The sequence below is a fragment of the Methylobacterium sp. 1030 genome, from assembly GCF_040544715.1.
Classification (GTDB): domain Bacteria; phylum Pseudomonadota; class Alphaproteobacteria; order Rhizobiales; family Beijerinckiaceae; genus Methylobacterium.
This window is the reverse complement of record NZ_JBEPKM010000011.1, coordinates 108,041-163,820: the sequence shown is the minus strand read 5'-3', so window position 1 is coordinate 163,820 and position 55,780 is coordinate 108,041. Positions and strand designations below refer to the sequence as shown.

The 55,780-nt window shown below is 73.4% G+C and carries 53 protein-coding genes (2 of these 53 cut by a window edge); 35 read left to right on the top strand and 18 right to left on the bottom strand.

The features are described 5' to 3' along the window. Window positions 1-817, bottom strand: partial view of a hypothetical protein gene (locus tag ABIC30_RS17750; RefSeq protein WP_354455849.1) — the 5' portion only. Its footprint begins 773 nt before the window's first position; the window shows 817 of its 1,590 coding nt (coding positions 1-817); it begins with the start codon at window positions 815-817; the stop codon falls past the left edge of the window. A gap of 192 nt (window positions 818-1,009) precedes the next feature. Here ABIC30_RS17750 and ABIC30_RS17745 point away from each other — a divergent pair, with 192 nt between their 5' ends. The 7 genes from ABIC30_RS17745 (at window position 1,010) to ABIC30_RS17715 (ending at window position 8,382) form a co-directional block, all read left to right on the top strand. Beyond that, complete coding sequence (locus tag ABIC30_RS17745; protein ID WP_056525497.1) at window positions 1,010-1,408, top strand: DUF3775 domain-containing protein; 399 nt, start codon at window positions 1,010-1,012, stop codon at window positions 1,406-1,408. 24 nt (window positions 1,409-1,432) lie between these two features. Then, complete coding sequence (locus tag ABIC30_RS17740) at window positions 1,433-2,722, top strand: App1 family protein phosphatidate phosphatase (protein ID WP_354455848.1); 1,290 nt, start codon at window positions 1,433-1,435, stop codon at window positions 2,720-2,722. Between the two features lie 124 nt (window positions 2,723-2,846). Then, window positions 2,847-3,959, top strand: coding sequence for an alpha/beta hydrolase (locus tag ABIC30_RS17735; protein ID WP_354455847.1), 1,113 nt, complete (start codon window positions 2,847-2,849; stop codon window positions 3,957-3,959). Between the two features lie 148 nt (window positions 3,960-4,107). Further along, window positions 4,108-4,365 (top strand): hypothetical protein, encoded by a 258-nt coding sequence (locus ABIC30_RS17730; protein ID WP_020093648.1) that lies wholly within the window; start codon window positions 4,108-4,110, stop codon window positions 4,363-4,365. Window positions 4,366-4,420: 55 nt separating this feature from the next. Further along, window positions 4,421-5,587: an MFS transporter gene (locus ABIC30_RS17725; RefSeq protein WP_354455846.1), complete on the top strand. Its 1,167-nt coding sequence runs from the start codon at window positions 4,421-4,423 to the stop codon at window positions 5,585-5,587. 65 nt (window positions 5,588-5,652) lie between these two features. Further along, window positions 5,653-7,842, top strand: coding sequence for a primosomal protein N' (locus ABIC30_RS17720; protein ID WP_354455845.1), 2,190 nt, complete (start codon window positions 5,653-5,655; stop codon window positions 7,840-7,842). A 177-nt stretch (window positions 7,843-8,019) separates the two neighbouring features. Continuing rightward, window positions 8,020-8,382 (top strand): SpoIIAA family protein, encoded by a 363-nt coding sequence (locus ABIC30_RS17715; RefSeq protein ID WP_020093645.1) that lies wholly within the window; start codon window positions 8,020-8,022, stop codon window positions 8,380-8,382. A gap of 6 nt (window positions 8,383-8,388) precedes the next feature. Here the strand turns inward: ABIC30_RS17715 and ABIC30_RS17710 are convergent, their stop codons facing one another. The 6 genes from ABIC30_RS17710 to ABIC30_RS17685 form a co-directional block, all read right to left on the bottom strand. Continuing rightward, on the bottom strand, window positions 8,389-8,778 hold the full coding sequence (locus ABIC30_RS17710) for a hypothetical protein (protein WP_354455844.1): 390 nt from the start codon (window positions 8,776-8,778) through the stop codon (window positions 8,389-8,391). A gap of 500 nt (window positions 8,779-9,278) precedes the next feature. Further along, a complete protein-coding gene (locus tag ABIC30_RS17705; RefSeq protein WP_020093643.1) occupies window positions 9,279-9,485 on the bottom strand; it encodes a Trm112 family protein in 207 nt (68 codons plus the stop codon). Between the two features lie 11 nt (window positions 9,486-9,496). Then, window positions 9,497-10,162, bottom strand: coding sequence for an LON peptidase substrate-binding domain-containing protein (locus tag ABIC30_RS17700; protein ID WP_354455843.1), 666 nt, complete (start codon window positions 10,160-10,162; stop codon window positions 9,497-9,499). Between the two features lie 49 nt (window positions 10,163-10,211). Then, window positions 10,212-11,126, bottom strand: coding sequence for a thioredoxin (gene trxA, locus ABIC30_RS17695; RefSeq protein WP_354455842.1), 915 nt, complete (start codon window positions 11,124-11,126; stop codon window positions 10,212-10,214). Between the two features lie 82 nt (window positions 11,127-11,208). Further along, complete coding sequence (locus tag ABIC30_RS17690; protein WP_020093640.1) at window positions 11,209-11,676, bottom strand: hypothetical protein; 468 nt, start codon at window positions 11,674-11,676, stop codon at window positions 11,209-11,211. A 165-nt stretch (window positions 11,677-11,841) separates the two neighbouring features. Beyond that, on the bottom strand, window positions 11,842-12,819 hold the full coding sequence (locus ABIC30_RS17685) for a glutathione S-transferase family protein (RefSeq protein WP_354455841.1): 978 nt from the start codon (window positions 12,817-12,819) through the stop codon (window positions 11,842-11,844). Window positions 12,820-13,032: 213 nt separating this feature from the next. Between ABIC30_RS17685 and ABIC30_RS17680 the strand changes: the two genes are divergently transcribed. Further along, a complete protein-coding gene (locus tag ABIC30_RS17680) occupies window positions 13,033-13,257 on the top strand; it encodes a hypothetical protein (RefSeq protein WP_042671783.1) in 225 nt (74 codons plus the stop codon). Here ABIC30_RS17680 and ABIC30_RS17675 read toward each other — a convergent pair. Then, window positions 13,251-14,219, bottom strand: coding sequence for an alginate O-acetyltransferase AlgX-related protein (locus tag ABIC30_RS17675; protein ID WP_026605004.1), 969 nt, complete (start codon window positions 14,217-14,219; stop codon window positions 13,251-13,253). The two genes, ABIC30_RS17680 and ABIC30_RS17675, sit on opposite strands and share 7 nt — an antisense overlap. Before the next feature lie 198 nt (window positions 14,220-14,417). Between ABIC30_RS17675 and ABIC30_RS17670 the strand changes: the two genes are divergently transcribed. The 5 genes from ABIC30_RS17670 to ABIC30_RS17650 all read left to right on the top strand — a co-directional run bounded on the left by ABIC30_RS17670 (window position 14,418) and on the right by ABIC30_RS17650 (window position 18,641). Further along, entirely contained in the window at window positions 14,418-15,440 is a 1,023-nt protein-coding gene (locus ABIC30_RS17670) for an SPL family radical SAM protein (RefSeq protein WP_502915846.1), read from the top strand. A gap of 26 nt (window positions 15,441-15,466) precedes the next feature. Continuing rightward, the gene (locus ABIC30_RS17665; protein ID WP_354455839.1) at window positions 15,467-15,985 is read left to right on the top strand and encodes a 2'-5' RNA ligase family protein; all 519 of its coding nucleotides are present in this window, start codon (window positions 15,467-15,469) and stop codon (window positions 15,983-15,985) included. A gap of 31 nt (window positions 15,986-16,016) precedes the next feature. After that, window positions 16,017-16,775, top strand: coding sequence for a phosphatase PAP2 family protein (locus tag ABIC30_RS17660; RefSeq protein ID WP_020093634.1), 759 nt, complete (start codon window positions 16,017-16,019; stop codon window positions 16,773-16,775). A gap of 102 nt (window positions 16,776-16,877) precedes the next feature. Further along, a complete protein-coding gene (locus ABIC30_RS17655) occupies window positions 16,878-17,246 on the top strand; it encodes a PilZ domain-containing protein (RefSeq protein ID WP_354455838.1) in 369 nt (122 codons plus the stop codon). A gap of 84 nt (window positions 17,247-17,330) precedes the next feature. After that, window positions 17,331-18,641, top strand: a complete 1,311-nt coding sequence (locus tag ABIC30_RS17650) for a Gfo/Idh/MocA family protein (protein WP_354455837.1) — start codon at window positions 17,331-17,333, stop codon at window positions 18,639-18,641. A gap of 6 nt (window positions 18,642-18,647) precedes the next feature. Here ABIC30_RS17650 and flgH read toward each other — a convergent pair whose 3' ends face one another. The 4 genes from flgH to flgF are packed head-to-tail and all read right to left on the bottom strand — an operon-like array spanning window position 18,648 to window position 22,157. Beyond that, window positions 18,648-19,397: a flagellar basal body L-ring protein FlgH gene (flgH, locus tag ABIC30_RS17645; RefSeq protein WP_020093631.1), complete on the bottom strand. Its 750-nt coding sequence runs from the start codon at window positions 19,395-19,397 to the stop codon at window positions 18,648-18,650. A gap of 36 nt (window positions 19,398-19,433) precedes the next feature. After that, the gene (flgA, locus tag ABIC30_RS17640) at window positions 19,434-20,576 is read right to left on the bottom strand and encodes a flagellar basal body P-ring formation chaperone FlgA (RefSeq protein ID WP_354455836.1); all 1,143 of its coding nucleotides are present in this window, start codon (window positions 20,574-20,576) and stop codon (window positions 19,434-19,436) included. A gap of 35 nt (window positions 20,577-20,611) precedes the next feature. Then, on the bottom strand, window positions 20,612-21,403 hold the full coding sequence (gene flgG, locus ABIC30_RS17635; RefSeq protein ID WP_020093629.1) for a flagellar basal-body rod protein FlgG: 792 nt from the start codon (window positions 21,401-21,403) through the stop codon (window positions 20,612-20,614). Between the two features lie 13 nt (window positions 21,404-21,416). Next, complete coding sequence (flgF, locus tag ABIC30_RS17630) at window positions 21,417-22,157, bottom strand: flagellar basal-body rod protein FlgF (RefSeq protein WP_020093628.1); 741 nt, start codon at window positions 22,155-22,157, stop codon at window positions 21,417-21,419. 255 nt (window positions 22,158-22,412) lie between these two features. Here flgF and fliL point away from each other — a divergent pair, with 255 nt between their 5' ends. From fliL to ABIC30_RS17590, 8 genes are all read left to right on the top strand, one after another. Further along, entirely contained in the window at window positions 22,413-22,967 is a 555-nt protein-coding gene (gene fliL / locus ABIC30_RS17625) for a flagellar basal body-associated protein FliL (RefSeq protein ID WP_354455835.1), read from the top strand. A 64-nt stretch (window positions 22,968-23,031) separates the two neighbouring features. Further along, on the top strand, window positions 23,032-24,249 hold the full coding sequence (fliM, locus tag ABIC30_RS17620) for a flagellar motor switch protein FliM (RefSeq protein ID WP_091681367.1): 1,218 nt from the start codon (window positions 23,032-23,034) through the stop codon (window positions 24,247-24,249). Window positions 24,250-24,268: 19 nt separating this feature from the next. After that, window positions 24,269-24,799 (top strand): DUF6468 domain-containing protein, encoded by a 531-nt coding sequence (locus tag ABIC30_RS17615; protein ID WP_020093625.1) that lies wholly within the window; start codon window positions 24,269-24,271, stop codon window positions 24,797-24,799. Beyond that, window positions 24,796-25,662, top strand: a complete 867-nt coding sequence (locus tag ABIC30_RS17610) for a MotE family protein (protein ID WP_354455834.1) — start codon at window positions 24,796-24,798, stop codon at window positions 25,660-25,662. The genes ABIC30_RS17615 and ABIC30_RS17610 overlap by 4 nt, the downstream gene beginning before the upstream one ends. 133 nt (window positions 25,663-25,795) lie before the next feature. Next, window positions 25,796-27,433, top strand: a complete 1,638-nt coding sequence (locus ABIC30_RS17605; RefSeq protein ID WP_020093623.1) for an ABC transporter ATP-binding protein — start codon at window positions 25,796-25,798, stop codon at window positions 27,431-27,433. 2 nt (window positions 27,434-27,435) lie between these two features. Further along, the gene (locus tag ABIC30_RS17600; RefSeq protein ID WP_020093622.1) at window positions 27,436-28,656 is read left to right on the top strand and encodes a phosphopentomutase; all 1,221 of its coding nucleotides are present in this window, start codon (window positions 27,436-27,438) and stop codon (window positions 28,654-28,656) included. A gap of 12 nt (window positions 28,657-28,668) precedes the next feature. Next, window positions 28,669-28,860, top strand: a complete 192-nt coding sequence (locus ABIC30_RS17595) for a DUF1192 domain-containing protein (protein WP_012317818.1) — start codon at window positions 28,669-28,671, stop codon at window positions 28,858-28,860. 3 nt (window positions 28,861-28,863) lie between these two features. Continuing rightward, window positions 28,864-30,162, top strand: coding sequence for a leucine-rich repeat-containing protein kinase family protein (locus ABIC30_RS17590; protein ID WP_020093621.1), 1,299 nt, complete (start codon window positions 28,864-28,866; stop codon window positions 30,160-30,162). A 39-nt stretch (window positions 30,163-30,201) separates the two neighbouring features. Here the strand turns inward: ABIC30_RS17590 and ABIC30_RS17585 are convergent, their stop codons facing one another. Beyond that, on the bottom strand, window positions 30,202-30,801 hold the full coding sequence (locus tag ABIC30_RS17585; protein ID WP_020093620.1) for a cysteine hydrolase family protein: 600 nt from the start codon (window positions 30,799-30,801) through the stop codon (window positions 30,202-30,204). 171 nt (window positions 30,802-30,972) lie between these two features. Between ABIC30_RS17585 and ABIC30_RS17580 the strand changes: the two genes are divergently transcribed. The 3 genes from ABIC30_RS17580 (at window position 30,973) to ABIC30_RS17570 (ending at window position 34,400) form a co-directional block, all read left to right on the top strand. Beyond that, window positions 30,973-31,962 (top strand): lytic transglycosylase domain-containing protein, encoded by a 990-nt coding sequence (locus ABIC30_RS17580; protein ID WP_020093619.1) that lies wholly within the window; start codon window positions 30,973-30,975, stop codon window positions 31,960-31,962. Between the two features lie 83 nt (window positions 31,963-32,045). After that, window positions 32,046-32,948, top strand: a complete 903-nt coding sequence (locus tag ABIC30_RS17575; RefSeq protein ID WP_042674716.1) for an alpha/beta hydrolase — start codon at window positions 32,046-32,048, stop codon at window positions 32,946-32,948. 126 nt (window positions 32,949-33,074) lie between these two features. Continuing rightward, complete coding sequence (locus tag ABIC30_RS17570; protein WP_354455833.1) at window positions 33,075-34,400, top strand: O-antigen ligase family protein; 1,326 nt, start codon at window positions 33,075-33,077, stop codon at window positions 34,398-34,400. A gap of 361 nt (window positions 34,401-34,761) precedes the next feature. Here the strand turns inward: ABIC30_RS17570 and ABIC30_RS17565 are convergent, their stop codons facing one another. Together ABIC30_RS17565 and ABIC30_RS17560 are read right to left on the bottom strand one after the other, a co-directional pair. Then, a complete protein-coding gene (locus ABIC30_RS17565) occupies window positions 34,762-36,519 on the bottom strand; it encodes a pyrroloquinoline quinone-dependent dehydrogenase (protein ID WP_502915843.1) in 1,758 nt (585 codons plus the stop codon). 59 nt (window positions 36,520-36,578) lie between these two features. Next, window positions 36,579-37,112, bottom strand: a complete 534-nt coding sequence (locus ABIC30_RS17560) for an ankyrin repeat domain-containing protein (protein WP_354455832.1) — start codon at window positions 37,110-37,112, stop codon at window positions 36,579-36,581. 134 nt (window positions 37,113-37,246) lie between these two features. Between ABIC30_RS17560 and ABIC30_RS17555 the strand changes: the two genes are divergently transcribed. Next, window positions 37,247-37,465 carry a hypothetical protein gene (locus tag ABIC30_RS17555; protein WP_042674712.1) on the top strand — a complete coding sequence of 73 codons (219 nt, stop codon included), beginning with the start codon at window positions 37,247-37,249 and terminating at the stop codon, window positions 37,463-37,465. Window positions 37,466-37,481: 16 nt separating this feature from the next. On the opposite strand, the gene uvrB is transcribed toward ABIC30_RS17555, so the two are convergent. Further along, on the bottom strand, window positions 37,482-40,235 hold the full coding sequence (gene uvrB / locus ABIC30_RS17550; protein ID WP_020093613.1) for an excinuclease ABC subunit UvrB: 2,754 nt from the start codon (window positions 40,233-40,235) through the stop codon (window positions 37,482-37,484). Window positions 40,236-40,536: 301 nt separating this feature from the next. Here uvrB and ABIC30_RS17545 point away from each other — a divergent pair, with 301 nt between their 5' ends. The 8 genes from ABIC30_RS17545 to ABIC30_RS17510 all read left to right on the top strand — a co-directional run bounded on the left by ABIC30_RS17545 (window position 40,537) and on the right by ABIC30_RS17510 (window position 48,585). Next, on the top strand, window positions 40,537-41,154 hold the full coding sequence (locus tag ABIC30_RS17545; protein ID WP_020093612.1) for a hypothetical protein: 618 nt from the start codon (window positions 40,537-40,539) through the stop codon (window positions 41,152-41,154). Continuing rightward, on the top strand, window positions 41,141-41,530 hold the full coding sequence (locus ABIC30_RS17540) for a transcriptional regulator (RefSeq protein WP_020093611.1): 390 nt from the start codon (window positions 41,141-41,143) through the stop codon (window positions 41,528-41,530). The genes ABIC30_RS17545 and ABIC30_RS17540 overlap by 14 nt, the downstream gene beginning before the upstream one ends. A 76-nt stretch (window positions 41,531-41,606) precedes the next feature. After that, complete coding sequence (locus ABIC30_RS17535) at window positions 41,607-42,329, top strand: di-trans,poly-cis-decaprenylcistransferase (protein WP_020093610.1); 723 nt, start codon at window positions 41,607-41,609, stop codon at window positions 42,327-42,329. 43 nt (window positions 42,330-42,372) lie between these two features. Further along, window positions 42,373-43,596, top strand: a complete 1,224-nt coding sequence (gene coaBC, locus ABIC30_RS17530) for a bifunctional phosphopantothenoylcysteine decarboxylase/phosphopantothenate--cysteine ligase CoaBC (protein ID WP_354455831.1) — start codon at window positions 42,373-42,375, stop codon at window positions 43,594-43,596. A gap of 304 nt (window positions 43,597-43,900) precedes the next feature. Next, a complete protein-coding gene (locus ABIC30_RS17525; RefSeq protein WP_354455830.1) occupies window positions 43,901-45,997 on the top strand; it encodes a methyl-accepting chemotaxis protein in 2,097 nt (698 codons plus the stop codon). A 145-nt stretch (window positions 45,998-46,142) separates the two neighbouring features. Continuing rightward, window positions 46,143-46,559 (top strand): FKBP-type peptidyl-prolyl cis-trans isomerase, encoded by a 417-nt coding sequence (locus tag ABIC30_RS17520; RefSeq protein ID WP_026605341.1) that lies wholly within the window; start codon window positions 46,143-46,145, stop codon window positions 46,557-46,559. Window positions 46,560-46,595: 36 nt separating this feature from the next. After that, window positions 46,596-47,966, top strand: coding sequence for a Wadjet anti-phage system protein JetA family protein (locus tag ABIC30_RS17515; protein ID WP_091976913.1), 1,371 nt, complete (start codon window positions 46,596-46,598; stop codon window positions 47,964-47,966). Next, on the top strand, window positions 47,959-48,585 hold the full coding sequence (locus ABIC30_RS17510; RefSeq protein ID WP_020095807.1) for a DUF4194 domain-containing protein: 627 nt from the start codon (window positions 47,959-47,961) through the stop codon (window positions 48,583-48,585). The genes ABIC30_RS17515 and ABIC30_RS17510 overlap by 8 nt, the downstream gene beginning before the upstream one ends. 169 nt (window positions 48,586-48,754) lie before the next feature. Here the strand turns inward: ABIC30_RS17510 and ABIC30_RS17505 are convergent, their stop codons facing one another. Continuing rightward, complete coding sequence (locus ABIC30_RS17505) at window positions 48,755-50,431, bottom strand: methyl-accepting chemotaxis protein (protein ID WP_020095808.1); 1,677 nt, start codon at window positions 50,429-50,431, stop codon at window positions 48,755-48,757. A 176-nt stretch (window positions 50,432-50,607) separates the two neighbouring features. On the opposite strand from ABIC30_RS17505, the gene ABIC30_RS17500 reads away from it, so the two are divergent. Further along, on the top strand, window positions 50,608-54,045 hold the full coding sequence (locus ABIC30_RS17500; protein WP_354455829.1) for an SbcC/MukB-like Walker B domain-containing protein: 3,438 nt from the start codon (window positions 50,608-50,610) through the stop codon (window positions 54,043-54,045). A gap of 70 nt (window positions 54,046-54,115) precedes the next feature. On the opposite strand, the gene ABIC30_RS17495 is transcribed toward ABIC30_RS17500, so the two are convergent. Beyond that, on the bottom strand, window positions 54,116-54,331 hold the full coding sequence (locus ABIC30_RS17495; RefSeq protein WP_020095810.1) for a hypothetical protein: 216 nt from the start codon (window positions 54,329-54,331) through the stop codon (window positions 54,116-54,118). A gap of 412 nt (window positions 54,332-54,743) precedes the next feature. Between ABIC30_RS17495 and ABIC30_RS17490 the strand changes: the two genes are divergently transcribed. Continuing rightward, on the top strand, window positions 54,744-55,780 hold the 5' portion of the coding sequence (locus ABIC30_RS17490; protein WP_354455828.1) for a S1C family serine protease. 94 nt of this gene lie beyond the right edge of the window; the window shows 1,037 of its 1,131 coding nt (coding positions 1-1,037); its start codon is at window positions 54,744-54,746; its stop codon lies beyond the right edge, outside the window.

Here is a 55,780-nt window from a genome sequence, read left to right as displayed (position 1 = left end):
TCCGGATCTCGAAGGTCTGGAAGTCGAGGGTGCGCGCCTCGATCTGGACGCGGCGCCGGACGTCGGCCGGGCCCGTCGCCGGCGCGTCCGGTTCCGCCCGCCGGCGCCGACGCCGGCCGCGGCGCTCGGGCTCGGCCGCGTCGCCGCCGGTGACGCCCACGCGCTCCTGCCCGAGCAGGAAGACGTAGCTGTAGGCCTCGCCGGCCCAGGTCCGGCCCGTCACGGCGATGGGGTCGCGCGGGCCGATGCCCTCCGCGGACGGCGTCGGCTCGGACCAGCCGCGCGTCCGCGCGCGCTCCTCCGGCAGGTCGACCCAGAACCGGTCGGCCGAGGGCGGCAGCGTCGTGACCAGGGCCTCGAAGGTGCGGCCGGTGCGCAGGGCGCCGCCGTCGCGGCTGTCGGTGGCGCGCCGCTCCGGGCACGGCTCGTCCCGGCGGGACGCCACCGGTGTCTGGCCCTGGAACACGGCCTGGAGCGGGCCGGGCGCCTCGGAGCGGGCGAGCCGCAGGATCTGCACGCCGCGCACGAAGGCGCAGGGCGCCGGCGCGATCAGGACGCCCTCGGCCTCCGAGCCCTCGCGGCAGATCTCCAGCGCGCCGCCCCCGGTCAGGAAGCAGCTCGGGGCGCTGCCCTCGTAGCCCGCGGACCGTGCCTCGGCGGACCGCGTCCCGACCAGCGCGGATCCGGCCAGGGCCGACAGGCCCGCCAGGGCGACGAGGCGCCAGCGGCGCCCGCCCGGGCCGCGGGAGGCGCCGTCGCGTGCACAGGGAATGACGGTATCGGCAGGCGATGTCCGGGCAGTCTTTGTAGAAACCACGTCTATCGCCAATGTCGATCCAGATGTCGGAACAGTCTCGCAGCCTCTATCTCACGGTCGCGGAGCCGGAAAGTGGCGCGGACAACGCAACCCGCCTTCGATGGGGATGGGGCGAACCCGGCGCCCGCTCGCCCGTTGTCGCGGCTTGAGGGCCCCGCTTGCCCGACCCTTTCAGCGCCCGGAGATCAGCGCATGGACATCGCCGTCGAAACCGTCACCGACATCGTCATGCGGCTGCGCGCCATCGAGGTGAAGGAGGGCAATACCGACCCGGATTCGGGTTCGAACCCGATCGATGACGGCGCCACCGACGTCCTGGTCTCCGGCACCGACGACGCCACCGAGTCCGAGGTCCGCGGCCTGATCGCCGGGCTCGACGACGATTCCCGTGCCGAGTTGCTCGCCCTCCTCTACGTCGGGCGCGGCGACATGGAGCCGGAGGAGTGGAGCGAGGCTGTCCGCTTCGCCCGCGAGCGCGAGGCCGCCGGCGAGGGCGCCGCGCGGGAACTCCTTGGCTCGCCCGACGCCGGCGATCTCCTGGAGGAGGGCCTCGACGCGATGGGGCTCAGCCCCGAACTGCCGCAGGCCTGAGCGCCCGGACGGCGGCCGTTCGCCATGGCCTCGCGCGCGCGCAGGGGTGCCACGAAGGCGCTGCGGGTCCTCACCCGGCCGGTCCGCCGCGCGCAGGGGCGTGGCGGCAAGGGCCGGGGCGGGCTCGTGGTCGAGCCCTACCGCGGCTACGGGTCACGGGACGAGGTGTTCCTCATCGGCCGCGTCTTCCGGCAGTCGCCGGGGATTCCCGGCGAGGATCCCGAATCCCTGCGGGCGCAGTGGCGCGACCTGCGCCGCCGCATCGCCCGGCGGACGATCGCCGGCGCGGGCATCACCGCCCGGTTCGGCGACGATGCCGTGCGGGTCGAGACCGACCGGGACGGCTATTTCCGCGTGCACCTGCACCCGCGCACGCCCCCGGCCGAGACGGGTGACTGGCACGCGGTCGAACTCCGCCTCGAGGCCGATCCGCCGATTCCCGCCGAGGGCGCGGTGTTCATCCCGCCCGACCGCTGCCGCTGCGTCGTGGTCAGCGACATCGACGACACGGTCATGCGCACCGGCGTCGCCAACAAGCTGAAGATGCTCTGGCGCCTGTTCGTGGAGGATGCCGAGAGCCGGGTCGCCTTCCCGGGCGTCGCCGCCCTCTACCGCGCCCTCCACGCGGGCGCCGGCGGCGACGAGGGCAACCCGATGCTCTACGTGTCCCGCGCGCCCTGGGGTCTCTACGAGATGCTGTCGGAGTTCTTCCAGCGCCACGGCATCCCGGCGGGGCCCGTGCTGTTCCTGCGGGAATGGGGCCTCTCCTGGACCCACCCGCTGCCGCGCCGGGCCACCGACCACAAGCACGCGCTGATCCGGCACATGCTCGCTCTCTACCGCGACCTGCCCTTCGTGCTGATCGGCGACAGCGGCCAGCACGACCCGGAGGTCTACGCGCAGATCGTCGAGGAGAATCCCGGGCGGGTGCTGGCGGTCTACATCCGCAACGTGTCCCGCGGCTCCGCGCGGGTGGAGGAGATCGTCCGGCTCGCCGGCGCCGTCGCCCGGGCCGGATCGAGCCTCGTGCTCGCCGCCGACAGCGTCGCCATGGCCGAGCACGCGGCCGCCATCGGACTGATCGCCCCCGGGGCGGTGGCCGGTGTCGCCGACGAGCACGCGGCGGCGGCCGAGACCGGGCCGCGTCGGGAGACCGCCCGGATCACGCCGGAGCCGTCGGGCGTCGCCGGCGCGGCCGAGGACCCGATCGGGCCGGAGGCGATCGCCGAGGCCCTCGCCGGCGACGGCGCCGTGCCGGCGACCCTGGTGGTCGAGCCGGAGACGCCGGCCGCGCTCCCGCGGCTCGGTGCGTGACCGCGCGGCCGCGATCGTCACCCGGGCGGCTGTCGCGGGCCGCCCGCTCCGATAGGTATCGGCCGAGCGCGGCCGGCACCCGCCGAGACGGGTCGCGGAACGGGCTGCCGCGGGAGGAATCGAGATGCGCCTGAGCCTGTCCGCGCTGCTGATGATCGCCTGCGGCACCCAGGCCGCCTTCGGGCAGGCCGCGCCCGCGGAGCGGGCCGTGCCGCGCTTCGCCCAACTGGAGGCCGAGATGGGCGCGGCCAACGCCGCCCCGGGACCGCGGACGGTGCCGGCCAAGGTCGTGCCGGTCCCCGACACGACGAGCCCGCAATTCCGCACCGCGGTGGCGGCGCCCTACCGGGTGCCGGCCTGGAACGCGAACCCGCCGGACGCCGCGGCCTGGAAGGCGCTGGTCGACAAGCTCGCTGCCGCCGGAGCCGCCACCCTGCCGGCGCTCCGCGAGAAGCTGGGCGTCACCAGCGAGGCCGCGGTGATCGGCGGCGTGAAGGCCTTCGTGATCCAGCCCCGGCAGATCCCCGAGGCCAACCGCGACCGGCTCCTCCTGCACATCCACGGGGGCGGCTACGTCTACAATCCCGGCGAGGCCGGAACGCTGGAGGCGATCCTGATGGCCGGCCTCGGCGGCTACAAGGTCATCTCGGTGGATTACCGCATGCCGCCGGACGCGCCCTACCCGGCCGCCATGGACGACGCGACCGCCGTGTGGCGGACCATGCTGTCCATGCAGAAGCCGCGGAACATGGCGGTGTTCGGCACCTCAACGGGCGGCGGCATGACTCTGGCCCTGATGCTCCGCGCCAAGGCCGAGGGGCTCGCGCTGCCCGCGGCGATCGGTCTCGGAACGCCCTGGTCGGACATGACCGAGACCGGCGACAGCTACCGGACCAACGAGTGGCTCGACAACGTGCTCGTCAGCTATTCCGGCTACCTGACGCCGGCCGCCAAGCTCTACGCCGCCGGCCGCGACCTGAAGGACCCGCAGCTCTCGCCGATCTACGGCGACTTCGCCGGCCTCCCGCCCGCGATCCTGGTCACCGGCACCCGCGACCTGTTCCTGTCGAACACGGTGCGCACCCACCGGAAGCTGCGCGCCGCCGGGATCGAGGCGTCGCTGCAGGTGTTCGAGGGCATGTCCCACGCGCAGTACCTGTTCACGCCGGACGCGCCTGAAACCAGGGAAGTCTTCGGAGAAATGGCGCGCTTCTTCGACGATCATCTGGGTCGCTGAGCGCGGCGGCGCGGGCTCGCGCGGAGCTCGTGCTCACGAAATGGTGCAATGCAGCATCTCGGTGGAGAGGGTTCACATCCGGGCCGCGATGCCTAGGTTCGGCCCCTCGCAGCCGGTCCACGCTCCTCGAGCCTCCTGGAGGCCATCCGTGCAAACCTACACCCTCGCCATCGCCGACGGCGTCCTGTTCGCCTGCCTGCCCGACGAGGCCGACATCTCGGCCGCGATCACCGACGCGACCGCGACCAATTACGGGTTCGGCCTCAGCCTCGACATCGTCCGCGGGGCGACCCTGACCGACGCGGCCCGTCCCGAGGACGAGGTCGTGTGGCAGGAAGGGCCGGACAGCGAGTTGCTGGACGCACAGGGGCGGCGCTACCGCTACGCCGTCCGCCGACCCTGCTGACGAAAGCCCGGCGCGGACCTGACACCGGGACGCGCGCCGGTGCTACGCTCCGCCGATGGAGCGGCGGGCGACAGGGGCGGGACGGTGGGGCGGGCTCGCCCGATTCCTCGTCCTCTACGCGGCGCTCTACGGCGCCTACGGGGTGCTGTCGCCGGTCCTGCCGGGCTTCCTCGCCGCGCGCGGCCTGACGCCCGGCGAGATCGGCCTCCTCCTCGCCGCCGCGGGCGCCCTGCGTCTCGCGGTCGGGCCCCTGGCCGGCGCCTTCGCCGACCGCCACCGGGCCGGCCGATCCGTCCTGGCGGCGAGCCTCGCGCTGGCCGGGCTCAGCGCCCTGGCGCACCTGCCGGGCGCCGGGCTGGCGCAGCTGATCGGGCCGGCGCTCCTCTACGCGGCGGGCACCGCGGCCCCGGCGCCCCTCGCCGACGCGCTGGCCCTGGCCGCCGCGCGCGGCGGCGCGGCGTTCCAGTACGGCTGGGTCCGCGGCGCGGGCTCGGCCGCGTTCATCGTCGGCACCGCCGCGGCCGGCTGGCTGATCGGCCTCCACGGCCTCGCCGCCGCCCTCGTGGCGAGCGGCGGCCTGTTCCTGGCAGCCGGCGCGGCCGCCCTGGCGCTGCCCGCCGGCCCTGGCGGCGCGGCGCGGGCCGGGGCGCCGTGGCACGGCTTCGCCGCCCTGGTGGCCCTGCCGCGCTTCCGCCGCACGGTGCTGGTCGCCGCCCTGGTGATCGGCGCGCACGCGATGCACGACGGCTTCGCCATGATCCTGTGGCGGTCCGCCGGGATCGCGGCGACCACCGCCGGCCTGCTCTGGTCGGTCTCGGTGGCCGCGGAGGTCCTGGTCTTCCTGCTGGTCGGACCGCCCCTGCTGGCGCGGATCGGCCCGGCAACCGGCATCGCGGTGGCGGCCTGCGCGGGGGGGCTGCGCTGGGCGGTGCTGGCATCCACGACCGCGCTTCCCTGGCTCGCCGCCGCCGAGTCCCTGCACGGGCTGAGCTTCGCCCTCCTGCACCTCGCCTGCCTGGGGCTCATCGAGGCGTCGACGCCGGCCGATCTCCGGACGACCGCGCTGGCGCTCTACGGCACGCTGGGCCTCGGCCTGTCGGGGGTGGCCGCGACGCTGGCCTCCGGGGCGCTCTACGGGGCGTTCGGCGCTTCGGCCTTCTGGGCCATGGCGGCGCTGAGCCTCGCGGCGCTGCCGCTCGTGCCGGCGCTGCGGGATCGCTGAAGCGGCGGGTTCTTTTCCCGCGCCTATGGTACGGACCCGGAACGGACCCGCCCGAAAAGCCCCGCATGCCCGCCGTCGCCGAGATCCTGATCCCGCTCGCCCTCGATACGCCCTACAGCTACGTGGCGCCGGCCGGGCTCGACCTCGCCCCGGGCGACGTGGTGCAGGTGCCCCTCGGCCCGCGCGAGATCGTCGGGGTGGTCTGGGGCGTCGCCGAGACGCCCGGCGGCTCGAACCTGCGGCCCGTGACCGGCCGCCTCCCCTACCCGCCCCTGTCGGAGCCGCTGCGCAGCCTCGTCGACTGGATCGCCCGCTACACGCTGGCGCCGAAGGGCTCGGCGCTCGCCATGGTCCTGCGGCTGCCCGACGAGGCGGCCGCCGGCGAGACCGCCCGCGTCGCCGTGCGACTCACCGACAAGCCCCCGTCCCGGCCGACCCCGGCCCGCACCAAGGTGCTCGCCGCCGCGGCCGACGGCGCCCTGCGCGGCAAGAGCGCGCTCGCCAAGGAGGCCGGCGTCTCGCTCTCGGTGGTCGACGGGCTGATCGACGACGGCGTCCTCGAGACCGTCGCGGTCGAGCCCGAGCCGGTCGCGCCGCGGCCCGACCCGGACTTCCCGCGGGCGCCGCTCTCGCCCGCCCAGGCCGAGGCGGTGGCGGCCCTCGTCGCCCCCTTCCCGTGGGACCGGCCGCAGCCGCGGGAATCCGACGATCTCCGCCCGGTCCTGCTGGAGGGCGTCACGGGCTCCGGCAAGACCGAGGTCTATTTCGAGGCGGTGGCCGCCTGCGTCCGGGCCGGGCGGCAGGCGCTGATCCTGATGCCCGAGATCGCCCTGACGGCGCAGTTCCTCGACCGGTTCGCCGCCCGGTTCGGGGTCCGGCCGGCGGCGTGGCATTCCGGGATCGGCGGCAAGCGGCGCGAGCGCCTGCGCGCCGCCGTGGCCGAGGGCGAGGCGCTCGTGGTGGTCGGCGCGCGCTCCGCCCTGTTCCTGCCCTTCGCGCGGCTCGGCCTGATCGTGGTCGATGAGGAGCACGAGACGGCCTACAAGCAGGAGGACGGCGTCCATTACCACGCCCGCGACATGGCGGTGGTGCGCGGGCGCCTCGAGGGCTGCCCGGTCGTCCTGACCTCGGCGACGCCCGCGATCGAGACCCGCGTCAACGCCGCGCGGGGGCGCTACCGGCACGTCCTGCTCCCCGAGCGCTTCGGCGGCCGGCGCCTGCCCGACATCGCCGCGATCGACATGCGCCTCGACCAGCCCGAGCGCGGCCGCTTCCTCAGCCCGCCGCTGGTCAACGCGGTGAAGAGCACCCTGGAGCGCGGCGAGCAGGCGCTGCTGTTCCTCAACCGCCGAGGCTACGCGCCGCTGACCCTCTGCCGCGCCTGCGGCCACCGCTACCAGTGCAAGAACTGCTCGACCTGGCTCGTGGAGCACCGGTTCCGCCGGGCGCTGGTCTGCCACCAGTGCGGCTACGCCGAGCGCCGGCCGGAGGCCTGCACCGAGTGCGGGACCTTCGACAATCTCACCGCCTGCGGGCCCGGCGTCGAGCGGATCGCCGAGGAGGCCGCCGAGATGTTCCCGGACCGGCGCATCGTCGTCCTGTCGAGCGACTTTCCCGGCGGCGCCGAGCGTCTGCGCCAGGAACTCGAGGCGGTGGCGGCCGGCGCGTGCGACGTCGTGATCGGCACGCAACTCGTGGCCAAGGGCCACAACTTCCCGTTCCTGACGCTGGTCGGCGTCCTCGACGCCGATATCGGCCTGACCTCGGGCGACCCGCGGGCGGCGGAGCGCACCTTCCAGTTGCTCCAGCAGGTCACCGGGCGCGCCGGACGCGGCGAGAAGGCCGGGCGCGCCCTGGTCCAGACCTACCAGCCGGACCACCCGGTGATCGCCGCCCTGCTGTCGGGCGACGCCGAGCGCTTCTACGCGGAGGAGATCCAGGCCCGCGAGGCGGCGGGCCTGCCGCCGTTCGGGCGGCTCGCCGCGCTGATCGTCTCGGCGAGCGAGCGCGAGGTCGCGGAGGCGCACGGGCAGGCGCTCGCCCGCGCCGCGGAGCCGCCGGAGGGCGTGATGGTCCTGGGGCCCGCCGAGGCGCCGCTCGCCCTGGTGCGCGGCCGCTACCGCTTCCGCCTGCTCGTGAAGACCGAGCGCAACGTCGATCTCCAGGCCTATCTGCGCGCCTGGATCGCCCGGGGCCCGAAGGTGCGCGGCAACGTCCGAGTCGCCATCGATGTCGACCCGCAGAGCTTTTTGTAGGAGACTTCGCGGGCCTCCCGGTCTCGTGAACGCCGGTTCGCCGTCGGGAGGCACGTCAGAGCGAGGGTCCGGAGCCATACCGGTTCGTCCCGCGATCGGGTATGGCTCAGGTCACGGGCGGCGGACCCTGGTCGGAGACCGGCTACGGGACGCATGCGGTTCCCGGAGGAGCGATCAGTGCTGACCTACACCAAGACGCCGGATTCGAATGTCGCCGAGATCGTGGTCGACGGGAAGATCACCGACGAGGAGATGAACGCGGCGATGACCGCGATGAAGGCCGACCTCGACAAGGGCGGCAAGATCAAGCTGCTCGAGGATATCCGCGCCTTCGAGGGCATGGAGCCCGCGGCCTTCTTCAAGGACCCGCGCTTCGGCATCTCGATGATGAAGAGCATCAGCCACGTCGCCCTGGTGACGGACGCACCCTGGCTGAAGGCGCTGGCCGAGACCTTCAACTTCGTGTCGCCGACCCAGATCAAGGTGTTCGAGCGCGCCCGCATCGACGAGGCGCGGAGCTGGCTCGCCGCGGCCGCCTGAGCGACCTCAGTCGGCCTGCGCGGTGCGGGTGTCGCTGCGCCGCGCGGTCCAGTGGCCCGAGCACAGGGACGAGACCTTCCAGGTGCCGGCGCCGCTGCCGGCCTGGAGTCGGCCGGTGCCGGTGCCGCTCGCCGTCCCGTTGCTGACCGTGATGCCGACGCTGCCGTCGGGCCGCACGTGGCCGTTGACCTGCGCCCCGGCGCTGCCGGAAACGAGCTGCACCTGCCCCTCGCGGATCGCGAGCGCGTAGGTGTAGCGGGCGCTGCACAGGCCGCTCTCCGTCACCAGCTCCACCGACCACCGCCCGTTATGCGCGCTCGGCCCCGCGCTGGCGGGCAGGCACGTCGGGAGGAGAAGGCCGGCGGCGAGGGCCGCGACCGCGGTCAGCTTGGTCATGCGATGCAATCTTTCAGCGAAGCGGACACCGCCGGAAGCGGCGTGCACGGTCAGAATCATCGATCGAGGATGACTCGACGCTGAACGATGGAAGCGGCAAGAGTATGGCTGCCTCCCACTTGTTCAAGATAGATTACGGCCGACAGTCCCCCGGCCAATAGTCAAGCTCGTTGCGGACGATGCTGTGGACTGATCTGCCGACCGGAGCGTCCAAGTCTCCGCTCATCACGGAGGAGACGGAGGCGGCCGAGGTCCTGCTCGCGCCTGTCGAGGATCGCCGGGCCCGCGGGAAAGCGCCCGCGAGACCGCGGCCGAACCTGCCCGCGCGGGAGAGCCTCGGGCGCCTCGGGGCGGGCCGGCGATTGAGCAACCGGCCTCGATCGGGCCGGGCGGGATCCATGATCGGATCCGTCGGCGGGCGCGGGCAGCCGACCAGCGCGCTGCGCCGCCCTCGCGGGTTGTGACGGGCCGCGCGGGACGGCCGGAGCGACTCGCGGTGCTCAGTCGGTGAGCGGCCGGGCTTCCTCGGGCAGCATGATCGGGATCCCGTCGCGGATCGGGTAGGCGAGCTTCGCCGAGCGGCTGATCAGCTCCTGCCGGGCCGAATCGTATTCCAGGGTGCCCTTGGTCAGCGGGCAGACCAGGATCTCCAGGAGCTTCGGGTCGACGCGGGTCGCCTCGACGGGGGCGGTGAGATCGTTGGACATCGTGGGGCAACCTATTGCAACGGCGACTCGGGACCCGAGCCGCGAACCAGTTCCATCTGCGTGACCGCGATCAGGATCTCGGCCCGGGTCTTCAGGTCGGGAGCCTCCAGCATCGCCTGCTTCTCGCGCACGCCGAACGGGCTCATCATGCACAGGGCGTTGACCAGCGCCTCGTCGGGCGCCTCGTCGATCCCGGCCCAGTCCACCTTGAGGTCGTTCGACTCCACGAAATCGCGTAGCGCCTTGAGGACGCCCTCGCGGTCGACCTGCTCCTCGCCCGCCCGCGGCTCGAAGTCCACCGCGAACTCGTCGTAGGAGACGTGGCAGCGGCGATAGGGGCCGATCGAGGCCAGCTCGCTCTCGACTCGGAACCGGGTGACGCCGGTGAGCGAGATCAGGTACCGGCCGTCGCCGGTCTCGGCGTACTGGGTGACGCGGCCCGCGCAGCCGACGCGGTAGAGCTTCGGATTCGATCCGCCCGACCCTTCCGGGTCGGGCTGGATCATCCCGATGATCCGGTCCGTCCGCATGGCATCGTCGACCATCGCGAGATAGCGCGGCTCGAAGATGTTGAGCGGCATCTGTCCCCGCGGCAGCAGCAGCGCGCCGGACAGCGGGAAGACCGGGATCACGGCCGGGCAATCCGCGGGGCCCTTGTAGCTCGCATGGGTGCTCATGGCGCCTCCCAGAGGGGCCGAACGGTGGGCCGGCGCGCGAGCCGGTGCCTCACGAGAACAGAAGTGCCGAGAGCTTGCGCCGGCCGCGGATCGTGTCGGGGTCCATCACGCCCCAGGCCTCGAAGAATTGCAGCAGCTGCTTGCGCGCACCGTCCTCGTTCCAGTCCTTGTCGCGCTTGCGCAGCTCGATCAGGTGATCGACCGCCTGGCCGCGCTCCCCCCGGGCGGCGAGCCCGAGCGCGAGGTCGAACCGCGCCTGGTGGGCGTCCGGGTTGGCCTCGACTTCGCGCTGCAGGCCCGCGAGGTCGCCCAGCGACGCCGCCTGCTCGGCGAGTTCCAGGGCGGCGCGGATGCCGACGAGCGCCGGGTCGCCGGCCTTCGCCTCCGGAACCATCGCCAGGACGCGCTTGGCGTTCTCGATCTCGCCCGCGTCGAGCTGCATCTTGGCGAGGCCGGCCAGCGCGGTGACGTTATCGGGCTGCTGCTCCAGCACGGCCGCGTAGATCTCGGCGGCGCCGGCGATGTCGCCTTCCTGGATCAGGGCCGCCGCGTCGGCGAGGGCCGCCTCCAGCGGGTCCTGCTGCGGACCGGCCACGCGCGCGATCAGCTCCTTGATCTGGCTCTCCGGGACCGCGCCCATGAAGCCGTCGACCGGCTGGCCCTTCTGGAAGACGATGACCGCCGGGATCGACTGGATGCCGAGCTGACCGGCGATCGAGGGATGCTCGTCGATGTTCATCTTCGCGAGGACGACCGCGCCCGCGGCTTCCCGGACGACCTTCTCCAGGACCGGCGTGAGCTGCTTGCAGGGCCCGCACCAGGGCGCCCAGAAATCGACCAGGACCGGCCGGTTCATCGACTCGGCGATGACATCCTGACGGAAGCTCGCGGTGGTCGTGTCCTTGATGAGGGAGCCGGTGTCGCCGGCCGGGGTACCGCCCGCGGCGAGGGTGTCGTTGAGCATCGGTCTGGCTTCGGAACCTTTTTCGTGGAGCGCCTTAAATGGGGCTTCCGCCCCGGTCTGACCAGCCCGGAGGGCCGGATCCTCAGCGCGGCGGCGCGGCGGCCGGCGCGCCCGCCGCCGCCTTGGCGGCGGTCACGAAGGTGCCGGCGAAGGGACGCCCGTCGGCGGTGCTGGCCTCGCAGGTGATCGCGGTGCGCCCGGCTTCCGGGGTCGAGAAGCGGCAGGCGCCGATCGCGAGGATCGGGGCGCCGTCCTTGCCCGTGGTGACGACGTTGATCGGCTGCAGCGGATCGGTCTCCTCGGTGGCCTCCTGCTGGGCGCCGTTGCCGCTGAAGCTGAGGGTCTGACCGTCGGAGGTCGTGAAGTCGAAGCTCGTGCGGTTGCGGCTCACCGCGTTCGTCAGGACGTTGCTGCAGGCCGCGCTCAGGTCCTGCGTGCCGATGACGAGCTTCTCGCAGGTCCCTTCCAGCCGCAGCGCCGCCTGGGCGCGGGCCGCGGAGGGCAGGCTGACGAGGGCGCAGAGCAGCGCGAGGCGCAGGCTGTTGGTCATGGCGTGTCGGGCATCCTCCGGTTGAGAGCCGAACTAGGCGCGCCGCGCACGCCGTCGAGGGGCACGGCCCCCGGACCGGCGCGACGGGAGGTGTGTCGCGGACGCGCCGGACGCCCTCAACCCTACCCGCACGGGCGCGGAAGGGACGCCGGGCGGGGCGGCCCGCTAGCCCGCGAACCGCAGGGCCCGGTCGTTCGGCGCGGCGAGGTCGAGGTCCGGCCCAAGGGGCACGATCCCCGTCGGATTGATGGTCGGATGGCTCTCGTAATAGTGCCGCTTGATGTGGGTGAGGTTCACGGTCGGCGCGACGCCCGGCAGCGCGTAGAGGTCGCGGAGGTAGTTCGACAGGTTCGGGTAGTCGGCGATCCGGCGCCTGTTGCACTTGAAGTGCCCGACATAGACCGCGTCGAACCGCACCAGCGTCGTGAACAGCCGGATGTCGGCCTCGGTCAGCCGGTCCCCGCAGAGGTAGCGGCTCCGGTCGAGGCGCGCCTCGAGCGCGTCGAGTTCCGCGAACAGGGCCTCGAAGGCCTGGGCGTAGGCCTCCTGCGTGGTCGCGAAGCCCGCCTTGTAGACGCCGTTGTTCACGCGGTCGTAGACGCGGCCGTTCACGGCGTCGATCTCGGCGCGCAGGTCCGGGGGATAGAGGTCGGGGCCGGTGCCCCCGAAGGCGTCGTTCAGCATCCGCAGGATCTCGGCGGATTCGTTCGACACGATGGTGGCGCGCTCCCGGTCCCAGAGGGTCGGGACGGTGACCCGGCCGCTGTAGGACGGGTCCGCCGCCAGGTAGACCTCGTAGAGGCGCCGGGCGCCGTGGATCGGGTCCGGCGTCGCGCCCGGCGTGTCGCCGAAGACCCAGCCCTCGGAGCCCATGTGCGGGTCGACCACCGAGACGGAGATCGCGTCCTCCAGCCCCTTGAGCGTCCGGCCGATCAGTGTGCGGTGCGCCCACGGACAGGCCAGGGACACGTAGAGATGGTAGCGCCCCGGCTCGCCGCGGAAGCCGCCCGCGCCGGAGGGGCCCGCCGACCCGTCGGCGGTGACCCAGTTGCGGAAGGCCGAGGCCTTGCGCTCGAAGCGGCCGCCCGTCGCGGCGGTGTCGTACCACTGGTCGCGCCAGATGCCGTCTACGAGGAGGCCCATTGTCGTCTCCGCCTGTCCGAGAGGTCCGACCGAGATGGGCCTCGCGCGGTCGGTGTGAAGGGACGCGTCCGCCCGCGAACGCCACGCAAGGCAGGCCTGCGCCCGCCTGTCTGTTGCGGTGCAGCAAAGTCCGCCATGTCTCGCGTCACCCACCCGTCGCCGTGCGCGTGCCGCAGCTGCCCGACCCGGTGGGGGATCGATGGAGGTAATGTGATGTCGTTCGCGCTGGTGCCCGTCGCCGAGGCGGCCCTGTTCACGTTCGGGTGCCTGGTGATCCACGCCCTGCGGCGCCACGCCGACGTGGTCACCGCGACGCTCGCGTGCCTCGCGACGCTCCTCGTCCTGATGATCGGCATCGCCTGCGCGCCGGAATCCTTCGCGAAGTATCAGGCGGCGAGCGTCGCCGACTTCGCTCGCCTGGATCAGGCCATCTACTGAGGCTTCGCCCCGCGGCCGACGGCGTCGAGGCCGCCGGTCCGGAGCTTCGCGAGGCGGCCGCCGGTCCCGCGCTGGCCGGCGACGGCCACGTCGAAATCGTCCTTCGGGAGTTTGGCGAGGAAGCGCTCGGCGATTTCGAACAGAAGGATGTCGGCGCGGACCCGCTCGATATAGGCCCAGTCGAGGCTCGACGACCAGACGAAGTGCACCTCGCTGAAGCTCTCGGCGAGCAGCCCGGTCAGCAGGAACGGGTCGAAATGGGCGCAGGAATCGCCGAACAGGACGAGCCGGCGCGGATCGGCCGCCGGTGACGCGTTCCGGTAGACGACATGCGCGCCGACATGCACCTCCCGGTCGCGCCCTTCCGCCTCGTAGGCGGCGAGCAGCGGCCCGGTCTCGACCCGCGACGCGTCGCGCTGCAGCATGAACCGTTCCAGGCGCTCGCGCGGCCGCTCCGGCAGCTTCTCGCCGAGATCCATGAGCTGGTCCGAGACGATGCCCGGACGCGCGCCGATGTCGGCCGGCGGGATCGCCCCGAGCGCCCGCATGATCGCGCGGTAGGCCAGCAGGCAGCCCTGCGCGGTCCAGTGCGTGTCGGTGCGCAGGTAGAGCGGCACCGGCCCGTTCCGGGCGGCGCGGAGCGGGGCGAGAAGGTCGAGATAGGCCGGATGCCGGGCGAGGCTGCGGGCCAGCCGCCGGGTCGAGGCCTTGCCGGGGGCGTAACGCAGGCCGTCGGTCTTGTCGTCGTAGACCGACAGCTTCTCCGGCACGATCACGTGCAGGCAGCGGATGCCGAGGCTCTCGGCCCGCCGCGCGCGGGCCTTGATCAGCCGTGTCCAGCCGCGCAGCAGCAGCCAGTGCCGCAGGCCGCCGCGATACCGGTCCATGACCCGGTTGGTCCCCCCCGTGAGGAATAACCAGCCGTCGCGGCCGACATGTACGCTCTCCCTGCCTGCAGACATGACGGTGCTTTAGCCGCACCGCGAGCGGGCGACTAGGCCGGACCCGGCACCGGGACCGCGCGTTCGTCAGGCATGACGCCCTCCCCTGCCCCGGCCGTCCAGACCCGCGATCGCCCGGAGCATGCCGGCGGCCCGGAGCCCATCCGCCCGGAGCCCGCCCGCCCGGAGCGGCTGTGGCGCCCGCGCCGCGTGCTGGTCATGCCCGCCGCCCTGGAGCACGCCCACGGGCGGGCCATGCTGGCCCGCGCCGAGGCGCTGGGCCTGCCGGTGGAGCGGCTGGCGTCCAACCGCCTGCCGAGCCCGCGCGAGCCGGATCCGCGCCGCGCCTACGCGGCCGCCAAGGCGACCCTCGCGCTGACGGTCGCCCCGCCGACCAAGCTGCGGCTGCAGCCGATCCCGCCCTCGGCCGACTGGCGCTTCGACCTCGCCGAGGGCTGCCCGGCCCATTGCCAGTACTGCTACCTCGCGGGCTCTCTGTCCGGGCCGCCGGTGACCCGCGCCTACGCCAATCTGGCGGCGATCCTCGACACCCTCGCGGACTATGCGGGGCGCGGCGCGGTGACGTCGGCCTCCGCCGAGCGGGCGCGGGAGGGGACCACCTTCGAGGCGTCCTGCTACACCGATCCCCTCGGCATCGAGCACCTGACCGGCTCGCTCTCGGCGGCGATCCGGCATTTCGGCGCCTGGGACGCGCCGGTGCAGCTGCGCTTCACCACCAAGTTCGCCGCGGTCGAGCCGCTCCTCGACCTGCCCCACAACCGGCGCACGCGCATCCGCTTCTCGGTCAATCCGCGGGCGGCTGCGCATTACGAGGGCGGCACCGATCCCCTCGACGCGCGGCTCGCCGCCCTGGCGGCGGCGGCGCGGGCCGGCTACCCGGTCGGCCTGACCGTCGCGCCGATCCTGCCGGTCCCGGACTGGGCGGACGCCTATGCCGGGCTGGTCCGCGCCGCCGCCGACGCGCTGGCCGGCGTGCCCGATCTCGACCTCACCGCCGAACTCATCACCCACCGGTTCACGCCGGGCTCGAAGGCGGTGCTGCGCGGCTGGTATCCCGGCTCGGACCTGCCGCTGGACGAGGCGGAGCGCGTCGAGAAGCGCACCAAGTTCGGCTCGGTGAAGCACGTCTTCCCGAAGCCCCTGATGCAGGCGATGCGCGCCCACCTCACCGCCTGCCTCGCCCGCGACCTGCCGTCCGCGCGGATCCTGTACTGGACCTGAGCGCCCGCGGGCGCCATCTGGCCCCGATGACCGACGCGGACCCCCTGATCCTGACGCTCGCCTTCGACGAACCGACTTTCGCGCGGTTCGACGGCGAGCGGCGCCGCCACTTCCCGGAATCCCAGAACCGCATCCCGGCGCACGCGACCCTGTTCCACCACCTGCCGGGCGACCGGGAGCGGGGCGTGATCGAGGCGATCACCGCCCTCGCCCGCACGGTGCCGCCGCCGGAGGTCGCGGTGACCGGCCTGCGCTTCACCGGCCGCGGCGTCGCCTACGCGCTCGACTCCGACGCGCTGGTGCGCTTCCGGGGCCGTCTCGCGCAGGAATTCGCGGCCCACCTCACCGCCCAGGACCGGCAGGGCTGGCGCCCGCACGTCACGGTGCAGAACAAGGTGTCGCCGGACACGGCCCGCGCGCTGCACGCCGACCTGTCGGCGGGGTTCGTGCCGTTCCGGTTCACCGCCCCCGGCACCCTGCTCTGGCGCTACCGCGGCGGCCCCTGGGACGCCGTCGCCCGCCTGCCCTTCGGAGAGAATGCCTGATGGATGTCGACGCGCACCGGGAGACCGCGCCATGAGGGCGCCGGGCAACCTGCGGCAGAACCGGCTGATCGAGCCCGCGATGGCGGTGTGGCTGCGGTTGCGCCTGAACGAGGTCGGTCCCCTCGTCGCCCTGCTCTGCCTGAGCATCCTCGGCTACGGGTTCTTCTACCTCGCCCACGAGGTCGGCGAGGGCTCCACCGCGGCCCTCGACCGGCGGATCCTGCTCGCCCTGCGCAACCCCGCCGATCTCGCCGACCCGATCGGGCCGCCCTGGCTCGAGGAGGCGATGCGCGACATCACCGGGCTCGGCAGCGTCTTCACCGTGCTGTTCCTGACCTGCGCGGTGGCGGCCTATCTCGGCGTGTCCGGGCGCCGACGCATCGGTCTCTACGTCCTCGCCGCGGTGGGGAGCGGCGAGCTGGTCTCGACGGTGCTGAAGATCTTCTACCATCGGCCCCGGCCGGACCTCGTGCCCCACGGCATGGAGGTGTTCACGGCGAGCTTCCCGAGCGGCCACGCCACCATGTCGGCGATCGCCTACCTGACCCTGGCGACCCTGATCGCCCGGATCGAGCGCAACCGCCGCGCCAAGGCGCTGGTCCTGGCGCTCGGGGTGAGCGTGACGCTGCTCGTCGGCATCAGCCGCATCTATCTCGGCGTGCACTGGCCGAGCGACGTCCTGGCCGGCTGGTGCATCGGCGCCGCCTGGGCGTCCCTGTGCTGGTTCGTCGCCCTGCAGCTGCAGCGCCGCGGCGAGGTCGAGGCGCCCGACCCGCCGCCGCCCGCCTGAGGCCGCCGTTAAGGTAAACAGACGGTTAAGGTGGACGGGCGGGGGCGGTCCGGGCTGGATGGCGGTTGTCCCCGCAACCGAAACCGTCAGGGTCAGACGATCGTGGTCGAGCGCCGCCGCACTGCCCGACGCCGCGTCTGCCTGGGCGGGCGGCTGCGCGTCGCGGCCTTCCTCCCGGAGATCGACTGCACGGTCCGCGACGTGTCCCTCGACGGGGCGCGGGTCCGGCTGCCGGCGGAGGCCGTGCTCCCCGACAGCGTCGAGCTGTTCATCCCCTGTCGCGGCGAGGCCCGGCGCGCCTTCGTGGCCTGGCGCGCGGGCGAGTCGGTCGGCCTCGGCTTCGCCGAGACCCGCGCGGCGACGGAGCCCGAGGCGGTCGCGCGCCGGCTCGCCGCCAGCGAGGCGGAGGTGGCGCGTCTGCGCGCCGCGCTCCTCGACGGAAACAGCCCGGAGCCGGGTCGCGTTCACTGAGGGCGCGGTCCCGCCATCCGGCGGCTCCCGGCGCGGGCGGCGCCCCGGGCGCGGCCCTCCCGATCCGGCGACACGGCGAGGCACATGGCGGACGACACCCGGCTCTCACGACGCACTCTCCTCGCGGCCGGGGGCGCCCTGGCCGGCGCCGCGGCCGGCGGCGGCGCGCAGGCCGCGGCGCCGGCCGCCCCGCCGGCCCCTTCGGTCCCGGCCGATACCGGCGCCGTGCAGGGCGGAAAGGTGATGTTCCCGAACTGGCGCGGGCCGGGCGACCGGCCGCCCGCCCCGAGCCCGGCGCCGCAGCCGCCGGGCCACCGCGTCGGCTACTGCGTGGTGGGTCTCGGGCGCCTGAGCCTCGACGAGATCCTGCCGGCGTTCGGCGAGAGCAAGCGCGCCCGTCTCGCGGCGGTGATGTCGGGCTCGCCCGACAAGGCGAAGCTCGTGGCGCGGCAGTACGGGCTGCCGGACGACGCCGTCTACGGTTACGACGCGTGGGATCGCCTGAAGGCGAACCCTGACGTCCAGGCGGTCTACATCGTCACGCCGAACGGCGTGCACCGGGACAACGTCGTGGCGGCCGCCGCGGCCGGCAAGCAGGTGCTCTGCGAGAAGCCGATGGCGGTGACCTCGGACGAGTGCCGGGAGATGATCGCGGCCTGCGCGAAGGCCGGCGTCAAGCTGATGATCGCCTACCGGTGCCAGTACGAGCCCCACAACCGGGCCGTGATCAAGCTCGCGCGTTCGGGCGAGTTCGGCCGGCCCCGGCTGATCCAGGCCTTCAACGGCCAGACCACCGGACTGCCGGAGCAGTGGCGCCTGCGCAAGGCGCTGGCGGGCGGCGGCTCGCTGCCGGATATCGGGCTCTACTGCCTGAACACCGCCCGCGCGGTTCTCGGCGAGGAGCCGAACCTGATCCAGGCCCAGATCTACGCGCCGCCGGACGATCCCAAGTACCGCGAGGTCGAGGAGACGGCGAGCTTCACCCTCCACTTCCCGTCCGGCGTGATCGCCCAGTGCCTGACGAGCTACGGGGTCTACGAGGCGCGGAGCCTGACCCTGCACACCGGGACCGCCTCCGTCGATCTCCAGAACGCCTTCGCCTACCAGGGCCAGCGTCTCTACATCGGCCACCGCGACGGCAGGAACGCCGCCCGGGACGAGAAGGTCCTGAGCCCGAAGAACCAGTTCGCCCTGGAGCTGGACCACTTCGCGCGGTGCATCCAGGAGAACCTGCGGCCCCGCACGCCCGGCGAGGAGGGGCTGCAGGACCAGGTCCTGATGGAGGCGATCTACGAGGCCGCCCGCACCGGCGCGCCGGTCAAGGTCGGCCCGCCCCCCGGCGCCGGTTCCGGCCTCGACGTGACGCGCGGGCCGGAGCCGGAGGAGCCGTCCTGAGGGGCCTCAGAACGGCAGCAGGATGTCGACGAGCTGCTGGCCGTAGCGCGGCTGCTGCACGTCGGTGATCTGGCCCCGGCCGCCGTAGGCGATGCGCGCCTGGGCGATCTTGGCCGAGTCGATGGTGTTGTCGGACTCGATGTCCTCCGGCCGCACCACGCCGGCGACGATCATCTCGCGCACCTCGAAATTGACCCGGATCTCCTGCTTGCCCTCGACCACGAGGTTGCCGTTGGGCAGGACCTGGGTCACCACCGCGGCGACGTTCGTCAGGACGGACTCGGTGCGCTGGACCGAGCCGGCCCCGTCATTGGCCATGGCCGAGGTGGCGGAGAGCAGCGCGGTGCTTCCGACGCCGAAGGACTTGCCGACCGCGTTGTTCTCCAGGCCCAGGGCGTTGGGCAGGCCGAAGCTCTCGGTGTTGGCCCGGGAGCGCTTGGTCTCGTTGCTGATGTTCGCTTGGTCGGTGACCTTGACCTTCACGGTCAGGATGTCGCCGAGCTTGGCGGCGCGCTGGTCCTTGAAGAAGGCGCGGGAGCCGGTGCGCCACAGCGAGTTCGGCGCGTACGAGACCGGCTGCACGTCCGGCATCGGCATCCGCACCGGCTTGTAGCCCGGCTGCGCGGTCGGGTCCTCGATCGCCGACAGCGCCGGGGTCAGGCCGACCTGCGAGAGGCGGTCGGCGGTGTTGCAGGCGCCGAGCGCGCCGGCGATCAGGGCGGCGGCGAGCGGGTTCAGGACGGTGCGACGGGCCATCGGGCTATCACTCTTCGACGCGTGCAGGGCGGGCGGTCAGCGCAGGGAGGCGGTCGCCTGGACGGGGGCGGCGCCGGCGGCCTGCCGGGCCGCGGGGCTGGGGCTCACCGAGACCCGGCCGGGGCCGATCACGGTGGCCTGCAGGACCTTCTTGGAGGCGACGTTGACGACGTTGACGACGGCGCCCATGCGGCCGGAATCGTTCGACAGGCCGCGCATCGACAGGCTGATGCTCGGCGTCTCGTACACGATGGTCACGTTCTCGCCGCGGGCGACCAGGTCGGGCGGGGCCGTGTCGGTGACCCGCAGCACGGTGCCGGCCGTGAGGGTGTTCTGCGCGACCTCGCCGAGGATGGTCGTGGCGCTGCCCTGCGCGTCGGGGGCGACGGATTCGCGCGGGCGCCGCTCCAGGGCGACGTCGCCCTCTCTCACCGGCTCGCCGCGGTTGAGGTTCCGGGTGAGCACCGCCACCTCGCGCAGCTCCACGACCACGCCGGAGACGCGCAGCGAGACCTGCCGCTCGCCGAGGGTGACGAGGCCCGCGACGCGGCGCGTCCGCGAATCGTAGGTCAGGTCCAGGGCCGCGGCCTGCCCTTCGAGGTCCAGCGGCGCCAGCAGGGTCGGTCCGTCGCCGTCGAGGCGGACCGCGATGTTCTGGGCGTTGAGCCCGTAGCCGGTCTCGAGGCCGCGCTTGAGCGCCGCCTCGATCTCCGCCGGCCCGAGGCGGCGGGCGGCGCGCTGCACGGCGATCTGCAGCCGGCCGCCGGTCTCCAGGCCGCTGAGGCCCAGGGCGGAGGCCGCGTCGAGGATGCGGCGGGTCTGGATCGTCCCGGTGGCGCCGAGGCTGGGCGCGCGGAACAGCGGGCGCGTGGCCAGGCGCTCGGGCGCGCCCTCGACGAGATCGGCGAGCGTCAGGACGTCGCCGCGGGCGGTGACGTCGCCGCGCAGCCGCAGGCCCTCCGCCCGCGCCATGGCCGGGATCGCCAGGGCGCCGAGGGCCGCGAAGGTGAGGAAGGCCAGCAGCGCGCGCAGGATGACGGCGGCGCCGAGGGGCATCACCCGCCGCGGGACGCGCCGCACGATCGGGCTGATGTCGTCCCCGGCCCCCGCGGCGATGCGGGGCAGGTCGAGGGTCTCGAAGTCGGGATCGAGCGGGTCGGGATGCATGCCGGCATACATGTTCAGGGACCTGAAGCGCGGTGCGGGTCGCGCGGTTAGCTGCGGAACATCTGCGTGGTGGTGGAGAGCATCTGGTCGGCGGCGGTGACGACCTTCGAGTTCATCTCGTAGGCGCGCTGCGCGGCGATCAGGGACGAGATCTCCGTGACGGCGTTCACGTTCGCCTCCTCCAGGTAGCTCTGCTGGAGGTTGCCGAAGCCGTCGGCGCCCGGCAGGCCGCTGATCGCCTGCCCGGAGGCGGCGGTCTCGACGAACAGGTTGTCGCCGATCGACTCGAGGCCGACCTTGTTGACGAAGCGCGAGAGCTGGAACTGGCCCAGCGCCTGCGGCGCCGTCTGGCCCGGGATGTTCGCCTGCACGACGCCCGTGGCGCTGATCGTCACGGACGTCGCGTTCTGCGGCACGGTGATCGCCGGATCGAGCAGGTAGCCGTCGCGGGTGACGAGCTGGCCCTGGGCCGAGAGGTCGAAGGAGCCGTCGCGGGAATAGGCGGTCCGGCCGTCCGGCAGCGTCACCCGGAAGAACCCGTCGCCGCGGATCGCGACGTCGTAATCCTTCTCGGTCGAGGACAGCGTCCCCTGCGACATCACGCGGGCCGTGGAGGTGGTCTTCACGCCCGAGCCGAGGCTGAGGCCCGCTGGGAGCTGGGTGTTCTGCTGCGAGGTCGAGGCGCCGGCCCGGCGCATGTTCTGGTAGAGCAGATCCTGGAAGTGCACCTGCTGGCGCTTGTAGCCGGTGGTGCGCAGGTTCGCGATGTTGTTGGAGATGACCTGGACGTTGAGTTCCTGGGCCGCCATGCCGGTGGCGGCGGAGTAGAGGGCGCGCATCGGTCAGGCCTCCTCAGGCGACGTCGGCGAGGCGGCGGATCGCCGTGCCCCGCAGGTCGTCGAGGCGCGAGATCATGCTCGACACCATGGCGTAGGTCCGGTTCACGTCCATGAGCCGGGTCATCTCGATCACCGGGCGGACGTTGGAGCGCTCCAGCGACTCGGGTTCCAGGCGCCCGTCGATCCCGGCGGGGCGGGCGGGCTCCGGCGAGGCGTAGAGGTTGGTCCCCTCGTTGGTCAGCCGCTGCGGGTTGGCGAAGGTGACGAGCTTGATCCGCCCGCGGATGCCCAGGTTGGTCGACACGGTGCCGTCGGGGCCGATGGCGAGGCCGGTCTCCTGCGGGTTGATGCTGATCGGGCCGCCCTCGCCCACGACCTTGTAGCCGTCGCTGGTGACGAGCGTGCCCTGCGCGTCGAGCTCGAAGGCGCCGTTCCGGGTGTAGCGCTCGCCCTGGGGCGACTGCACGGCGATGAAGGCCGAGCCCTTGACCGCCACGTTGAGCGGGTTGCCGGTCTGCTCGATCGGGCCCTGCCCGAGGTCGAGGCTGGTGCCCTGGTCGATGACGTAGGACAGGCGCCGGTCGGGCCGGGCGAACGAATCCGCGCTCGCCACCGGCATCAGGTATTCCTCGAAGCGGGTGTTCCGCGCCTTGAAGCCCGTGGTCGAGACGTTCGCCATGTTGTTGGCGATCACGTCCAGCTCCCGCTGGAGCGCCATCTGGCTCGACACGCCGACGAAGAGGGCATTCTGCATCGTGGACTCTGGGACTCGCGGGCCGCGGAGGCGGCAACGATCCATTCAGCATCCGCTGTGCCAAACCCGTCTGTGGCAAATTTTAGCGGTGTGACAGGGACTTGGTTAGCGACGCTCGCGTGTCGCGGCAGCGCGGGGGCTGCGCCGCGGCAAACCTGACCCGGCAGGAATTGCCTCCTTAACGGCGCGTTAACCGTGATGCTCCGATATCCAGGTGTACCTGGCGCGCGGTCTCCCGCGAGAGAGCATTATTCCATGGCCAAGACGCCGAAAAAGGCCTCCGCCGAGGACGGCGAGACCAAAGCCGAGGGCGCCCCGAAGGGCAAGAAGAAGCTCATGATCATGGTGGCCCTCGCGGTCCTGATCGCGGGCGGCGGCGCGGGCGCCTTCCTGATGATGCGCGGCGGCGGTCAGGGCGACGGCAAGGAAGCCGCGCAGGGCGGCGGCCATGGCGGCGGGCACGGCGACGCCAAGGGCGCCGGCCCGGACGCCAAGAAGGCCGTGGTCTTCGTCGACGTGCGCGAGATGCTCCTCAACCTCTCTCCCGAGCTGCCCCAGGACAAGGCCAAGTACGCGAAGGTCCGGATCTCGCTGGAGCTGAAGGACGCCAAGGTCGAGGAGGAGGTGAAGCCCCTGATGCCGCGGGTCGAGGACGCGCTGCAGGTCTACATGCGCGAGCTGCGCGCCAGCGACATCACCAACTCGATGGGCCTGTTCCGGCTGCGCGAGGAGCTTCTGCGCCGGATCAACATCGCCCTGTACCCCGCCAAGGTCGACGCGGTGCTGTTCAAGGACGTGATCGTCCAGTGAGCGCGCCCGCGACCCTGCCCCGTCCATCGCGCGCCGCGCCGCGCCGGGCCCCGATCGAGCACGCCTGATGGAACCCGAGGACGAACTCCCCGAGGACGACTGGTCGGCAGCCCTCCTGGAGCAGGGGGCCGAGGGCGGCGACACGTCGCTGGCCGAGGAGTGGGGCGCGGCGCTCGCCGAGCAGGGCACCACGCGCAACGCGGGCGACGTCGCCGCCGAATGGGCGACGATGATCGAGGACGGGGAGAGCGACAACCTCCCCGAGCTCGCCGGCAACGACCGGGTGCTCAACCAGGACGAGATCGACGGCGTCCTCGGCTTCTCCATGCGCGAGCTCTCGGCCTCCGGGGCCGGGGGCGTGCAGGCCATCGTCGATTCGGGCGTCGTCCAGTACGAACGCCTGCCGATGCTGGAGATCGTCTTCGACCGGATGATCCGGTTGCTGTCGACCTCCCTGCGCAACCTGTTCCAGGACAACGTCGAGGTGACCCTCGACAACATCACCTCGGTGCGCTTCGGCGACTACCTGAACGCGATCCCGCTGCCGACGCTGCTGGGCGTGTTCCGGGCCGAGCAGTGGGAGAATTCCGGCCTCGTCACGGTCGACTCGAACCTCGCCTACGCGACCTTCGACCTGCTGCTCGGCGGCAAGCGCGGCGGCTCGTCGAGCCGCCTCGACGGCCGGCCCTTCACCGCCATCGAGATGACGCTGGTGCGCCGCCTCGTCGAGATCGTGCTGGGCGATCTCGAGATGTCGTTCCAGCCGCTCTCGCCCGTGAGCTTCGGCATCGACCGGATCGAGACCAACCCCCGCTTCGCCACCATCACGCGGCCCGGCAACGCCGCGATCCTGATCAGCCTGCGCCTCGATGTCGACGGGCGCGGCGGCATGCTGCAGATCCTGTTCCCCTACGCGACGATCGAGCCGATCCGGGAGCTGCTGACCCAGAGCTTCATGGGCGAGAAGCTCGGCCGCGACCACGTCTGGGAGGGCCATCTCGCCACCGAGATCTGGCAGGCCGACGTGACCATGGACGCGGTGCTGCACGAGATGATGCTGCCGCTGAAGCAGGTCATGAGCCTGAAGGTCGGCGAGACGCTGATGTTCGAGGCCAAGCCCTCGGACCTCATCACCGTGCGCTGCGGCGACTGGGCGCTGACGCAGGGGCGGATCGGCCGGGTCGACGGCCACATCGCCGTCCAGGTCACCCGGCCGCTGCGCCGCTCGCGCACGACGATCCAGGCCTACGAGGCCTCGATGAACAACCGCTCGGACAATTAGTGCCGATGAGGGTCCGGTCATGAGTCTCTTCGTCACCCTCGCGGCCGACATCCTGGTCGCCGTCCTCCTGGCGGCGACCATCGTCACGTCCCTCCGGCTCTCGCGCCGCATCGGCCAGATGAAGGGCGACGAGGCCGCCCTCCGCCAGACCATCGGCGACCTGATGGTGGCGACCGGCACGGCCGAGCGGGCCATCGCGGGCCTGCGGGCGGCGATCGACGAGGGCGACCGCACCCTGAACGCGAGCCTGGAGACCGCCACGATCCGCGCCGGCGAGCTGCGGCTGCAGGTCGAGGCCGGCGAGGGCGTGATCACCCGCATCGGCGCCATCGTGGCGCAGATGCGCGCCGTGCCGGTCCGTCCCGAGCCCGCGCCGGAGCCGAGGCCCGCGCCGCAGGCGGTCCCCGAGCCGACGCGCGCGCCGGAGATCCCGGCCGAGCGCCGGCCGGAGCACGCCAGTCCGAACGGGGAGCGCCTCGGCGTGGCGGCCGCGGCGGCGCTCGCCATGAGCGAGCGCGCCCTCGCCCGCGTCCGGGCGCGCGCCGCGTGACCGGGGTCAAGGCCCCGAAGATCCCGCCGCCGAAGCCGGATCCCGAGGAGCGGATACGCCGCGCCGCGACGCCCGAGCGGCGCGCGCGCCGGAAGCCCGTCCGGCAGTTTCGGCTGCGCCTCATCGACGCCGTGGCGCTCGCGGCCGGTGGGCTGCTCGTGCTCAAGCTGCTCAGCCTGCTGCAGGCCGGCCTGCCGGAGAGCGCGGCGCTGCCGGAATACGGGCGCGCGGTCGCCCGGGCGCGCACCGGCTTCGAGCCCTTCGATCCGGTGACGACCGGTTCGGTGGGCGCCAAGGAGGCGCCGGCAGCCGCGCCCGAGCAGCCGACGGCCCCTCCCCTGGCCCCGGCCCAGTCCGCACCGCCAGCGGCCGGGAGCTCGGCCTCGCCCACCGAGCGCCTGCTCCTGGAGAAGCTCGGTGCCCGGCGCGACGCCCTGCGTCAGAAGAGCGACGAGCTCGAGCTGCGCGAGAAGATGCTGGGCGAGGCCGAGCGCAAGCTCGAGACCGGGCTCGGCGACCTCAAGAAGGCCGAGGACAAGGTCGACGCCGTCGCGAAGGCGAAGGAGGACGCCGAGAAGCAGGCCCTGAAGAACATCGTCACGATGTACGAGGCGATGAAGCCCAAGGACGCAGCCCGGGTCTTCGACCGGCTCGGGCTCGACGTGCTGGTCCCGATCGTGCTGGCCATGAACCCCCGCAAGATGTCCGAGGTCCTGGCGGTGATGCAGCCCGAGACCGCCGAGCGCCTGACCGTCGCCCTCGCCAACCGCGCCCGCGGCACCGCGGGGCCGCAGGCCCAGGCGGGAACGGGGCTCCCGGCGAACGAGCTGCCGGCGATCGATCCCGGGGCGCCCCTGCGCTAGGTCCGGGCTCCGCAGGAGGCGGGGCCGACCTCCCGGGACCGCGCGCCCGCCCGTCCGGCCGCGTCGTGCCGGCCCGCCCCGTGCGGCGTCCGCGCGGGCTAGGGTCCGGGGCCGGGCGCGCTATAAGGGGCTCATGTCAGAGGCCGATCCCCAGCCGCTCCTCGCCGTCGAGGACCTCTCCGTGGCGTTCCGCGCGCGGGAGGGCGAGACCGTGGCGGTCGACGGCGTCTCCTTCACCATCCGCCGCGGCGAGACCGTCGCGCTCGTGGGCGAATCGGGGTCCGGCAAGTCGGTGACCGCGCTGGCGATCCTGCGCCTCCTCGACCCCGCGGCCCGCCAGGACGGGCGGATCCTGTTCGCGGGCCGCGACCTCGCGCGGCTGCCCGAGCGGGCGATGCGGGACGTGCGCGGCGCCGACATCACCATGGTGTTCCAGGAGCCGATGACCTCGTTGAACCCGCTCCACACGATCGAGCGGCAGATCGGCGAGGTGCTCGGCCTGCACCGCGGCCTCGCCGGCAAGGCGGCCCGCCGCCGGATCCTGGAGCTTCTGGAACTCGTGGGCCTGCGCGACGCCGAGCGGCGCATGGGCGCCTACCCGCACGAGCTCTCCGGAGGCCAGCGCCAGCGCGTGATGATCGCCATGGCGCTCGCCTGCGAGCCGGACCTCCTGGTCGCCGACGAGCCGACCACGGCCCTCGACGTGACCGTGCAGGCGCAGATCCTGGCGCTGCTCGCCGACCTGCAGAAGCGCCTCGGCATGGCGATGCTGTTCATCACCCACGATCTCGGCATCGTCGAGCGGATCGCCGACCGCGTCTGCGTGATGCTGAAGGGCAAGATCGTGGAGGCCGGCGCCACCAAGGCCGTCTTCGCGGATCCGCAGCACGCCTACACGCGCCGCCTGATCGCCTCCGAGCCGAAGGGCCGGGCCAACCCCGTCCCGGCCGACGCCGCCCCGCTCCTGGAGGCCGGCCCCCTGAAGGTCTGGTTCCCGCTGAAGTCGGGCCTGCTCCGGCGCGTCACCGGCCACGTCAGGGCCGTGGACGGCGTCTCCCTGCGGGTCCGGACCGGCGAAACCATCGGCGTCGTGGGCGAGTCCGGGTCGGGCAAGACCACCCTCGGCCTCGCCCTCCTGCGGCTCACGGGCTCGGAGGGCCCGATCGTCTTCCTCGGCAAGGCGATCGACGGCTACGGCGCGGCGCAGATGCGCCCGCTGCGGAAGGACATGCAGGTCGTCTTCCAGGATCCCTACGGCTCCCTGTCGCCGCGCATGTCGGTGGCCGACATCGTCGCCGAGGGACTGGTGGTCCAGGGCACGGCGCGCTCCCGAGCGGAGCGCCGGGCCGTGGTCGCCAAGGCGCTCACCGATGTCGGGCTCGATCCGGCCGCCATGGACCGCTACCCGCACGAGTTCTCCGGCGGCCAGCGCCAGCGCATCGCCATCGCGCGGGCGATGGTGCTCAATCCCCGCTTCGTCGTCCTCGACGAGCCGACCTCGGCCCTCGACCGCTCAGTCCAGGCGCAGATCGTGACCCTGCTGCGCGACCTCCAGCGCGAGCGCGGCCTCGCCTACCTGTTCATCAGCCACGACCTGAAGGTGGTGCGGGCGCTCGCCAACTACGTGATCGTCATGCAGAACGGCCGCGTGGTCGAGGAGGGCGCCGCGGAGACGATCTTCGCGAACCCACAGACCCCCTACACCCGCGCCCTGTTCAAGGCCGCCTTCGCCCTCGAGAGCGACGCCCCCGCCGAGCTGGAGCCCGCCTGACCGTGGCGCGCGCGCTCATCATCGTCCTCGATTCCGTGGGCATCGGCGGGGCCCCGGACGCGGACACGTATGGCGATGCCGGGTCCGACACGCTGGGGCACATCGCCGAGCGCTGCACGGAGGGCCGCGGCGACCGGGCGGGGCTGCGCGCGGGCCCCCTGCGCCTGCCCCACCTCGCCGAACTCGGGCTCGGCCTGGCGGCCGCCGGGGCCTCGGGCCGGATCCCGCCGCACCTCGCCCCGGCCGGCCCGCCGCGCGGCGCCTACGGCCACGCGGTGGAGACGGCCGCCGGCAAGGACACGCCCTCCGGCCACTGGGAGATCGCCGGCCTGCCCCTGACCGAGCCCTGGGGGCATTTCCCCGAGACCCGGCCGGCCTTCCCGCCGGAGCTGATCCGCGCGCTCGTCGCCGAGGGCGGCCTCCCGGGCATCCTGGGCGACTGCCACGCGCCCGGGGTCGCGATCATCGACGCGCTGGGCGCCGAGCATCTCCGGACCGGCCGGCCGATCTGCTACACCTCGGCCGACAGCGTGTTCCAGATCGCCGCCCACGAGGAGGCGTTCGGGCTGGAGCGGCTCTACGACCTGTGCCGGGTGGCGCGCCGCCTGTGCGACCCCTACCGCGTCTGCCGGGTGATCGCCCGGCCGTTCGTGGGCTCGCCGGAGGCGGGCTTCCGCCGGACCGGCAACCGCAAGGATCTCGCCGTCGCCCCGCCCGGGCGCACGCTGCTCGACCGCGCCGAGGCGGCCGGCCGCGCGGTCGTGAGCGTCGGCAAAATCGGCGACATCTTCGCCCACCGCGCCACCGGGCGCGAGATCAGGCCGGGCCCGAACGCGGCCTGCGTGACGGCGGGGCTCGACGCGCTGGCGACGCTGCCGGAGGGCGGCCTGATCTTCGTCAACCTCGTCGATTTCGACACGGAGCACGGCCACCGCCGCGACGTGCCGGGCTACGCCGCGGAGCTGGAGGCGTTCGACGCGCGGATCCCCGAGATCCTGGCGGCGCTGGCGCCGGGCGACCTCGCGGTGATCACGGCCGACCACGGCAACGATCCGACCTGGACCGGGACCGACCACACCCGCGAGCAGGTCCCAGTGCTGGCCTTCGGCCCCGGCGTGGCCGGCCGGCCGATCGGCCGGCGGGAGACCTTCGCGGATATCGGCGCCACCGTGGCGGCCCATCTCGGCCTCGCCTGGGACGGGGCCGGAACACCGTTCCTGTAGGGAGGACACGACGTGCGGGACGACGACGACCGGCCGCGCAAGGCCGTGGCCCACGAGATCGGGCAGCCCCTCGACACGCTCTCGCTCGGGGATCTCGACGAGCGCGTCGCGCTCCTGCGCGCCGAGATCGCCCGGCTCGAGGCGGCGCGGGCCGCCAAGCAGGCGGCGCAGGGCGCGGCCGACGCGTTCTTCAAGCGGGGCTGAGGCTTGGACCGGCGCGAAACCCTCGCTGCCCTGCGGCGCGGCGATCTCGGCGGCGCGCGCGAGCTGCGGCTGCCCGACGGCCTGACGGAGGTGCCGCGCGAGGTCTTCGCCCTCGCCGACACCCTCGAGGTGCTCGATCTCGGCCGGGGCAGCCTCACCGACCTGCCGGACGATCTCGGCCGCCTGCACCGTCTGCGCGTGCTGTTCTGCTCCGGCAACCCGTTCGCGCGCCTGCCGCCGGTGCTCGGCGCCTGCCCGGCGCTGAGCCAGCTGGGCTTCCGCGGCTGCGGCATCCGCGAGGTACCGGGGGAGTCGCTGCCGCGCGACCTGCGCTGGCTGACCCTGACCGACAACGCGATCGCGGAGCTGCCCGCCGCCCTCGGCGAGCGGCCGCGCCTGCAGAAGCTGATGCTGGCGGGCAACCGGCTCTCCGCGCTGCCCGACAGCCTGTCGGGGGCGGGCAACCTCGAGCTGATCCGGCTCGCCTGCAATCGCCTCGCGGCGCTCCCGCCCTGGCTCGCGCGCCTGCCCCGCCTCGCCTGGATCGCCTATGCCGGCAACCCCGCCGAGCCGGCGACGGCGCCGGTCGCGGCCCCCGCGGTGCCGTGGGCCGACCTCGCCGTCGGCGACCTGCTCGGCGAGGGCGCCTCGGGGCGGGTCCACCGGGCGCGGTGGCGGGGGCCGGCCGGCGGGGAGGACGTGGCCCTGAAGCTGTTCAAGGGCGCGATGACCAGCGACGGCCTGCCCGAGCGGGAGATGGAGGCCTGCCTCGCCGCCGGGACGCACCCGGCCCTCACGGGCGCGCTCGGCCGGCTCGAGGGCCATCCCGACGGTGCCCGCGGCCTGCTGCTCCGGCTCCTGCCGGCGCACTGGCGCGCGCTCGCCGGGCCACCGAGCCTCGCGAGCTGCAGCCGCGACGTCTACGACCCGGACCTGCGCCTCGGCGCCGACACGGTCCTGCGGATCGCCCGCGCCGTGGCCGAGGCGGTGGCGCACCTGCACGGGCGGGGCCTGCTGCACGGCGACGTCTACGCCCACAACACGCTCTGGGATGCCGGGACCGGCGCGGCCGTGCTCAGCGACTTCGGCGCCGCCTCGGCCCTGCCGGACGGGCCGCTCGGCGCGGCCCTGGCGCGGGTCGAGGTCCGCGCCGTCGGCATCCTGATCGGCGAGCTGCTCGACCGATGCGCGGCGCTGCCGGACTCCCTGTGCGCCCTGGCGCAGGCCTGCACCGGGCCGGATCCCGACGGGCGGCCGGGCCTCGGGGCGGTGATCGCCGAGATCGGGCGGCTCCAGGCCTGATCGCGCGGCCTCGACCGGTGCCGGGAGCGGTCCGCCGTCTCAGTCGGGGATATCGCCCTGCCCGCGCGCGACCACGGCGAACAGGTCGCCGAGGGCCGCGAGGCTCGCGGCCTGGAGCTGGGCCGCCGGCACCACGGCGCCGTCCGGCCCGGGCAGGTCCCGCGTCGCCGTGGCGGCCGCCACGACGGTGGGGCGGAATCCGAGGTTGAAGGCGCTCCGGGCGGTGGAGTTGACGCACATATGCGTCATGAAGCCCGCCAGGACGACGTCCTTCACGCCGATCTGCTCGAGCCGCGCCTGGAGGTCGGTGCCCACGAAGGAACTCGGATAGGCCTTGGTGATCACCGGCTCGTCGCCCTGCGGCGCCACTTCCGGGCTGATCTGGCCGATCGGGGCGGTCACGTCGTAGGGCGAGCCCGGCCCGGCATCGTGGCGGACATGGATCACCGGGATGCCGGCGTCGCGCGCCCGTCGCAGGAGCGCCGCCGCCTCCCGGAGCGCGGGCTCGACGCCGTCGAGCCGCATCACGCCCTCCCGGTAGGTCTGCTGCAGGTCGATCATCACGAGCGCCGAGCCCCTGAGCGGGGCCGGCGCGGGGCTCAGGCCGGACAGGCCGCGCAGGGTTGCCGGATCGGACATCGGCGGTTCCTCCCGTGGGGCCGCGTCGGAGGCGGCTCTCTGAGCCCGGGACGCTACGACGGCGCGGCCCGGTCGCGCCAGTGTGCAAAGGTGCAACGCTCGTGCGCCGGGGCCGGATGTTCCCCCAGGAAGGTTGGCCGCGCGGATTGATCCTACCTCGCGCGTCGCTACATGCGCGGCGTGACCGCCCCGCCCCTGCGCCTCGGCGCGCTGCTCATCGCCCTCGCCTGCGCGCAGCCGGCCGCGGCCGCCCCGTCCGAGGGGGCGACCGAGACCGTCGAGCAGGCCCTGTGCCGCCTCATCGACGACTCGGCTAAGGCCCGCGGCCTGCCGGTACCGTTCCTGACGCGCCTGATCTGGCGCGAGAGCAGTTTTCGCGTCGGGGTGGTGAGTCCGGCCGGCGCGCAGGGCGTCGCGCAGTTCATGCCCGGGACCGCCCGGGAGCGCGGCCTCCTCGACCCGTTCGATCCCGAGCAGGCGATCCCGCACGCGGCCCACCTGCTCGCCGACCTGAGGACCCAGTTCGGCAATCTGGGCCTCGCCGCCGCGGCCTATAACGGCGGCGCCGCGCGGGTGAGCAAGTGGCTCGCCGGCGACGGCGGCCTGCCCGCCGAGACGCGGGCCTACGTGGCCAACATCACCGGCCAGCCGGTGGACGACTGGCGGACCGGCCCCGGCAAGGCGATCGAGTTCCCGGAGGGCGGCGCGCCCGCCAAGTCCGACGGCAGGTCCGACAACAAGTCCGAGGCGAAGGGTGAGAAGGACGCGACGGACCAGAAGGAGGCCAAGGGGGAGGCCAAGAGGGAGACCAAGCCGGAAGCGCCGCAGACCTGCCTGCAGGTCACCGCCAGCCTGCGCGTCCCGTCGCGCGGCGACCGCTTCGCCCTCGGCCTCAACGAGGGGCCGGCCGCCCCCTGGGGCATCCAGCTCGCCGGCAACTTCTCCAAGGCTCTGGCGCTGCAGAGCTTCAACCGCGCGCGGAGCGCCTACGCGGGGGTGATCGGCGAGGTGCGGCCGATGATCATCGGCACGCGCCTGCGCAACCGCGGGACCCGCGCCTTCTACCGGATCCGCATCCCGGCTCAGAGCCGGCAGGCGGCCGACGACCTGTGCGGCCGCATCCGCAAGGTCGGCGGCGCCTGCTTCGTGCTGCGGACCTGATTTTTCGTGATCCGCCCCGAGAGCGTCATCAATCCGCCCCGAGGGCGGTGCGGTATGGCCCGGTCGGGACAACCGGATGGGATATGACACGTCTCCTCACCGCGCTCGCTAGCCTCCTCTGCCTCGGGCTCGCCGCGTTCGGCTTCACCGCTGCCTCGCCGCTCGCGCTGTTCGACGCGATCGGCCCGCGCGATCCGGGGGGTCGGCTCGCCGCGAAGGACCAGCCCTTCGGCGAGGGTCCGCGGCGGCGGCTCGACGTCTACGTTCCCACCGCGGGCGCCGAGAACGCGCCGGTCCTGGTGTTCTTCTACGGCGGCTCCTGGCAGAGCGGCGCCAAGGACGACTACGCCTTCGTCGGGCACGCCCTCGCGGCGCAGGGTTTCGTCACGGTGCTGCCCGATTACCGGCTCTACCCGGAGGCGCCGTTCCCCGGCTTCCTCGAGGACGGCGCCGAGGCCATCGCGTGGGTGCGCGACAACATCGCCGGATACGGCGGCGACCCGCGCCGCATCGTGCTCGCCGGCCACTCGGCGGGCGCCTACAACGCCGTGATGCTCGGCCTCGACCCGCGCTACGTGATCGCCGCCGGGGTCGATCCCAAGGTGATCAAGGCCGTCGCCGGCCTGTCCGGCCCCTACGACTTCCTGCCGTTCGACCAGGACACCACCGTCAAGGTGTTCGGCAAGGCGCCCGATCCGGAGGCCACGCAGCCCGTCGCCTTCGTGGGCCCGCTCTCGCCCCCCGCCTTCCTGGCGACCGGCGACGCCGACACCGTGGTGAAGCCGCGGCACACGGTCAGCCTCGCCGCCAAGCTGCGGGCCGAGCACGTCCCGGTCCAGGAGCGGCTCTACCCGGGCCTCGACCACAAGGACACGCTGCTGGCGCTGTCCGTCACCTTCCGCTCGAAGGCGCCGGAATTGGCCGAGATGGCGTCCTTCCTGATGCGGCAATCCGCCGGCCGCTCGCAGTACACGATGCGGCGCTGACCCCGCCTGGATCGCGTCAAGGTTATCGCGCGATCGCGGGGTGCAACATCTGATTTTCCATCGCCCCGCACCTGCAGGCCGCTAGAATGGTCCTGGCCGCGCGGCGCGGCCTCGCGGTGGGACGGCATGGCTTCTGCGGACGCGGCGATCGGGATCCCGGCCGACGGCCGGCAGCGCGGCGTCGCGGGCCGCGACGTGCCGGACGTTCTGCGCGTGCTCCTGAATGGGGCCGTCTTCGTCCTGCTCTGGAACCACGTCTGGCTGAAGGACCTGTCCGACCGGTCGATGCTCGCGGCCTCCGAGGACGGCAGCCTGCTAACGCAGATCCTGTTCCTCAGCGCCGGCGCCGCCATGGCGGCGGCGATCCACCGGATCGGCGTGCGCCACCTCTGCCCCCTGGTGACCCGCCCCCTCGTGCTCTGCGCCCTCTGGCTCGGGGCGACGGCGCTGCTCTCCGTCGAGCCGAGCCTGTCGCTGCGGCGGCTCGCGCTCTTCGCCATCGCGGCGATGCTCTCGGCGGGCGTGCTGATCGTGGCCCGCTCGCCCCGCCAGCTGGCGCTGACCATGGCCGGGTCCGCCCTGGTCATCGTGCTCGCCTCCTACCTCGCGGTCGCCTTCGTGCCGAACCTCGCGATCCACTCGGCCTTCGACGTCAATTCCGATCCGAGCCACCCGGGCCTCTGGCGCGGGATCTTCCCGCAGAAGAACGAGGCCGGTGCCGCCATGGTGATCCTGGTGATCGTGGGCCTCTACGTCGCCAGGGTGGCGAGCCGCGTCCTCGGCTGGGCGATCGTGCTCCTGGCGGCCGGGTTCCTGGTGGCGAGCGGCTCCAAGACCGCGATCCTGCTCCTGCCGGTGATCCTCGCCGTGACCGGCCTGTGCCAGGTCCTGACCGGCGGGTTCCTGCGCCGCCTGCTGCTCCTCGGCCCGGTGATCGGGTTCTCGCTGATCTCGATCGGCTCGGTGCTGGCGCCGCCGATCCAGGAGGCGGTGGGCTCGCTGCTCACCGACGCGACCTTCACGGGCCGCAGCGAGATCTGGCAGTTCGCCATCGACAACATCGCGATCCGGCCCTGGCGCGGCTGGGGGATCGGCGCCTTCTGGATGACTGAGCGGACCATGTATGCCGGCTCCGAGGCGCTGACCTGGGTCAACACCGTCGACCACGCCCACAACGCCTATCTCGACACCGCGCTGATCGGCGGACTGCCGTTCCTCGCCCTGACCGTGGTGGCCTTCGTGCTCGCCCCGGTGCGCGACCTGCAGCGCGTGGCCGGCGGGACGCGCCTCGACGCGGAGACCCTGCTGTTCCTGAGGCTGTGGTTCCTCGGGCTGGTCTCGGCCTCCTTCGAGACGGTGCTCTACAACGGCAACAACGCCACCTGCTGCATGTTCATGATGGCAGTGTTCGGCCTGCGGCTGCGCACCCGCTACGCCGTCGCGGCGGGCTGAAGCGCCCCGGGCGCCCGGACATCACGCGCCGGCCGCGGAAGGCCGCGCGTCGTGAGCATACCCGTCCCGGCCTGCCTCCTCGAACGTCTCCGGCCACCGTCCGCGAGGCTTCTGTCCGGTAGCGGACGGCAACAACTTGTCCGGGAATTTGTTGGTCTGTATTCGCGCGGAGATTCTGCATGCCTGGCAGGGCTCGTTTCGCTTGGACCGACGTGACGTTTGCACTGGGCGCGAGTGCCCTGTGCGCGCTGTCCCTGTTCGTGGCCCACTAGCCAAGGGGCCGCGCCGGGGCGTCCCGTCCCGCCGCAGCGTCGAGAGTCCCGCGCGCCGCGACATCCGTCCGCGCTGTGGGCCCTCGCGGTCAATCGGGCAGTGCGAAGACCAGCAGCGCGTCGCCGGTGCCGAAGCCCGACGCCCTGGTGAACGAGGCGCCGCCCGCCGCCACCGCGACGTACTGCTTGCCGTCCAGCGCGTAGGTCATCGCCGGCCCGCTGATGCCGGTCCCGCACTGGAAGCGCCAGAGAATCCGGCCGTCCCGCGCGTCGTGGGCGTCGAGATGGCCGTCCTCCTCGCCCGAGAAGACGAGCCCGCCGGCGGTCGCCAGGGTGCCCCCGGAGAGGCGGCTCGCGCCGCGCACCGACCACGCGATCCGGCCGCCGTCCGCGAGATCGACGGCCGTGAGCGTGCTGAAGGACGGCTCGCCCCTGGCCTCCCCGGTCTCCGTGTAGCGGATCTCCGGACGCCCCGCGGCGGCCGGCACGGTCTTCACCGTGTAGGTCGTCGCCCCGTGGCGGACCTGCACGTAGGCGCGCGTTCCGTCATAGGCGGTGGGCGGCCACGAGACCGCGCCGAGCGGGCCGGGCGCCACCACGGTGCCCTGCGGGGTCGGCGGCGCGAACAGGTTCTTCTGCTCGATCAGCGGGGCCGAGCGCGCGAGCAGCTTCCCCGTGGCGCGGTCGTGGACGTAGATCCAGCCGGTCTTGCTCGCCGAGGCCACCGCCCTGGCGCCGCCCGGCATGTCCAGCAGGAAGGGCGGCGCGGCGACGTCGTAGCCCCACTCGTCGTGCGGCACCTGCTGGTAGTACCAGCGCAGCTTCCCGGTCTTCACGTCGAGGGCGACGAGGCACATCGTGTAGAGATTGTCCCCCGGGCGCGACAGGCCGAAATTCTGCGGCGCCGGGTTGCCGGTGCCGAGGAAGATCAGGCCGAGATCGGGGTCGTAGGCGGGCGTCATCCAGAGGGAGCCGCCGCCCACCCGCCAGGCGTCGCGGTTGGCGGGCGCCGCCGCCTTCTCGGCGGCGATGTCGCGGTGGAGCGGCGTGCCGTCGGCGGTCTTCTCCACGAAGCCGCCCTCCCAGCCCTCCGAGGGCGTGACGTACCAGCGCCATCGTTCCTCGCCGGTCCTCGCGTCGTAGGCCGCGAGCCAGCCGCGCCGCCCGTATCCGCCCTCGATGCCGACCACCGAGCCGCCGTCGAGGCCGCCCGCCTCGTCCTCGATGTGGAGGCCGTAGCCGGCGCCGGTGACGCCGACGATGACGAGCCCGTCGGCGACGAGCGGCGGCATCTTGAAGCCGAGGCGGCTCGAACCCTGGACGGGCTTGCCGCCGAGGGTCGCGGCCAGGCCCGAGGCGGTCTCGGTCTCACCCTCCTCCGGGCGCACCGCCTCCTTCTCCCAGACGATCCGGCCGGTCCTGGCGTCCAGGGCGATGAGCTGCCCGTCCATGGTCGCCTCGAAGACGAGGCCCCCCGACACCGCGACCCCGCGGTTGGAGGGCGGGCCGAAGATCTTCTCGGTGCGCGGCTTGTGGGTGTAGGTCCAGAGCGGCTTGCCGGTCTTCGCGTCGAGGGCGGCGACGTTGTTCTGCGTCGTGGAGACGTAGAGGGTGCCGTCCACCATCACCGGCTGGGCCTGGAAGTAGCCGGTGATCCCGGTCTGGAAGATCCAGGCGGGGCGCAGCCGGCCGACCGTGTCGCGGTTGATCTGGGTCAGCTCGGAGAAGTTGCGGTTGCTCGGGTCGTGCCCGAAGGCCGGCCAGGGCGTCTCGGCGGCGGAGGCCGTACCCAGGGCGGCGGTTCCGGCAAGGCAGGCCAGCAGGGCGGCCCCGATCCATCGCGACAAGGTTGTGCTCCCGTGTGCGGCGCCTGTCGCGCCCGAACAGGTCTTCTCGCGACGCGGCCTCACGCCTGCCGCCGGGGCGCCCCGTCGAGCTGCGCCGGCGTCGCCTGGGCGCCCATCGCCCGGGCCATGTCGGCGGCGCTCTGGCCGGAGGCGTCGCGGCGATCCGGGTCGGCGCCGTGCTGGAGGAGCAGGTCGACCATCTCGGTGCGGTCGAACATGGCCGCGGTCATCAGCGCCGTGCGGGTGCCGTCGCCGGTCCCGTCCACCGCGGCTCCGTGCCGGAGCAGGAGCTGTGCGACGGCGAGGTCGTTCTTGAAGGCCGCCCCGGCGAGCGGCGTCTGGCCGCGGTCGTTGGCGAGTTCCGGGTCGCCGCCGGCCTCCAGGATCACCCGGGCGGCCTCCGCCTGACCGTTATAGGCGGCGAGCATCAGCAGGCTGTCGCCCTTGTCGTTGCGCAGGTTCGCCGGCAGCCCCTGCCCGAACAGGTCGGCGAGCTCCTCGGAGTGGCCCATCCGCGCGTACTGGAAGACCCGGCCCGCGAAGGCCATGGTCTCGTCGTCGAGGGTCGGGGGCGGGTTCGTCTCTGAGGCCATCGCGTGCTCGTCACTCATCGCGGCTGATCTGGGCCGCTGCGGCATCGACGTCCAGCGGCCGGGGGAACAGTTTCGTCGCCCGGCTCGTTCCAGCCGCCTATCCGGGCCAGGCCCGGCGTCTCCGGAGCGCGACGATGCCCCGACCGTTTGAGCCCTACGCCGACGCGCTGCGCACCGCCCGCGAGATCGTGCGCGAGCAGGCGGGGACCGTCGTCGAGGCGGCGGTCCGCGCGGATTCCCACGCCTACGACGAGGCCTGCCACGTCCTCGTGGTCCGGATCGCGCAGGCCATCGTCGATGCCGGCGAGGCCGGGTCGGGACACGGCCTCGGCCGCGGCAGCGAGGCCGCCTGAGGTCCCGGCGGCCGGGTCAGCCCCGCCGTCGCCCACCGCCGCCCTTGTATTTGGGCTTCTGACCGCCGAGCCCCTGCGTCGAGCGCGGCTTCGGCCGCTCCTGCCAGACCGGCGCCGCGCCGCCCACCGGCAGCTCCCGGTCCGTCCCCGGGCCCATATTGTCGAGGTCGGGCCTGGCGATGCGGCTGCCCCCGCGCGGCGGCTTCCGGCCGAACTTGCCGGCCTCGCGCTCCACGTCGCCCTGCCGGGCCATCGGGTCGTCGGAGACCAGCAGCTCGGTCGCCTGGAGCCGCTTGAGCTCGTCGCGCAGCCGCGCCGCCTCCTCGAAGTCGAGGTCGGCGGCGGCCGCCCGCATGCGCTTCTCGAGGTCCGCCATCACCGCCTTGAGGTTGTGGCCGACCGTGATGGCGTCCTTGGCGAGCCCGGTATCGACCTGCACATGGTCGCGCTCGAACACGCTGCTCAGGATGTCGGCGATGCCGCGCTTCACGCTCTGCGGCGTGATCCCGTGCTCGGCGTTGTAGGCGAGCTGCTTGGCGCGGCGGCGCTCGGTCTCGGCCATCGCCCGCTCCATCGAGCCGGTGATATTGTCCGCATACAGGATGCAGCGCGCGTCGGCGTTGCGGGCGGCGCGGCCGATGGTCTGGATCAGCGAGGTCTCCGAGCGGAGGAAGCCCTCCTTGTCGGCATCGAGGATCGCCACCAGGGCGCATTCCGGGATGTCGAGGCCCTCGCGCAGCAGGTTGATGCCGATCAGCACGTCGAAGGCGCCGAGCCGCAGGTCGCGGATGATCTCGATCCGCTCCAGCGTGTCGATGTCGGAGTGCATGTAGCGCACCCGCACGCTGTTCTCGTGCAGGTACTCGGTGAGGTCCTCGGCCATACGCTTGGTGAGCGTGGTGACGAGGGTCCGGTAGCCGGCCTGCGCCACCTCCCGGACCTCGCCCAGCAGGTCGTCCACCTGGCTGCGGGCGGGGCGCACCTCGATCACCGGGTCGACGAGGCCGGTCGGGCGGATGACCTGCTCGGCGAAGACGCCGCCGGTCTGCTCCATCTCCCACTTGCCGGGCGTCGCCGAGACGTGGACCGTCATCGGCCGCATCGCGTCCCACTCCTCGAAGCGCAGCGGCCGGTTGTCGAGGCAGGAGGGCAGCCGGAAGCCGTACTCCGCGAGCGTCGCCTTGCGGCGGAAGTCGCCCCGGTACATGCCGCCGATCTGCGGCACGGTGACGTGGCTCTCGTCGGTGAAGACCAGGGCGTTGTCGGGCAGGTACTCGAACAGGGTCGGCGGCGGCTCGCCGGGCTTCCGGCCGGTGAGGTAGCGGGAGTAGTTCTCGATGCCGTTGCAGGCGCCGGTCGCCTCGATCATCTCGATGTCGAAGGTGCAGCGCTGGTCGATGCGCTGCGCCTCGATCAGGCGGCCCATCTTGGTCAGCTCCTCGATCCGGCCCTTCAGCTCGTGCTTGATGCCCTTGATCGCCTGCTGCAGCGTCGGGCGCGGCGTCACGTAGTGCGAGTTGGCGTAGACCTTCACGAACTTCAGTTCGGAGATGGTCTTGCCGGTGAGCGGGTCGAACTCGACGATGCTCTCGACCTCGTCGCCGAACAGGCCGATCCGCCAGCCCCGATCCTCCAGGTGGGCCGGCCACAGCTCGATCGAGTCGCCGCGCACCCGGAAGGTGCCGCGGGCGAAGTCGGACTGGATCCGCTTGTACTGCAGGGCCACGAGGTCGGCGATGAGCTGGCGCTGCTCGATCCGCTCGCCGAGCGAGACCGTGAACGACATCGCCGTGTAGGTCTCGACCGAGCCGATGCCGTAGATGCACGAGACCGAGGCGACGATGATCACGTCGTCCCGCTCCAGCAGGGCGCGGGTCGCGGCGTGGCGCATCCGGTCGATCTGCTCGTTGATCGAGGATTCCTTCTCGATGAACGTGTCGGAGCGCGGGACGTAGGCCTCGGGCTGGTAGTAGTCGTAGTAGGAGACGAAGTACTCGACCGCGTTGTCGGGGAAGAACGCCTTGAACTCCCCGTAGAGCTGCGCGGCCAGCGTCTTGTTGGGCGCGAGGATCAGCGCCGGGCGCTGCGTCTCCTCGATGATCTTGGCCATCGTGAAGGTCTTGCCCGAGCCGGTGACGCCGAGCAGCACCTGGTCGCGCTCCAGCGCCTGCACGCCGCCGACGAGCTCGGCGATCGCCCGGGGCTGGTCGCCGGCCGGCGTGAACTCCGACTTGAGCGTGAACCGGACGCCGCCCTCGGATTTCTGCGGCCGCTCCGGCCGGTGGGGCGTCCAGGTCTTGCCGTCCTTGAACAGCGGGTTGCCCTCGGTGAGCAGCCGCTCGAGCGCGCTCACCGTCGCCGAGGCGCCGCCGTCGCCGCCGGGATCCGGCAGATCGGCGCCCTCCGGCGCGGGGCCGTCCTCGGGCGGCGTCAGGCCGAGCGCCTGCGCCAGACGGGGGTCGACATCGGCCGCGTCGCCGAGCGCGTAGCCCGCCTGGGGTGCCTCCGCGAAGCCGTCGCGGGCGATCTCGGCCCTCCGGGTCGCGGCCGCGGGCACCCCGTCCTTCGGGTTGCCCTTCCTGCCCCCCGCCTTGCGGCCCGGCCGTGCCGGCGCCTCGGGGGGCGGCTCGACGGTGGCCGGACGGTTCCGGTTGAGCGCCGGGTTCAGAAGCTCCGCCAGATAGGTGTCCAGGGGCTTCAGCTCGGGCTTCGACGCCTTGGCGGACGTGGCCGTCACGGAGGCGGCGCGCGGTTTCTTCGGTGCGGGCATGAGAACAATATGGGCCCGGATCGCGCTCCGAGAAACCCTGCGCGGGTGCGGTTTGACGGCTTTCGTCCGCCGCCGGCCATGCCGAGGACCGGCCGCGGAGCGCCGTGGCGTTCCACTAAAGACGGTGTGGCGAATACAACCGATAGGTAGAATTCACCCGGGGGCGAACTCGACCGCGGTCCCGGATGCTGAGAAGATCGGCATGCGCGCGCGGAAATCGGCTTGCGGTGGGCCGACCCCGTCGATACTTTGCGGTGCAAAGTGGGGTGTGCGGCATGCTGCGGCCGGGGGCTTGAGGCACATGCAGGACCTGGACAAGGCGCTGGCCGACATCGTGGCCATCCGCTCGCAGATCGCCCGCGACACGGCGTTCCGCGGCTTGGGCGCGGCGACGGTCGCCGGGACCGGCGGCCTCGCGCTCGCCTGCGCGGCGGGGCAGGCGCTGTGGCTCGGCGATCCCGCGGCGCGGCCGGGCCTGTTCTTCGGCCTCTGGATCGCGGCGGCCCTCGCGGCCTTCGCGATGATCGGCGTCGAGGCGGTCCGGCGCAGCCGGCGCCTGCATTCCGGCCTCGCCGACGCGATGGTGTGGAACGCCATCGAGGTGTTCCTGCCGGCCGCGGGCGCGGGGGCCTGCCTCGCCCTGGTCATCGCCCGCTTCGCCCCCGGCGAGGTCTGGATGCTGCCGGGTCTCTGGCAGGTGCTGGTCGGCCTCGGCCTGTTCGCCTCGGCGCGGATCCTGCCCCGGGCGGTTCAGGGCGTCGGGGCCTGGTACCTGCTCGCCGGGCTCGCCGTGCTGGCGGTCTCGGCCGAGACGCGGGCCCTGTCGCCCTGGACGATGGGCCTGCCCTTCCTGTTCGGCCAGGCGTGGCTGGCCGGGATCATCCATCACGGGGCCCGGGCCTTCGATGACGACCGCTGACCGTTCCGAGGGGCGCTTCTCCTACGAGGGGCTCGACAGGATCATCCACGAGCGGGCGCGCCTGAGCGTGCTGACCTCCCTGGTGGCGCACCCGAAGGGGCTGCCCTTCCCGGATCTCAAGCGGCTGTGCGGGCTGACCGACGGCAATCTCAGCCGCCATCTGGCCGTTCTGAGCGAGGCGGATCTGGTGAGCCTCGAGAAGCGCTTCGCGCAGAACCGGTCGCAGACGATCTGCCGCCTAACGGCGGTCGGGCGTCGGCGCTTCATCGGCTATCTCGGCGTGCTGGAGCAGGTGGTGCGGGACGCCGCGGAGGCGGCCGAGCGCGGCCCCGAATCCGGTGTCCGCGGCCTCGATCCGGCCACGAAAACGGCGTGAGACCGCCCGTCCCGCCGGGAATGTTAATCCCGTTTCGATAGACCTCTACGCCACGCCCATGCCGGGAGACTTTACGATGCAAAGCGAAGCGGTGCCGGGAGCCCTGCACGCCGCGATCATCATGGACGGCAACGGGCGCTGGGCGACGCAGCGCGGCCTGCCGCGGCTGGCCGGCCACCACCGGGGCGTCGAGGCGATCCGCCGCACCGCCGAGGCGTGCCCGGATCACGGCATCGGCACGCTCACGCTGTACGCCTTCTCGGCGGACAACTGGCAGCGGCCGGCCGAGGAAGTCGGCGGCCTGATGCGGCTCCTGCGCTCGTACCTGCGCAACGAGACCCAGCGCCTCGCCCGCACCGGCACCCGCCTCAGCGTCGTCGGTCGGCGCGACCGTCTGCCCGACGGCATCCCACAGGCGATCGCGGCCGCCGAGGCCGCCACGGCGGCGGGGACCCGGCTGCATCTGCGGATCTGCGTCGACTACTCGGCCCGCGACGCGATCATCGCGGCGGCGCAGCGCCTCGCCGGCGAGGAGCCGACGCGCGAGAGCTTCGGCAAGCTGGTGGCCGGCCCGATGCACGGCTCCCCGGTGGATGTCGACCTGCTGATCCGCACCGGTGGCGAGCGCCGCCTCTCCGACTTCATGCTGTGGGAGGCGGCCTACGCCGAGCTGCTGTTCACCGAGCGGATGTGGCCCGATTTCGGACCCGACGATCTCGCCGAGGCCGTGGCCGAGTTCGGCCGCCGGGAGCGCCGGTTCGGCGGCCTGAAGGCGCCGGCCGTCCCGGCCGCCGCCTGAGGCGGCTTGACGCGCGCGCGCCGGCGCGCAGAGGGTCGGCGGCATGACCGAGACCCTCGCCCATCGCCGCGTCCTCCTCGTCATCGGCGGCGGCATCGCGGCCTACAAGGCCCTCGACCTGATTCGGCGGCTGCGCGAGCGGGGCGCCAGCGTCTGCCCGGTGCTGACCGCGGGGGCGCAGGAATTCGTGACGCCGCTGGCGGCGGCCGCGCTCGCCGGTGAGCGGGCGCATACCGACCTGTTCGACCGCGCCTCCGAGGCCGAGATCGGTCACATCAAGCTTGCCCGTCAGGCGCATGCCGTAGTGGTGGCGCCCGCGACCGCCAACCTGATGGCCCGCATGGCCGGCGGTCACGCGGCCGACCTCGCGACCACGGTCCTGCTGGCCACGACCCTGCCGATCCTGATCGCGCCGGCCATGAACGTCCAGATGTGGGCGCACCCCGCCACCCGCCGGAACCGCGCGGTCTTGGAGGGCGACGGCGTCCGGATCGTCGGGCCGAATGCCGGCCGGATGGCCGAGCCCGAATCCGGACCCGGCCGGATGGCCGAGCCCAACGAGATCGCCGACGCGCTGGAGCGGATGCTCGGCGCCCCGAGCGGGGACAGGCCCCTGGCCGGCCGGCGCGTGCTCGTGACCTCGGGCCCCACCCACGAACCGATCGACCCCGTCCGCTACATCGCCAACCGCTCCTCGGGCCGCCAGGGCCACGCCATCGCGGCCGCCGCCGCCGCGGCCGGCGCCGCCGTGACCCTGGTCTCCGGGCCGGTGTCGCTGCCCGACCCGCCGGGCGTCGCCGTCGTGCGGGTCGAGACCGCCCGGCAGATGCTGGCGGCCGTCGAGGAAGCGCTGCCGGCCGACATCGCGGTCTTCGCCGCCGCGGTCGCCGACTGGCGCCCGGAGCAGGAGGCGGGCAGCAAGAAGATCAAGAAGGACGGCACCGGGCCGGCGCCGATGCCGCTGGTCGAGAACCCCGACATCCTCGCCACGATCGCGCGCCGGCCGGCCGGGCGCCCGCCCCTCGTGGTCGGGTTCGCGGCCGAGACCGACACGGTGGTCGAGCACGCCCGGGCGAAGATCGCCCGGAAGGGCTGCGACCTCATCGTGGCCAACGACGTGTCGGCCGAGGGCGGCGTCATGGGCGGCGTCGACAACACGGTGCACCTGATCCGGCGGGACGGCGCGGTGGAGACTTGGCCGCGCCTCGGCAAGGACGAGGTCGCCCGGCGGCTCGTCGCCCATTTCGCCGCGCTTCTGGCCGGCTGACGCGGCGCCCCCCGAGAGGGACGCGAGACCCCTCGGACTGCGCGCCGTTCCGAGCGTGAGTGTCGTTGCGCACAGGGAAGATAAAAGTGTTTCCGCAAAAAATCCGCGTCCGATCGATTGGTGACTGAGAATACCTGCGCTTGTGCCCGACCATTATCCGGTCGTTTTGCAGATAAATAATTCGGAAGGGGAAATTTTAAGACAGTTCGGTGACTGAGTCCGCCCGCATTGTCCCGGCTGTGCGGGGAAAAACTTGCTATGATCTGGTATGCCCGGCCGATCGGGCGACCGGAGCCGAGGCACGATGCGCGTAGGGGACCTGTCCATCCGGACGACCATGAGCCTCGTCCTCGTCGTCATGGCGACGATCATGCTCGGCTTCGCGACGGGCACCGTGCGGGAGGCGCGGCAGCACGCCGCCGAGGCCGAGCGGGTCATCGCGCTGGTGCGGGCGAGCCGCGCCCTCCTCCAGACGCTGAACGTGACCCGGTTCGAGCGGGGCGCGACGCTGCAGTTCCTCGCCGCCGCCGAGCCCGTCGAGGCCGAGACCCGCGCGTCGCTCTACGCCGACCGGCAGCGGGCCATCGCGGGGCTCGCCGCGGCCCAGCCGCTCCTCGACGGTCTGGAAATGCCCGCCGTGGCGGCGACCCTCGGCCGGCTGCACGAGGCGAGCGGCCGCCTCGATCGCCTCCGGCCGCGGGTCGACGCCGCCCTGGACGTGCCGGGCGCGCGTCGCGACGGCGCGGTGACGGCGGAGGCCAGGGCCGCCCTCCAGGCCATGCTCGATGCCCTGATCGCCACGAGCGACGCCGTGGACGCCGCGATCCCGCTGTCCGACGGGCTCCTCCGGCGCGACCTCGCCCTGAAGCAGGCGGCGTGGGCGACGCGCATGGCCAACGGCGCCGTCGCGCTGCGCGTGCAGACATCCCTGGCGGCCGGGGCGTCCTGGTCGCTGGACGAGACCGTCGCGGCCGCCGAGGAGCGGGGACGGCTCGACGCGGCCTGGAACGCGGCGATCGAGGCCGCGGCCGAGGCGTCCGGGACGGTCCAGGCCGCGTTCCGGCGAGCCCGGGAGAACAATTTCGAGGGCGCCCCCCTCGCCCGCCGGCGCGCCGTGGCGCAGGCCCTGGCTCGCGGCGCGCCGCCGGGCCTGACGCTCGCCCAGGCGCGCAAGCTCGACACGCCCGAGCAGGTGACCCTCGTCGACCTCGCCTTCGTCTGCCTCGACGAGATGGTCGCGCGGGCCGAGGCCCTGTCGGGGGCGGCGCGGAGCACCCTGTGGCGCGACGGGGCGGCCCTGGTCGCGACCCTGCTGCTCGTTGCCCTCGGGCTGCTCGCCCTGTTCCGCGGCGTGCTCCGGCCGATCCGGCGGATCACCGCGGCCATGGAGGCCCTCGCGGCCGGGGATTCCGCCGTTGCCGTCCCGGGCCTCCGGCGGCACAACGAGATCGGCGCCATGGCCCGCGCCGTGCAGGTGTTCAAGGACAACCTGATCCGCACCCGGCAGCTGGAGGCCGAGGCCGAGGCGGCGCGGCAGGACGCGGAGCGTCAGCGCGGCCTCGCGATGCGGCAGGTCGCCGACCGGTTCGCCGACGCCGTCGGCGGGATCGTCGCGCAGGTCTCGACCGCGGCGGCCGGCCTGCAGGCCACGGCCCGCGGCATGACGGAGACCGCGGCCGAGACCGCGGGGCAGTCGACCACCGTCGCGGCCGCGGCCGAGGAGGCGGCCAGCAACGTCGGCACCGTGGCGGCGGCGGCCGAGGAACTCGGCGCCTCCGTGCAGGAGATCGGCCGGCAGGTCGACGGCTCGGCCGGCCTCGCGCGGGCGGCGGTCGCGGAGGCCGACCGGACCGGCGCGCTGGTCCGGGACCTGAGCGAGGCCGTGGCGCGGATCGGCGACGTGGTCGGGCTGATCTCGACCATCGCGGGCCAGACCAACCTGCTGGCGCTCAACGCCACGATCGAGGCGGCGCGCGCGGGCGCCGCGGGCCGCGGCTTCGCGGTGGTGGCCACCGAGGTGAAGGCGCTGGCCGAGCAGACCGCCCGGGCCACGGAAGAGATCGCGGGCCAGATCGGGCGGGTACAGGCCTCGACCGGGCAGGCCGTCGCGGCGATCGGGACGATCACGGCCCGGATCCGGGACATCGACGGCGTGGCGACCACGATCGCGGCGGCGGTGGAGCAGCAGGGCGCGGCGACCCGCGAGATCGTCCGCAACGTCGGGCAGGCGGCGCAGGGCGCGGCCGCGGTCACCGGCCACGTCGCCGGCGTCGCCGCGGCCTCCGGCGCGACCGAGGCGGCGGCGGGCGAGGTTCTGGGTGCCGCCGCCGCCCTGTCGGCCCAGGCCGCGCACCTGACCGAAGAGGTCGGCCGCTTCCTCGACGGCGTCCGGGCCGCCTGAGCGCGCCTCCAAGCGCGCCCCCAAGCGCGCCCCCAAGCGCGCCCTTTGGGGGCGCCGCCGGCCGCCTCCCTGGCCTGGACGGGTCCGAGGCGATAGAAGGCCTCCCGACGGCCGGCGCGCACGGCGCCGGCTCCAGGGAGAAACCATGCCTCGCCTGTCCCCCCTCTTCGGAGCCGCGTTGATCGCCATGACCACAGCCGCCAATGCCGAGACCGTGACCACCCCGTCGGGCCTCAAGTATCAGGACGAGGTCGTCGGCACCGGGCCCGAGCCGAAGGCCGGCCAGACGGTCACCGTCCAGTACACCGGCTGGCTCGACGAGGGCGGCAAGAAGGGCAAGAAGTTCGACTCGTCCCGCGACCGCAACCAGCCCTTCAGCTTCCCCCTCGGCGCCGGCCAGGTGATCAAGGGCTGGGACGAGGGCGTCGCCACCATGAAGACCGGCGGCAAGCGCACCCTGATCATCCCGCCGCAGCTCGGCTACGGCGCCCGCGGCGCCGGCGGCGTGATCCCGCCGAACGCCACGCTGATCTTCGACGTCGAGCTCCTCGGCGCGAAGTAAGCGGCACGGCTGCGCGACGGCAGGAATTTCGACACGATGCTGTTCGCGCAGCTGTCCGACGAGCTGTTCAAGCCGCTGGCCTCGCCGAGCCGCGGCTTCAACGCGGCCCTGCTCCTGCACCTGCACCGGCGCGTCCTCGGGGCCGAGCCGGTGCGCAAGGCCGAGCTCCTGGCCGAGATCGGCGACTTCGCCGCCGGCTGGAGCGACCCCGAGGTCAGCGGCGACGAGCCGATCTCGGCCGACCCGGCCGAGCGCCGCACGGCGCTCTACCGGCGCCTCCTCGACACCGGCTGGCTGATCGAGCGCCGCGAGCGCTACGTCCCGGTCGCGGAGTTCGACCCCGAGGCCCGCCTCCTCCTGGAGGAGCTGTCGCGGCTGGAACGGGGCGAGACCCGCTCCTACGGGGGCGCCGTCCTGGAGGTGCTGGGCGGGCTCGAGAGCGCCCTGTCGGACCCGGCGAACCGATCCGAGGCGCTGTCCAACGCCGCGCGGGGCGCGGCCGCCTTCCTGTCCCACGTGCGCGGCCTCGCGGCCGGCATGCGCAAGGTCGAGGAGCGCATCCTGCGCGAGCCCGACCGCGCCAAGACCTTCCGGCTGTTCTTCGAGGATTTCGTCGAGCGCCACCTGATCAGCGACTACCGGACGCTGCACACCCGCTTCAACCCGTTCCGCTTCCGCGCCAGCGTGGTGCGCGAGGCCGGCCGGGCGCTGCGCGACGCCCTCACGGTCCGGGCCCTGGCCGAGGGCCTGATCCGCGAGGGGCGGAGCGCCGATCTCGACACGGCGCAGCGGGCCGTCCGGGCGGATCTCGCCCAGATCCTCGCGGTCTTCGAGGGCCTCGACAACCACCTCGACGCCGTCGACGCCGTGGTGGCGCGCCTGGAGCGCCGGATCGCCTCCGCGCTGCACGTGATGGACCGCCCGGACCCGAGCGGCGTCGAGCGCGTCGCCGCGATGCTGCGCGCCGTCGGGGAAGCGGAGATCGCCCCCGAGGTGCCGGGCGACGTCTCGCTGCTGCGGCCGCCGATCGGGCACGCGCATCTCCAGGCGCCGCGCGCCCGCAAGTCGGCCATCGACATGGAGCCGCTGCCCGACATCGAGGACGACCCCGTGGTCGACGCCTTCGCGGCCGCCAAGGCGGAGTTCCGGCGCCGCACCACCGTGACGCCCGAGAGCATGAGCGCCTTCGTGGAGGCCCGGCTCGGCAAGGCGGTGCGGCTGCGCGGGTCGCAGATCGCCATCGCGGGCGTCGACGACTTCATCGTGTTCCAGCGCCTGCGCGAGATCGACGTGCTGTTCGACGCCAAGCTCGGCGCGCGCTACGCCCTGACCCGGCTGCCCGAGCGCGTGGTCAACGGCTGGCTGGACTGCCCGGATTTCCTGCTGGAGCGCCGTCCCCGTGCTTGAGGGCTTCCGCGCGATCATCGACGGCGACGAGCCGCCGCCGCCCGGCGCCCGGGCGCCGGACGCCGAGGAGCTGTGCCGCGCCCTCCAGGTGCTGCTGAAGGGGCAGGTGATCTACGCCGAGACGCAGGGCATCGGCCGCTCCTACGAGCTCGCCCGGCACTACGCGCCGTTCTTCACCGACTACTTCGCCTGCCTCGGCTACGCGCTGACCGTGTCGCACCGCGACCAGATGGTCTCGCTGAGCCCGGCCGCCGACGCCCCGCGCCACGACATCGTCTCGGAGCGCCTGCGCAAGGACGAGACCCTGGTGCTGCTGGCGCTCCGGCTCCTCTACGAGGAGGGCCTGCGCGACCACCGGGCCGGAACGGACGGGATCGTCGACTGCACCACCGACGAGATCGTCGAGAAGATCCGCGCCGTGGCGCGCAACGAGCCCCCCGAGGAGGGCCGGCTCGCCGACATCCTGCGCCTCTACGCCAAGCGCGGCGGCCTGCGCCTCGGCGAGCGCGACCGGGTCGAGCGGGTCACGCCGCTGTCGCTCCTGCCGGGGCTGACGGTGCTGGCCTCCGACGCCTGGATGGAGCGCCTGCGGGCGTGGTCCGAGGCCGGCGAGGCCTGATTCCGTCGTTCGGTCGACCAGTTCGGCGCCGTCTTTGCGAGCGGAGCGAAGCAATCCAGCCGGCGCCACGATTGCCGGCGTCGTGCTGCCCTGGGTCACTTCGCTGCGCTCGCGATGACGGGGTGAGATACGTCAACCGCGACGTGCGGCCGAACCCACGTGACCGCGCTCAGGCCGCCCGGACCGTCGCCAGGAAGTGCTCGACCTCGCTGCCGAGATGGGCCGCCTGGCGGGCCATCTCGGAGGCCGAGGCCAGGACCTGCGCGGCGGCCGCGCCGGTCTCCTCGGCGGCGCCGGCGACGCCGCTGACATTGACGGTCACCGACTCGGTCCCGGTCGCGGCCTCGGCGACGTTGCGGACGATCTCCTGCGTGGCCGCGCCCTGCTCCTCCACCGCCGCCGCGATGGAGTTGGCCATGCCGCTGATCTCGCGGATGCGGCCGGCGATGCCGTCGATGGCCTGGACGGCCTGGCCGGTCGAGCCCTGGATCTGCGCGATCTGGGCCGAGATCTCGGCCGTCGCCTTGGCGGTCTGGTCGGCCAGCGCCTTCACCTCGGTGGCGACGACCGCGAAGCCGCGGCCGGCGACGCCAGCCCGGGCCGCCTCGATCGTGGCGTTCAGCGCCAGCAGGTTGGTCTGGCTGGCGATCGCCGAGATGAGGTCGACCACCTCGCCGACCCGGCGCGCGCCGGTGCTCAGGGCCTGGACGAGGTCGGCCGTGGCGGCGGCCTCGCGGACGGCGGCCTGCGCCAGGTCCGCCGAGGAGCCGACCTGGCGGCCGATCTCGTTGACCGAGGAGCCGAGCTCCTCGGCCGCCGCCGCGACCGTGGTGACGTTGGAGGAGGCCTCCTCGGCCGCCGCCGCCGCGCTGGTGGACTGGCCGGCCGTCTGCGTCGCCGTCGCGGTGAGGCTCTGGGCCGTGGACTGGAGCTGCGTCGCCGCCGACGTCACCGAGCCGACGATGCCGCCGATGGCGGATTCGAACCGGTCGGCGAGTTCGCGCGTCGCCTGCCGGCGCTGCGCCTCGGCGCCGGCACGGGCCTGCGCGGTCTCGGCCTCGAGGGCGCGGGCGTGCAGCAGGTTCTCCCGGAACACCGCGACGGTCGCCGACATGGCGCCGATCTCGTCCCGCCGCGCCGCGTAGGGGATCTCGGCCTGGGTGTCGCCGTCGGCGAGCCGCCGCATGGACAGCGTCATCCCGGAAAGCGGCCGCGACACGCCCGTGAAGGCGTACAGCATGGCGCCGAGCGCGATGACGAGGCTGACGAGCAGGCTCACGACGGTCGTCCGGACCGCGTCGGCCTGGCTGTCGCGGGCCGCGCGTCCGGCCGCCTCGCCGTTCCGGATGTTCAGGTCGGCGAGGGCGCGGGTCGCGCTGGATGCCGCGAGGTAGTTGGCGTTCATCGGCCCGCGGAAATAGGCGAGCGCCTGATCGTGCTGGTCGGCCGGGAAGGCGCGCAGACGCGTCCAGTCGGCCTGCTGCACCGCCAGCTTGGCGAGCAGGTCGTCGTAGATCCCCTGCTCCTCCTTCGACGCCACCAGGCTGCGGTACGCCTCGGCCTTCGCCTGGCGGTTCCGCATCATCTCGTCGGCGTTCTTCAGGCTGGTCTCGCGCTCGGCGTCGGTATCCGCCGTCACGTAGCGGAACTGCCACAGTCGCGAGCGCATCACGAGGGCGTTGATCGCCTGGGCCTCGTTGATCGACGGCACGGCGTTGTCGATCAGCTCCGCGAGCCGCTGGTCGACCGCCTGCATCTTGTAGAGGGTCACGCCGCCCTGAACGATCGCCGCCAGGAGCAGGAGGGCGAAGAGGCCGCTGAGTTTTGCTTTGAGACTGAGACGCATCGGTCGGTTCCGGTCGTGCGGGCGAGACCCGCAGGACATGAACAGTTTGTGCTAACAGGGTTATAACCTGAGGTAGGATCAGGCTTCACGGGTTCGCGTGTGTCGGCTTGCATACGCGGCCGAGTCCGGCCAACTGGGCCGCTCATTCCTCGCCACCGACCCGACCCACCGACACCGTGTACGTCCTCACCGACATCGCCATCTCGAACTGGTACCTGATCCGCCGCGAGCAGATCCGCCTGCGCGGCGCCGCGGCGCTGGTCGGGCCGACCGGCGCCGGGAAGTCGACGATCTTCGACGCGGTCGGCACGGTGCTGGCCGGCAACAACGCCAGCCGCCTCGCCCTCAACGCCTCGGCCTCCGGCCGCAGCGCCCGCACCGTGCGCGACTACTGCCTGGGCTGGATCAGCGACCCGGCGGAGGGCGGCCGCCCGACGCGGGAATCCTGCGAGACCGTGCTGGTGCTGGTCTTCGAGAACCCCGATTCCGGCCGCGTGGTCTCGGTCGGCCTCGCCCTGGCGGCCCGGGCCGCCGAGCCGAAGGAGACCGTGCTGTCGCGCTTCATCGCGGTCGGGCACAGGTTCGAGGTCTCCGACTACGCCCGCACCGCCCCCGGCGGCACCTACACGGCGCCCTGGAGCGAGATCGCCGCGGAGCTGCGCGCCCGCGCGTCGAGCTTCACCGAGTACCGCACCTCCGGCGAGCGCTTCACGGCCGACGTGCTGGCGACCCTGCGCGAGGGCGCGCCGGCGCCGGAGCCGCGCCACTTCCTGCGCAGCTTCGCCAACGCGGTGGCGTTCAAGCCGATCTTCGACACCAGCGCCTTCGTGCGCGCCTTCGTGCTCGAGCCGGAGCCCCTCGACGTCGAGCGCGTGCGCCACTCCATCGCCAACTGGCGGCGCCTCCGGGAGACCATCGCCGAGCTGGAGACCCGGCTCGGGCGCCTGCGGCGCCTGCGCGACCGCTACGAGGCCTGGGGCGAGGCGGTCCTCGCCGCCGCGACGCACGAGCTGCGGGCGGCCAGCGCCGATCTGCGCCGCCGCAGCCTCGACCTCATCGCCGTCCGGGGCCGCCTCCGCGAGGGCGCCGACACCCTGCGCATCGCCCGCGAGCGCGTCGCGGCGAGCCGCGGCTACGTCCGCGAGATCGACGGCGAGATCGCCGAGAAGAAGGCGCTGGCCGCCGCGGGCGCCGCCGAGGGCCGGCTCGCGGCCTCGACGCTCGGCCTGTCCATGCTGGAGCGCGACCGCAAGGAGCTGATCGGCCGGATCGGCGACCTCGTCGCCCTCGTCGGGCAGATGGCCAAGCTCCAGCCGGTCACCCCGATCCTGCGGCAGAGCTGCCCGCAGGCGGCCCGCCTCGCCGAGGCCTGCGCCCGGGCTGGCCTGCGCCGGGACGCCTCGCCCGAGGAGATCCTGCGCCCCGACGGCCCGCTGGCCGAGCTGGCCGACGGGCTGGCGCGCCTGCCCGACTTCGACGAGGCCCTGGAGCGGGCCGCCGAGGACGCGGCGCTCAAGGCCCGCGCGCAGGAGAGCGAGGCCGAGCGCACGGCGCCGCGCACCGGCGGCGGCCCGGCGGCGCGGCTGTCCTCCGATACGGTGGCGTTCCGCGGCGAGCTGGAGCGACGCGGGATCGACGCGCTGCCGATCTGCGAATTGGCCGAGATCGTCGACCCGACCTGGGGGCCGGCCCTCGAAGGGCTGCTCGGGCGCGCCCGCGAGGCCCTGGTGGTCGCCCCGGACCGGCTGAGCGAGGCCCTCGGCGTGCTGCAATCGGGCCGCGACCGCTTCAGCCGCTGCATCCTGGTCAAGACCACCGACACCGCCAAGCAGCGCGCCCGCCGCTACGACGACGGTCCGCTCACCGTGATCGAGACCAGCGACCCCCACGCCGAGGCGTTCCTCGGCGTGCGGCTCGGCGGCTACGACCTCGCCCGGGACGACGCCGAACTGGCGCGCCTGTCCCGGGCCGTGGCGCCCAGCGGCCGGACCACGGCCGGCATGGCCTACACGGTCACCCGCAGCGTCGACCTGCTGATGACCCGCGGCCATCGCGGGCCGACCGCCGACAGCCGCCGCGCCCACGAGATCGCCGTCGCGGAGGCGCGGCGCCTGCGCGGCGAGGCCGCGGTCCTGCGCGAGGCCGCCCGGACGGCCGCCGCGATCCGGGCGCGCGTCGCCCGGGGCCTCGACGCGGTGGAGGCCCTGCGGGCCGAGCTCGACGGGCTGGAGGGGCGGCGGCGCACGCTCCAGACCGAGCGGGAAGGCATCGAGAAGCGCGACACGGCCGGGCTCGCCGCCGAGATCGCCGCGCTGACCACCGAGCGGGTCGGCTACCTGCGGGAATTGTCGGAGGAGCTGGAGCCGAAGCTCGACCGCCTGCTCGCCGACGAGGCGGCCCTGCGCGCCCGGATGGGGCCTATGCGCGAGGCCGTCCGCGCCGCCCTGTCGGCCCGCCGGGCGGCCCTGCGCCAGCTGAGCGCGGGCGACGCGGCGCGGGTGCGCCTCGCCCGCGCCGAGCCCTTCGACCTCGGCGCGGTCGCCGAGGCGCGGCGGGCGCTCGCCGGCCTCGACGCCAAGGCGGCCGGGGCGCGGGTGAGCGCCGAGCGCGGCCTCGCCCGGGATTCCGCCGAGGCCGCCCGCTCGCACGGGCGGATCGCCGAGCGCGAGCTGGCGGAGGCCTGCGCCGCCTGGCGGGTGGAGAACCCGCTGGCCTCGGGGGACGCCCCGGCGATCGACGGCTTCGCCTGGGTGCGCCGGGAATACGAGGCGGTCGAGGGGCACGAGCTGCGCCGCTACCGGGCGCAGGCCGAGCGGGCCGAGTCCGAGATGCGCCGCCTCATGACCGAGGACCTGCTGACGCGCCTCGCCGACCGGTTCGAGCGGGTCCATGCCCGGCTCGCGGCCCTGAACGAGCGGCTCTCGGCGCGCAGCTTCACCGGCCAGACCTACGCGTTCGAGGCGGCGGTGGACCGCCGCTACGCCGCCGTCCACGCGCTGGCCACCGAGACCGCCCGCTCGCCCGAGGCCGCGCAGGCGCTGCTCGCCGGCGAGGCGGAGGGGCCGATGGCGGCCGCGCTCGAGGAGATCACCGCCCTGATCGCCGGCGCGGACGACGCGGCGCGGCTCGCCGATTACCGCAACTACTTCGTCTACGAGATCGGCATGCGCGACCGGGCGGGCAACCGCACCACGATGTCGGCCCGGGCGCTGCGCGGCTCCGGCGGCGAGGCGCAGGCGCCGTTCTACGTGGCGATCGCCGCGTCGCTCGCCAGCGCCTACTACCCGGGCGACCGGCCGGGCGACGAGAATCCGGGGCTCGGCCTGTGCCTGCTCGACGAGGCGTTCTCGAAGCTCGACGTGCGCAACAGCCAGGCGCTGGTCGATCTCTACCGCGCCTGGGGGCTGCAGCTGCTGATCGCCGCCCCCGAGGACAAGCGCACGACGCTGACCGAGGTGATGGACACGATCGTGACGGTCTACAAGAGCCCGGATCTGACCTCGGTCCGGATCGAGGCCGAGCACCCGCTCGAGGCGGCCCGGCGGGCGCTGCACGCGATCAACCCCGACCAAGTCGGGATCGAGGGCTTCCGCCAGTCGGACGCCGCGGAGTGAGCCCGCGGGGCACCGGGGCGGGGCTTCGCGCCGCCGTCCCCGGTATCCCCGTTCTCCGGGAGATCGATCGTCAGTTCAGGTAAGTGCGGATCCAGTTCGGCGAGAGGATCTCGCCCTCTTCGGTGATGATCCAGGGCTGCTTGGCCGGGTCGGCCAGGGCGCCGGCCGCGGCGGCGATCGCCTCCCGCAGGGTCCGGTAGCGCTCGGGCTGCGCCAGCGGGGCGGTCGCCGGGGCCGTGCGCCAGATCGTCAGATCCGCGGGCCGTTCCAGAGCTTCGGTTTCCATGGGTTTCGTCCTTCCGAACCGTTTTGGACCGTTCAGATCGCCGCCGCCGGGCTCTGCCGAGGGGCTGCGGCGATCGATGGTCTGAGCGTCAATGCAAGCATCTCTGCGGCAGCTTTGCGATCAATTCGGGCGGTTCTCGAAACCAGCATCCGGTGCCGAGGCACGAGTTCGGGCGCGGTTCGGTGTTCCATGTCCGTATTGAGCGCGACTGAGCTGCCCTGGACTTGCGAGAATTGTGGCTCCTGAATGATGACCATTCCGTTAGCCAGTCTGCGCCGGTCGCCGACGTGCGCCAGAACACGTCAGGGGCCTGTCGGCGGCGGCGCCTCTCTGTGTTGACGCCCCGATCCTGAACGCGCACTTAAGGCTCGGCCCGTCGGGGCCCGCCTACGCGCTTCTCTCGGAGTCACCCGTGCCGGATCGTACCGTGCGCATCGTCCTCGCCGCGGTCCTGGTCCTGCTGGCGCTCTACGTCGCCCAGCCCTACCTGCAGCCGCTGCTCTACGCGGCCGACACGCCCCGGGCGATCACGGCCCGCGGCGATTTGGCGCCGGCCGAGTCTTCGACGGTCGCGCTGTTCGAGCGCGCGAGCCCGTCCGTCGTTCACGTTTTCGCGCAGGGCGCCGGGCAGAACCGCGACCTGCTCGACCTCGACGACCAGGGCGGCGAGCAGGGCGGGACGCAGACCGGCACCGGCTTCGTGTGGGACGGCGCCGGCCACATCGTCACCAACACCCACGTCGTGCAGAACGCCGCGCGGAGCGGCGGCTCGGTCTCGGTCCGGATGAGCGACGGCGAGGTCGTGCCCGCCACCCTCGTCGGGATGGCACCGTCCTACGACCTCGCGGTCCTGCAATTGGGGCGGGTGCGGACCATGCCGCCGCCGCTGGCGATCGGCACCTCGGCCGATCTCAAGGTCGGGCAGTCGGCCTTCGCCATCGGCAACCCGTTCGGCCTCGACCACACGCTGACCACCGGCGTCATCAGCGCCGTGCGCCGCCGCATGCCGACGAGCGAGGGCCGCGAAGTGTCCGGCGTCATCCAGACGGACGCGGCGATCAACCCGGGCAATTCCGGTGGCCCGCTCCTCGATTCCGCCGGCCGGCTGATCGGCGTCAACACCGCCATCGTCTCGCCCTCCGGCGCCAGCGCCGGCATCGGCTTCGCGATCCCCGTCGACGTGGTGAACCGGATCGTGCCGGAGCTCATCAAGGCCGGCCGCGTGCGCAATCCCGGCATCGGCATCATCGCCGCCCAGGAGGCGGCCACCGCGCGGCTCGGCATCGACGGCGTGGTGATCGTGCGGGTGCTGCCCGGCTCCCCGGCCGCGCAGGCCGGTCTGCGCGGCGTCGACCCGCAGACCGGCGACCTCGGCGACGTGATCGTCGAGGCCAACGATCGCCCGGTCCACCGCCTCGCGGACCTGACCGCGGCCATCGAGGAGGCCGG

Coding starts and splice junctions, on each gene's coding strand:
- ABIC30_RS17520 (WP_026605341.1), top strand. CDS start 46,143: ATGCCTCGCCTGTCCCCCCTCTTCGGAGCCGCGTTGATCGCCATGACC.
- ABIC30_RS17555 (WP_042674712.1), top strand. CDS start 37,247: ATGCCCCGACCGTTTGAGCCCTACGCCGACGCGCTGCGCACCGCCCGC.
- ABIC30_RS17680 (WP_042671783.1), top strand. CDS start 13,033: ATGTCGTTCGCGCTGGTGCCCGTCGCCGAGGCGGCCCTGTTCACGTTC.
- ABIC30_RS17495 (WP_020095810.1), bottom strand. CDS start 54,331: ATGGAAACCGAAGCTCTGGAACGGCCCGCGGATCTGACGATCTGGCGC.
- flgG (WP_020093629.1), bottom strand. CDS start 21,403: ATGCGCGCCCTCTACTCCGCCGCCACCGGCATGGCGGCCCAGGAACTC.
- ABIC30_RS17740 (WP_354455848.1), top strand. CDS start 1,433: ATGGCCTCGCGCGCGCGCAGGGGTGCCACGAAGGCGCTGCGGGTCCTC.
- flgH (WP_020093631.1), bottom strand. CDS start 19,397: ATGGCCCGTCGCACCGTCCTGAACCCGCTCGCCGCCGCCCTGATCGCC.
- ABIC30_RS17720 (WP_354455845.1), top strand. CDS start 5,653: ATGCCCGCCGTCGCCGAGATCCTGATCCCGCTCGCCCTCGATACGCCC.
- ABIC30_RS17605 (WP_020093623.1), top strand. CDS start 25,796: ATGTCAGAGGCCGATCCCCAGCCGCTCCTCGCCGTCGAGGACCTCTCC.
- ABIC30_RS17525 (WP_354455830.1), top strand. CDS start 43,901: ATGCGCGTAGGGGACCTGTCCATCCGGACGACCATGAGCCTCGTCCTC.
- ABIC30_RS17660 (WP_020093634.1), top strand. CDS start 16,017: ATGAGGGCGCCGGGCAACCTGCGGCAGAACCGGCTGATCGAGCCCGCG.
- ABIC30_RS17570 (WP_354455833.1), top strand. CDS start 33,075: ATGGCTTCTGCGGACGCGGCGATCGGGATCCCGGCCGACGGCCGGCAG.
- ABIC30_RS17670 (WP_502915846.1), top strand. CDS start 14,418: ATGCCCGCCGCCCTGGAGCACGCCCACGGGCGGGCCATGCTGGCCCGC.
- coaBC (WP_354455831.1), top strand. CDS start 42,373: ATGACCGAGACCCTCGCCCATCGCCGCGTCCTCCTCGTCATCGGCGGC.
- ABIC30_RS17535 (WP_020093610.1), top strand. CDS start 41,607: ATGCAAAGCGAAGCGGTGCCGGGAGCCCTGCACGCCGCGATCATCATG.
- ABIC30_RS17615 (WP_020093625.1), top strand. CDS start 24,269: ATGAGTCTCTTCGTCACCCTCGCGGCCGACATCCTGGTCGCCGTCCTC.
- ABIC30_RS17735 (WP_354455847.1), top strand. CDS start 2,847: ATGCGCCTGAGCCTGTCCGCGCTGCTGATGATCGCCTGCGGCACCCAG.
- ABIC30_RS17710 (WP_354455844.1), bottom strand. CDS start 8,778: ATGACCAAGCTGACCGCGGTCGCGGCCCTCGCCGCCGGCCTTCTCCTC.
- ABIC30_RS17575 (WP_042674716.1), top strand. CDS start 32,046: ATGACACGTCTCCTCACCGCGCTCGCTAGCCTCCTCTGCCTCGGGCTC.
- ABIC30_RS17705 (WP_020093643.1), bottom strand. CDS start 9,485: ATGTCCAACGATCTCACCGCCCCCGTCGAGGCGACCCGCGTCGACCCG.
- ABIC30_RS17690 (WP_020093640.1), bottom strand. CDS start 11,676: ATGACCAACAGCCTGCGCCTCGCGCTGCTCTGCGCCCTCGTCAGCCTG.
- fliL (WP_354455835.1), top strand. CDS start 22,413: ATGGCCAAGACGCCGAAAAAGGCCTCCGCCGAGGACGGCGAGACCAAA.
- ABIC30_RS17650 (WP_354455837.1), top strand. CDS start 17,331: ATGGCGGACGACACCCGGCTCTCACGACGCACTCTCCTCGCGGCCGGG.
- ABIC30_RS17515 (WP_091976913.1), top strand. CDS start 46,596: ATGCTGTTCGCGCAGCTGTCCGACGAGCTGTTCAAGCCGCTGGCCTCG.
- ABIC30_RS17580 (WP_020093619.1), top strand. CDS start 30,973: ATGCGCGGCGTGACCGCCCCGCCCCTGCGCCTCGGCGCGCTGCTCATC.
- trxA (WP_354455842.1), bottom strand. CDS start 11,126: ATGCTCAACGACACCCTCGCCGCGGGCGGTACCCCGGCCGGCGACACC.
- ABIC30_RS17540 (WP_020093611.1), top strand. CDS start 41,141: ATGACGACCGCTGACCGTTCCGAGGGGCGCTTCTCCTACGAGGGGCTC.
- uvrB (WP_020093613.1), bottom strand. CDS start 40,235: ATGCCCGCACCGAAGAAACCGCGCGCCGCCTCCGTGACGGCCACGTCC.
- ABIC30_RS17745 (WP_056525497.1), top strand. CDS start 1,010: ATGGACATCGCCGTCGAAACCGTCACCGACATCGTCATGCGGCTGCGC.
- ABIC30_RS17545 (WP_020093612.1), top strand. CDS start 40,537: ATGCAGGACCTGGACAAGGCGCTGGCCGACATCGTGGCCATCCGCTCG.
- ABIC30_RS17665 (WP_354455839.1), top strand. CDS start 15,467: ATGACCGACGCGGACCCCCTGATCCTGACGCTCGCCTTCGACGAACCG.
- ABIC30_RS17560 (WP_354455832.1), bottom strand. CDS start 37,112: ATGGCCTCAGAGACGAACCCGCCCCCGACCCTCGACGACGAGACCATG.
- ABIC30_RS17585 (WP_020093620.1), bottom strand. CDS start 30,801: ATGTCCGATCCGGCAACCCTGCGCGGCCTGTCCGGCCTGAGCCCCGCG.
- ABIC30_RS17675 (WP_026605004.1), bottom strand. CDS start 14,219: ATGTCTGCAGGCAGGGAGAGCGTACATGTCGGCCGCGACGGCTGGTTA.
- ABIC30_RS17700 (WP_354455843.1), bottom strand. CDS start 10,162: ATGAGCACCCATGCGAGCTACAAGGGCCCCGCGGATTGCCCGGCCGTG.
- flgA (WP_354455836.1), bottom strand. CDS start 20,576: ATGTATGCCGGCATGCATCCCGACCCGCTCGATCCCGACTTCGAGACC.
- ABIC30_RS17725 (WP_354455846.1), top strand. CDS start 4,421: ATGGAGCGGCGGGCGACAGGGGCGGGACGGTGGGGCGGGCTCGCCCGA.
- ABIC30_RS17685 (WP_354455841.1), bottom strand. CDS start 12,819: ATGGGCCTCCTCGTAGACGGCATCTGGCGCGACCAGTGGTACGACACC.
- flgF (WP_020093628.1), bottom strand. CDS start 22,157: ATGCAGAATGCCCTCTTCGTCGGCGTGTCGAGCCAGATGGCGCTCCAG.
- ABIC30_RS17505 (WP_020095808.1), bottom strand. CDS start 50,431: ATGCGTCTCAGTCTCAAAGCAAAACTCAGCGGCCTCTTCGCCCTCCTG.